The 57,671-nt window shown below is 31.6% G+C and carries 60 protein-coding genes (2 of these 60 cut by a window edge); 38 read left to right on the top strand and 22 right to left on the bottom strand.

Annotated features, from left to right (window positions below):
• A protein-coding gene (locus ACY3JJ_RS08110) for an RrF2 family transcriptional regulator (RefSeq protein ID WP_463091541.1) crosses the window boundary here: on the bottom strand, nucleotides 1-151 show its 5' portion. Its footprint begins 287 nt before the window's first position; only the first 151 of its 438 coding nucleotides appear in the window; the start codon lies at nucleotides 149-151; its stop codon lies beyond the left edge, outside the window.
• 147 nt (nucleotides 152-298) lie between these two features.
• Between ACY3JJ_RS08110 and dnaN the strand changes: the two genes are divergently transcribed.
• From dnaN to ACY3JJ_RS08080, 6 genes are read left to right on the top strand one after another with little or no spacing between them, the layout of a single operon-like run.
• Nucleotides 299-1,405, top strand: a complete 1,107-nt coding sequence (gene dnaN, locus ACY3JJ_RS08105) for a DNA polymerase III subunit beta (RefSeq protein ID WP_463091540.1) — start codon at nucleotides 299-301, stop codon at nucleotides 1,403-1,405.
• On the top strand, nucleotides 1,402-1,617 hold the full coding sequence (yaaA, locus tag ACY3JJ_RS08100) for a S4 domain-containing protein YaaA (RefSeq protein ID WP_463083492.1): 216 nt from the start codon (nucleotides 1,402-1,404) through the stop codon (nucleotides 1,615-1,617). Before dnaN ends, yaaA begins: the two co-directional genes overlap by 4 nt.
• Entirely contained in the window at nucleotides 1,617-2,699 is a 1,083-nt protein-coding gene (gene recF / locus ACY3JJ_RS08095) for a DNA replication/repair protein RecF (protein WP_463091539.1), read from the top strand. The genes yaaA and recF overlap by 1 nt, the downstream gene beginning before the upstream one ends.
• Entirely contained in the window at nucleotides 2,692-3,174 is a 483-nt protein-coding gene (locus ACY3JJ_RS08090) for a DciA family protein (RefSeq protein ID WP_463091538.1), read from the top strand. Before recF ends, ACY3JJ_RS08090 begins: the two co-directional genes overlap by 8 nt.
• A complete protein-coding gene (gyrB, locus tag ACY3JJ_RS08085; RefSeq protein ID WP_463091537.1) occupies nucleotides 3,152-5,059 on the top strand; it encodes a DNA topoisomerase (ATP-hydrolyzing) subunit B in 1,908 nt (635 codons plus the stop codon). Before ACY3JJ_RS08090 ends, gyrB begins: the two co-directional genes overlap by 23 nt.
• 15 nt (nucleotides 5,060-5,074) lie before the next feature.
• The gene (locus ACY3JJ_RS08080) at nucleotides 5,075-7,138 is read left to right on the top strand and encodes a hypothetical protein (RefSeq protein WP_463091536.1); all 2,064 of its coding nucleotides are present in this window, start codon (nucleotides 5,075-5,077) and stop codon (nucleotides 7,136-7,138) included.
• Here the strand turns inward: ACY3JJ_RS08080 and ACY3JJ_RS08075 are convergent.
• A complete protein-coding gene (locus ACY3JJ_RS08075; RefSeq protein ID WP_463083497.1) occupies nucleotides 7,128-7,259 on the bottom strand; it encodes a hypothetical protein in 132 nt (43 codons plus the stop codon). The genes ACY3JJ_RS08080 and ACY3JJ_RS08075 overlap by 11 nt on opposite strands.
• A 114-nt stretch (nucleotides 7,260-7,373) precedes the next feature.
• On the opposite strand from ACY3JJ_RS08075, the gene larB reads away from it, so the two are divergent.
• From larB to ACY3JJ_RS08055, 4 genes are read left to right on the top strand one after another with little or no spacing between them, the layout of a single operon-like run.
• A complete protein-coding gene (gene larB, locus ACY3JJ_RS08070) occupies nucleotides 7,374-8,129 on the top strand; it encodes a nickel pincer cofactor biosynthesis protein LarB (RefSeq protein ID WP_463091535.1) in 756 nt (251 codons plus the stop codon).
• Nucleotides 8,126-9,301, top strand: a complete 1,176-nt coding sequence (gene larC, locus ACY3JJ_RS08065; RefSeq protein ID WP_463091534.1) for a nickel pincer cofactor biosynthesis protein LarC — start codon at nucleotides 8,126-8,128, stop codon at nucleotides 9,299-9,301. The genes larB and larC overlap by 4 nt, the downstream gene beginning before the upstream one ends.
• Nucleotides 9,298-10,821 (top strand): glutamine-hydrolyzing GMP synthase, encoded by a 1,524-nt coding sequence (gene guaA, locus ACY3JJ_RS08060; protein ID WP_463091533.1) that lies wholly within the window; start codon nucleotides 9,298-9,300, stop codon nucleotides 10,819-10,821. The genes larC and guaA overlap by 4 nt, the downstream gene beginning before the upstream one ends.
• 12 nt (nucleotides 10,822-10,833) lie before the next feature.
• Nucleotides 10,834-11,475 (top strand): lactate utilization protein, encoded by a 642-nt coding sequence (locus ACY3JJ_RS08055; RefSeq protein ID WP_463091532.1) that lies wholly within the window; start codon nucleotides 10,834-10,836, stop codon nucleotides 11,473-11,475.
• On the opposite strand, the gene ACY3JJ_RS08050 is transcribed toward ACY3JJ_RS08055, so the two are convergent.
• Together ACY3JJ_RS08050 and ACY3JJ_RS08045 are read right to left on the bottom strand one after the other, a co-directional pair.
• Nucleotides 11,472-12,146 (bottom strand): DUF554 domain-containing protein, encoded by a 675-nt coding sequence (locus ACY3JJ_RS08050; RefSeq protein WP_463091531.1) that lies wholly within the window; start codon nucleotides 12,144-12,146, stop codon nucleotides 11,472-11,474. The two genes, ACY3JJ_RS08055 and ACY3JJ_RS08050, sit on opposite strands and share 4 nt — an antisense overlap.
• An 11-nt stretch (nucleotides 12,147-12,157) precedes the next feature.
• Nucleotides 12,158-12,466, bottom strand: a complete 309-nt coding sequence (locus tag ACY3JJ_RS08045) for an ArsR/SmtB family transcription factor (RefSeq protein WP_463091530.1) — start codon at nucleotides 12,464-12,466, stop codon at nucleotides 12,158-12,160.
• Between the two features lie 117 nt (nucleotides 12,467-12,583).
• Between ACY3JJ_RS08045 and uidA the strand changes: the two genes are divergently transcribed.
• The 17 genes from uidA (at nucleotide 12,584) to ACY3JJ_RS07960 (ending at nucleotide 28,164) form a co-directional block, all read left to right on the top strand.
• Nucleotides 12,584-14,329: a beta-glucuronidase gene (uidA, locus tag ACY3JJ_RS08040; RefSeq protein WP_463092599.1), complete on the top strand. Its 1,746-nt coding sequence runs from the start codon at nucleotides 12,584-12,586 to the stop codon at nucleotides 14,327-14,329.
• 79 nt (nucleotides 14,330-14,408) lie between these two features.
• Nucleotides 14,409-15,719 (top strand): signal recognition particle protein, encoded by a 1,311-nt coding sequence (gene ffh / locus ACY3JJ_RS08035; protein ID WP_463091529.1) that lies wholly within the window; start codon nucleotides 14,409-14,411, stop codon nucleotides 15,717-15,719.
• 28 nt (nucleotides 15,720-15,747) lie between these two features.
• On the top strand, nucleotides 15,748-16,029 hold the full coding sequence (gene rpsP / locus ACY3JJ_RS08030; RefSeq protein ID WP_463091528.1) for a 30S ribosomal protein S16: 282 nt from the start codon (nucleotides 15,748-15,750) through the stop codon (nucleotides 16,027-16,029).
• 15 nt (nucleotides 16,030-16,044) lie between these two features.
• Nucleotides 16,045-16,275: a KH domain-containing protein gene (locus ACY3JJ_RS08025; protein WP_148806647.1), complete on the top strand. Its 231-nt coding sequence runs from the start codon at nucleotides 16,045-16,047 to the stop codon at nucleotides 16,273-16,275.
• A gap of 3 nt (nucleotides 16,276-16,278) precedes the next feature.
• Nucleotides 16,279-16,788: a ribosome maturation factor RimM gene (gene rimM / locus ACY3JJ_RS08020; RefSeq protein ID WP_463091527.1), complete on the top strand. Its 510-nt coding sequence runs from the start codon at nucleotides 16,279-16,281 to the stop codon at nucleotides 16,786-16,788.
• Nucleotides 16,789-16,790: 2 nt separating this feature from the next.
• Nucleotides 16,791-17,555 carry a tRNA (guanosine(37)-N1)-methyltransferase TrmD gene (gene trmD / locus ACY3JJ_RS08015; protein WP_463091526.1) on the top strand — a complete coding sequence of 255 codons (765 nt, stop codon included), beginning with the start codon at nucleotides 16,791-16,793 and terminating at the stop codon, nucleotides 17,553-17,555.
• Nucleotides 17,530-17,886 carry a 50S ribosomal protein L19 gene (gene rplS / locus ACY3JJ_RS08010; protein WP_463083508.1) on the top strand — a complete coding sequence of 119 codons (357 nt, stop codon included), beginning with the start codon at nucleotides 17,530-17,532 and terminating at the stop codon, nucleotides 17,884-17,886. Before trmD ends, rplS begins: the two co-directional genes overlap by 26 nt.
• The gene (gene lepB, locus ACY3JJ_RS08005; protein ID WP_463091525.1) at nucleotides 17,876-18,439 is read left to right on the top strand and encodes a signal peptidase I; all 564 of its coding nucleotides are present in this window, start codon (nucleotides 17,876-17,878) and stop codon (nucleotides 18,437-18,439) included. Before rplS ends, lepB begins: the two co-directional genes overlap by 11 nt.
• Nucleotides 18,406-19,017, top strand: coding sequence for a ribonuclease HII (locus ACY3JJ_RS08000; RefSeq protein ID WP_463091524.1), 612 nt, complete (start codon nucleotides 18,406-18,408; stop codon nucleotides 19,015-19,017). The genes lepB and ACY3JJ_RS08000 overlap by 34 nt, the downstream gene beginning before the upstream one ends.
• Nucleotides 19,014-19,379: a YraN family protein gene (locus ACY3JJ_RS07995; RefSeq protein ID WP_463091523.1), complete on the top strand. Its 366-nt coding sequence runs from the start codon at nucleotides 19,014-19,016 to the stop codon at nucleotides 19,377-19,379. Before ACY3JJ_RS08000 ends, ACY3JJ_RS07995 begins: the two co-directional genes overlap by 4 nt.
• Nucleotides 19,369-20,889 (top strand): YifB family Mg chelatase-like AAA ATPase, encoded by a 1,521-nt coding sequence (locus tag ACY3JJ_RS07990; RefSeq protein ID WP_463091522.1) that lies wholly within the window; start codon nucleotides 19,369-19,371, stop codon nucleotides 20,887-20,889. The genes ACY3JJ_RS07995 and ACY3JJ_RS07990 overlap by 11 nt, the downstream gene beginning before the upstream one ends.
• Nucleotides 20,890-20,913: 24 nt before the next feature.
• Nucleotides 20,914-22,236: an NCS2 family permease gene (locus tag ACY3JJ_RS07985; RefSeq protein ID WP_463091521.1), complete on the top strand. Its 1,323-nt coding sequence runs from the start codon at nucleotides 20,914-20,916 to the stop codon at nucleotides 22,234-22,236.
• 49 nt (nucleotides 22,237-22,285) lie between these two features.
• The gene (gene dprA / locus ACY3JJ_RS07980; RefSeq protein WP_463091520.1) at nucleotides 22,286-23,371 is read left to right on the top strand and encodes a DNA-processing protein DprA; all 1,086 of its coding nucleotides are present in this window, start codon (nucleotides 22,286-22,288) and stop codon (nucleotides 23,369-23,371) included.
• Nucleotides 23,371-25,461, top strand: a complete 2,091-nt coding sequence (topA, locus tag ACY3JJ_RS07975; protein ID WP_463091519.1) for a type I DNA topoisomerase — start codon at nucleotides 23,371-23,373, stop codon at nucleotides 25,459-25,461. Before dprA ends, topA begins: the two co-directional genes overlap by 1 nt.
• Nucleotides 25,440-26,759: a methylenetetrahydrofolate--tRNA-(uracil(54)-C(5))-methyltransferase (FADH(2)-oxidizing) TrmFO gene (gene trmFO / locus ACY3JJ_RS07970; protein WP_463091518.1), complete on the top strand. Its 1,320-nt coding sequence runs from the start codon at nucleotides 25,440-25,442 to the stop codon at nucleotides 26,757-26,759. The genes topA and trmFO overlap by 22 nt, the downstream gene beginning before the upstream one ends.
• A 2-nt stretch (nucleotides 26,760-26,761) precedes the next feature.
• Nucleotides 26,762-27,658 (top strand): site-specific tyrosine recombinase/integron integrase, encoded by an 897-nt coding sequence (gene xerA / locus ACY3JJ_RS07965; protein ID WP_463083517.1) that lies wholly within the window; start codon nucleotides 26,762-26,764, stop codon nucleotides 27,656-27,658.
• A gap of 14 nt (nucleotides 27,659-27,672) precedes the next feature.
• Nucleotides 27,673-28,164 (top strand): hypothetical protein, encoded by a 492-nt coding sequence (locus ACY3JJ_RS07960; RefSeq protein WP_463091517.1) that lies wholly within the window; start codon nucleotides 27,673-27,675, stop codon nucleotides 28,162-28,164.
• On the opposite strand, the gene ACY3JJ_RS07955 is transcribed toward ACY3JJ_RS07960, so the two are convergent.
• The 14 genes from ACY3JJ_RS07955 to ACY3JJ_RS07890 all read right to left on the bottom strand — a co-directional run bounded on the left by ACY3JJ_RS07955 (nucleotide 28,148) and on the right by ACY3JJ_RS07890 (nucleotide 43,197).
• Entirely contained in the window at nucleotides 28,148-28,846 is a 699-nt protein-coding gene (locus ACY3JJ_RS07955; RefSeq protein WP_463091516.1) for a DNA repair protein Rad50, read from the bottom strand. The genes ACY3JJ_RS07960 and ACY3JJ_RS07955 overlap by 17 nt on opposite strands.
• Entirely contained in the window at nucleotides 28,830-30,230 is a 1,401-nt protein-coding gene (locus ACY3JJ_RS07950; RefSeq protein WP_463091515.1) for an HD domain-containing protein, read from the bottom strand. Before ACY3JJ_RS07950 ends, ACY3JJ_RS07955 begins: the two co-directional genes overlap by 17 nt.
• A complete protein-coding gene (locus ACY3JJ_RS07945) occupies nucleotides 30,205-31,158 on the bottom strand; it encodes a radical SAM protein (protein WP_463091514.1) in 954 nt (317 codons plus the stop codon). The genes ACY3JJ_RS07950 and ACY3JJ_RS07945 overlap by 26 nt, the downstream gene beginning before the upstream one ends.
• Nucleotides 31,155-31,958, bottom strand: a complete 804-nt coding sequence (locus ACY3JJ_RS07940) for a radical SAM protein (RefSeq protein ID WP_463091513.1) — start codon at nucleotides 31,956-31,958, stop codon at nucleotides 31,155-31,157. The genes ACY3JJ_RS07945 and ACY3JJ_RS07940 overlap by 4 nt, the downstream gene beginning before the upstream one ends.
• Nucleotides 31,955-33,385 (bottom strand): aminomethyl-transferring glycine dehydrogenase subunit GcvPB, encoded by a 1,431-nt coding sequence (gene gcvPB, locus ACY3JJ_RS07935; RefSeq protein WP_463092598.1) that lies wholly within the window; start codon nucleotides 33,383-33,385, stop codon nucleotides 31,955-31,957. The genes ACY3JJ_RS07940 and gcvPB overlap by 4 nt, the downstream gene beginning before the upstream one ends.
• Nucleotides 33,386-33,393: 8 nt before the next feature.
• Nucleotides 33,394-34,752, bottom strand: a complete 1,359-nt coding sequence (gene gcvPA / locus ACY3JJ_RS07930; RefSeq protein WP_463091512.1) for an aminomethyl-transferring glycine dehydrogenase subunit GcvPA — start codon at nucleotides 34,750-34,752, stop codon at nucleotides 33,394-33,396.
• 2 nt (nucleotides 34,753-34,754) lie between these two features.
• A complete protein-coding gene (gene gcvH / locus ACY3JJ_RS07925; protein WP_463091511.1) occupies nucleotides 34,755-35,132 on the bottom strand; it encodes a glycine cleavage system protein GcvH in 378 nt (125 codons plus the stop codon).
• Complete coding sequence (gcvT, locus tag ACY3JJ_RS07920; RefSeq protein WP_463091510.1) at nucleotides 35,122-36,219, bottom strand: glycine cleavage system aminomethyltransferase GcvT; 1,098 nt, start codon at nucleotides 36,217-36,219, stop codon at nucleotides 35,122-35,124. The genes gcvH and gcvT overlap by 11 nt, the downstream gene beginning before the upstream one ends.
• A gap of 60 nt (nucleotides 36,220-36,279) precedes the next feature.
• Nucleotides 36,280-36,555: an HU family DNA-binding protein gene (locus ACY3JJ_RS07915; protein WP_463083527.1), complete on the bottom strand. Its 276-nt coding sequence runs from the start codon at nucleotides 36,553-36,555 to the stop codon at nucleotides 36,280-36,282.
• Between the two features lie 40 nt (nucleotides 36,556-36,595).
• Nucleotides 36,596-37,372 carry a nucleoside triphosphate pyrophosphohydrolase gene (gene mazG / locus ACY3JJ_RS07910; RefSeq protein WP_463083528.1) on the bottom strand — a complete coding sequence of 259 codons (777 nt, stop codon included), beginning with the start codon at nucleotides 37,370-37,372 and terminating at the stop codon, nucleotides 36,596-36,598.
• Nucleotides 37,373-37,516: 144 nt separating this feature from the next.
• A complete protein-coding gene (locus tag ACY3JJ_RS07905; RefSeq protein ID WP_463091509.1) occupies nucleotides 37,517-38,584 on the bottom strand; it encodes a peptidyl-prolyl cis-trans isomerase in 1,068 nt (355 codons plus the stop codon).
• A 65-nt stretch (nucleotides 38,585-38,649) separates the two neighbouring features.
• Complete coding sequence (gene mfd / locus ACY3JJ_RS07900; protein WP_463091508.1) at nucleotides 38,650-41,820, bottom strand: transcription-repair coupling factor; 3,171 nt, start codon at nucleotides 41,818-41,820, stop codon at nucleotides 38,650-38,652.
• A complete protein-coding gene (gene pth, locus ACY3JJ_RS07895) occupies nucleotides 41,808-42,386 on the bottom strand; it encodes an aminoacyl-tRNA hydrolase (protein ID WP_463091507.1) in 579 nt (192 codons plus the stop codon). Before pth ends, mfd begins: the two co-directional genes overlap by 13 nt.
• Nucleotides 42,379-43,197 (bottom strand): MEMO1 family protein, encoded by an 819-nt coding sequence (locus tag ACY3JJ_RS07890; protein WP_463091506.1) that lies wholly within the window; start codon nucleotides 43,195-43,197, stop codon nucleotides 42,379-42,381. The genes pth and ACY3JJ_RS07890 overlap by 8 nt, the downstream gene beginning before the upstream one ends.
• 108 nt (nucleotides 43,198-43,305) lie before the next feature.
• Here ACY3JJ_RS07890 and rpmB point away from each other — a divergent pair, with 108 nt between their 5' ends.
• Genes rpmB through alr form a run of 11 tightly spaced genes read left to right on the top strand, consistent with a single transcriptional unit; the run spans nucleotide 43,306 to nucleotide 52,907 of the window.
• Nucleotides 43,306-43,497 (top strand): 50S ribosomal protein L28, encoded by a 192-nt coding sequence (gene rpmB / locus ACY3JJ_RS07885; protein ID WP_463091505.1) that lies wholly within the window; start codon nucleotides 43,306-43,308, stop codon nucleotides 43,495-43,497.
• A 3-nt stretch (nucleotides 43,498-43,500) separates the two neighbouring features.
• Nucleotides 43,501-43,827 carry a chromosome partitioning protein gene (locus ACY3JJ_RS07880; protein WP_463091504.1) on the top strand — a complete coding sequence of 109 codons (327 nt, stop codon included), beginning with the start codon at nucleotides 43,501-43,503 and terminating at the stop codon, nucleotides 43,825-43,827.
• A gap of 10 nt (nucleotides 43,828-43,837) precedes the next feature.
• Complete coding sequence (locus tag ACY3JJ_RS07875) at nucleotides 43,838-45,808, top strand: V-type ATP synthase subunit I (protein WP_463091503.1); 1,971 nt, start codon at nucleotides 43,838-43,840, stop codon at nucleotides 45,806-45,808.
• Between the two features lie 5 nt (nucleotides 45,809-45,813).
• Complete coding sequence (locus ACY3JJ_RS07870) at nucleotides 45,814-46,287, top strand: V-type ATP synthase subunit K (protein ID WP_463083535.1); 474 nt, start codon at nucleotides 45,814-45,816, stop codon at nucleotides 46,285-46,287.
• A complete protein-coding gene (locus tag ACY3JJ_RS07865) occupies nucleotides 46,287-46,853 on the top strand; it encodes a V-type proton ATPase subunit E (protein WP_463091502.1) in 567 nt (188 codons plus the stop codon). Before ACY3JJ_RS07870 ends, ACY3JJ_RS07865 begins: the two co-directional genes overlap by 1 nt.
• Nucleotides 46,854-46,855: 2 nt before the next feature.
• Nucleotides 46,856-47,719, top strand: coding sequence for a V-type ATPase subunit (locus ACY3JJ_RS07860; RefSeq protein WP_463091501.1), 864 nt, complete (start codon nucleotides 46,856-46,858; stop codon nucleotides 47,717-47,719).
• On the top strand, nucleotides 47,712-48,023 hold the full coding sequence (locus tag ACY3JJ_RS07855; RefSeq protein WP_463091500.1) for a V-type ATP synthase subunit F: 312 nt from the start codon (nucleotides 47,712-47,714) through the stop codon (nucleotides 48,021-48,023). Before ACY3JJ_RS07860 ends, ACY3JJ_RS07855 begins: the two co-directional genes overlap by 8 nt.
• 4 nt (nucleotides 48,024-48,027) lie before the next feature.
• Nucleotides 48,028-49,797 carry a V-type ATP synthase subunit A gene (locus ACY3JJ_RS07850; RefSeq protein WP_463091499.1) on the top strand — a complete coding sequence of 590 codons (1,770 nt, stop codon included), beginning with the start codon at nucleotides 48,028-48,030 and terminating at the stop codon, nucleotides 49,795-49,797.
• A complete protein-coding gene (locus tag ACY3JJ_RS07845) occupies nucleotides 49,790-51,172 on the top strand; it encodes a V-type ATP synthase subunit B (protein WP_463083540.1) in 1,383 nt (460 codons plus the stop codon). Before ACY3JJ_RS07850 ends, ACY3JJ_RS07845 begins: the two co-directional genes overlap by 8 nt.
• On the top strand, nucleotides 51,162-51,767 hold the full coding sequence (locus tag ACY3JJ_RS07840) for a V-type ATP synthase subunit D (RefSeq protein ID WP_463083541.1): 606 nt from the start codon (nucleotides 51,162-51,164) through the stop codon (nucleotides 51,765-51,767). The genes ACY3JJ_RS07845 and ACY3JJ_RS07840 overlap by 11 nt, the downstream gene beginning before the upstream one ends.
• The gene (gene alr, locus ACY3JJ_RS07835) at nucleotides 51,768-52,907 is read left to right on the top strand and encodes an alanine racemase (RefSeq protein WP_463091498.1); all 1,140 of its coding nucleotides are present in this window, start codon (nucleotides 51,768-51,770) and stop codon (nucleotides 52,905-52,907) included.
• Here alr and ACY3JJ_RS07830 read toward each other — a convergent pair.
• The 4 genes in view from ACY3JJ_RS07830 to ilvA are tightly spaced (at most 3 nt apart) and all read right to left on the bottom strand, a layout consistent with a single transcriptional unit that may run on beyond the window.
• Nucleotides 52,885-55,431 carry a CBS domain-containing protein gene (locus tag ACY3JJ_RS07830; protein ID WP_463091497.1) on the bottom strand — a complete coding sequence of 849 codons (2,547 nt, stop codon included), beginning with the start codon at nucleotides 55,429-55,431 and terminating at the stop codon, nucleotides 52,885-52,887. The two genes, alr and ACY3JJ_RS07830, sit on opposite strands and share 23 nt — an antisense overlap.
• Before the next feature lie 3 nt (nucleotides 55,432-55,434).
• On the bottom strand, nucleotides 55,435-56,409 hold the full coding sequence (locus tag ACY3JJ_RS07825; RefSeq protein WP_463091496.1) for a tRNA 4-thiouridine(8) synthase ThiI: 975 nt from the start codon (nucleotides 56,407-56,409) through the stop codon (nucleotides 55,435-55,437).
• Nucleotides 56,406-57,467 carry a M42 family metallopeptidase gene (locus ACY3JJ_RS07820; RefSeq protein WP_463091495.1) on the bottom strand — a complete coding sequence of 354 codons (1,062 nt, stop codon included), beginning with the start codon at nucleotides 57,465-57,467 and terminating at the stop codon, nucleotides 56,406-56,408. The genes ACY3JJ_RS07825 and ACY3JJ_RS07820 overlap by 4 nt, the downstream gene beginning before the upstream one ends.
• Nucleotides 57,460-57,671, bottom strand: partial view of a threonine ammonia-lyase gene (ilvA, locus tag ACY3JJ_RS07815; RefSeq protein WP_463091494.1) — the final stretch only. The gene runs 1,015 nt beyond the window's last position; only the last 212 of its 1,227 coding nucleotides appear in the window; the start codon falls outside the window, past its right edge; it ends in the stop codon at nucleotides 57,460-57,462. The genes ACY3JJ_RS07820 and ilvA overlap by 8 nt, the downstream gene beginning before the upstream one ends.

The following is a 57,671-nucleotide window of genomic DNA, read 5'->3' as shown; positions in this document are numbered from 1 at the left end:
AATCTAACATCAACTGGGCTAAAAATTCTTTGGAAATTTTTTCGCTATTTGCTATCTCAGATAAAGAAAGTCTTCCAATATTGTAATTTAGGCCAAGAAGAATCATAGCTCTTAACCCATATTCAATTTTTGCTGATACTTTAAACATCATTTCTCCTCTCCATAAATGTTTAGTGATTCACTCAATATATACATTTTAAGTCGGAATTATAATTTTGTCAAATGTAACTTTTTATTTTTTAGGCCTCAAGGTATAATTGTTTTATATAGAATAATTCATGAAAAGGAGGAAGGAAGGATGAAATTTATAACTCAAAGAGAAGATTTATATCAATCTTTACAGTTTGTTAAAAGTGCTGTAGCCACAAAAACTACTGTCCCTATATTAACTTATGTTTATATGAAAGCTGAAAATGATACTTTATATCTTCAAGGAAATAATCTTGAGATAGGTCTTGCTCTAAGTATGCCTGTAATAGTTGAGGAGCCCGGAGAAGTATGTCTTCCAGCTAGTATTTTTATTGAAGTTGTGGGAAAACTTCCCGATGTTACCTTAGAAATTCATGTAAATGAGAGAAATAGAGCAATAATTCATGCGGGTTATTCAGATATAGAGATACAGGGTGAAAGTACTGAAGAATTTCCAAAAGTAGAAATAGGCGATATAGGAGATAAATATAACATATCCTTAGATAGAATAGAGCTTGGAAGAGCTATTAAAGAAACTATTTTTGCTGCAGCTGAAGATGAGATTAAACAGGTTCTTACAGGTGTTCTTTTTGAGGGGAAAGATGGAAAACTTAATGTGGTAGCAGTAGATGGGCATAGATTAGCATTAAAAAAATTATACGTAGATAATGATTTTCCACCTACCATAATTCCAGCTAAAAGTTTAAAAGAATGGCATAAGATTCTAACAAAGGCTAAGGATGATAGGGTAAACATGGCAAGCCTTGATAGTCAAGTGGTTTTTAATTGTGGGGAGATATATTTTATTTCCAGACTGCTACAAGGACAATTTCCTGCTTATGATAAAATAATTCCCACTGATTTTACAGCATCCTTTAAGGCAAATAGAAAAGATTTTCTTGATCTTTTAGAAAGAATGGAAGTTTTTGCTGAAATTGATCAGACAAATACTGTGAAAATTACTATTAATTCCAATGAGGTAGTTGTATCTACTTTACCTTCTGAAAGAGGGTTTGCTAAAGAAGTACTTCCTGCAGAGATTGATATAAATGGAAGTTTGGAGATTGGTTTTAATGTGGAATATTTGATGGATCCCTTAGATAATATGAGTGTGGATGAGATAATAATGAAATTTACAACTGATTTAGGACCAGCATTGATAACTTCTCCAGAAGATGAAAATTATATGTATATATTAATGCCAGTAAGATTATGAAAGAGATAAAAATTTACACGGATACTATAACCTTAGGTCAATTTTTGAAGTGGGCTAAGATTGTGGATACAGGTGGACAGGCTAAAAATCTAATCCTTTCTGGTGTAGTAAAGGTAAATGGTGAGATAGAACTTCATAGAGGAAGAAAACTTAAGAAAGGGGACGTAGTAGAAGTAGGAGGAGAAAAATATTTATTAATAGGGGATGATTAGTGTTTTTAGAGGATTTGAGGATAATAAACTTTAGAAATCTTAAAAATGTACAATTAAAATTTTTCGATAAAAACATATTTTATGGGGAGAATGCTCAGGGAAAGACTAATCTCCTGGAGAGTATTTATTTTCTTTTTACAGGAAAATCCTTTAGAACACCATATGAAAAGGAATTAATAAATTGGAATGAGGAAAGTTTTTACATAAAGGGTAATGTATTATGGCAAAATCAAAAATTGATTTTAGAAACAGCCTTATCTAAAGCAGATAAAAAAATTAAGATAAACCAAAAATTATTAAAGAAGCAAAAAGATATGATATTTCTATTTCCCGCAGTTGTTTTTTCACAAGAAGAGATTGAAGGTTTCAAAGAAGGCCCATCTGAAAGAAGATATATTTTGGATAGATTTATTTCGACTCTTTCTTACAAATATCATAAATCACTTTCTGAGTATTATAAGGTTTTATATCAGAGAAATCTTACATTAAAAAGTGGTGGTAATGTAGAGATATGGAACGGTTCCTTAATAAAAAGTGGGACTTATATACTGGTAGAAAGATTGAAGATAATTAATAAATTAAGACAACTTATTCATAATATTTCTCTTGATTTTTTGGGAAGGGACTTTTTGGAAATAGAATACTACTCAATTATTAATTTAGAAAATATGAATGAAGAAAGTTTAATGGAAAATTTTGAACTAAAGCTAAAGGAATCATTTGAGGATGAGAATAAAAAAGGTTACACATTGGTGGGACCTCACAGAGATGATCTTAGATTTTACATAAAGAAAGATTCTCTTAGATATGATATGAGAAAATATGCATCTGCTGGTGAAAGAAAACTTGCCTTTATAATCTTTAAGTTAGCTACTATAAAACTTCTTTCCGAATTCAGAAGAGAAAAGCCAATTCTTATTATAGATGATCTTTTTGGAGATTTAGATGAAGAAAAGCAGAAACTTGTTTGGAATGGTATAAGTATGTTTCAGATTTTTATGAGTTTGCCAATGAGAATAGATTTTTTAAAGGATTGTCCACATTTTTTAGTGAGAAACGGAGAAGTATTCTATAATGAGTGATTCTTTATATTCAAAGCTTTGGGAAGTCTTCATAAGACTCAATTTAGAAAAGAAGTTATGTGAATATTTAGCTATGGAGAAATGGGAAGAAGTGGTAGGTGAGACCTTATCATCTCATACTAGACCGGCATATGTGAAAAATGGGATTCTCTATGTATATGTAGATAGCAGTGTATGGGTACAAGAACTTATGCTTTTTAAGAACAAATTAATAGAAAAAATAAATAATAAACTTGTTATTCCAAATATTATAAAAGATATCGTCTTCATTGATAAAGGTAGGAATTTTAAAGCAAGGAGAAAAACTACTATTAGTCAAAAACCTATACTTTCTTTGCGTGAAGAAGAAAGAATTGCTAAAATAGTTGAGGAAGTAAAGGATGAGGAGTTAAGAGAAATTCTTAGAAATTATTATAGAAACTTAGCCATTATGCAAAAAGGAGGTATAAAAGATGACCGTAACAAAAAAGGATAAATACACTGCAGACAGTATTCAAATATTGGAAGGTACAGAGGCAGTAAGGAAAAGACCAGGTATGTATATAGGAGATGTGGGAGTAAGAGGACTCCATCATCTTGTTTTTGAATTAGTAGATAACAGTATTGATGAAGTTATGGCAGGATATTGTGATTATATATATGTAGAATTGCGTAAAGATGGTGGAGTTGTAGTGTTGGATAATGGAAGAGGTATTCCAGTAGACTTACATCCTCAAGCAAAAAAACCTGCTTTAGAGATTGTTTTAACTACACTTCATGCAGGGGGGAAGTTCTCTAATTCTATTTATAAGATAAGTGGTGGACTACATGGGGTTGGACTTTCTGTTGTTAATGCTCTTTCAAGGAGATTAGAAGTAGAGGTAATGAGAGATGGTAAATTATATTATCAGGCTTATGAGAAAGGAAAACCTGTTACCTCTTTGATGGAAAAAGGTAGCACTGATAAAACAGGAACAAAGATACTTTTTTATCCAGATCCTGAGATTTTTGAGACTACGAAATTTGATTATGAAATTATTGCAAATAGATTGAGAGAGTTAGCCTTTCTAAATCCTGGTGTTACTATCGAATTAAAAGATGAAAACACCAGTAAGAGTAACGTATATAAATATGAGGGCGGTTTAATACAATTTATGGAATATCTCTCAAAGGGTAAAGAAGTATTACATGAACCCTTTTATTTTAAGAGAGAAGAGGAGAATTTAGTTATAGAAGTAGTTCTCCAATACAATACTGGATATGACGAATTAATATTGTCTTACGTGAACAACATACATACTATTGAGGGTGGAACTCATGTAACAGGGTTTCGTTCAGCTCTGACAAAGGTAGTAAACAGTTTTGCTAGAAGTTGGGGACTTTGGAAGGAGGCTGAATCATTATCTGGTGAAGATGTAAGGGAAGGATTAACTGCTATTATAAGTACTAAGGTTCCTAATCCTCAATTTGAAGGGCAAACTAAGACAAAACTTGGTAACTCAGAGGTTAAAAAATTTGTAGAAAAGGTTGTAGAGGAAGAGTTAACAGAGTACTTTAGTAAAAATTCGGATATTGGAAAATTAATAATTGGTAAGATTATTGAGGCTTATAGGGCAAGACAGGCAGCAAGAAAGGCAAGAGAGCTTGTTAGAAGAAAGAGTCTACTGGAGTCTACCTTACTCCCTGGAAAATTAGCAGATTGTTCTGAAAAAGATCCCACGAAGTGTGAACTCTTTATAGTTGAGGGAGAATCAGCAGGAGGTTCTGCAAAACAAGCAAGAGATAGAAGATATCAAGCTATTTTGCCTCTAAGGGGTAAAATACTAAATGTGGAGAAAGCTCAGCATCTTACCAAAATTCTGTCTAGTGAAGAGATAAAGACTATAATTGCATCCTTAGGAACAGGTATAGGTCAAGATTTCGATTTATCTAAACTTAGATATCATAAAATTATTATTATGACTGATGCTGATGTGGATGGGGCTCATATAAGAACTCTTTTACTTACATTCTTTTATAGGCATTTTAGGCCTCTGATTGAGGGAGGATATGTTTATATAGCTCAACCACCATTATACCTTTTAAGAAAAGGTAAAGAAGAAAGATATGCTTATTCCGAAGAGGAAAAGGAGGAGATTTTGAAGAAATGGGACTATCCGGATAATGTATATATACAGAGATACAAAGGTTTGGGGGAAATGGACCCAGATCAATTAAGAGAAACCACTATGGATCCTCAAAAAAGAATTCTTTTGCAAGTTACCATAGAGGATGCCTTAGAAGCAGAAAGACTTTTTTCTATACTAATGGGAAATAATGTGGAAGAGAGAAGAAATTTCATAGAGCAGAAAGCAAAATTTGTGAGAAATTTAGACATATAGGGATTTAAGATGGGAGTGGGTTGTAGAGAAATAATAAGAGAAGATGAAAATTTCTATACTCTTAGGATTAACTGTACATCAGATTTATCTAAAAAGCTTATTGATTTAGGAATAAAGTGGGTTTATAAGGGTGATCAAAATTTATTATGGGATGCTCTTATTACTGATTTAGTAATTTATAATAGTTTAAGAGAGAAATTACCTTTTGTTCCTTTTATACATGATGAGAAACTTGGTACAGGGGATTATAGACTGATTCCTTTTTATAAAGATCCAGGGAGATATACTCTTACTGAGGATTATGCAGGAAAATTGACGGGAGCGGTATATATAAATCAAGATATATCTTATGGCCTTTTGTATGGGGTTCCAATTGAGCCTTCTGAATATAATGATTTAAATTTCAAACTATTGTGGTTGGCAAAGGATTGGGGGAAATTTAGGGATATAATAAAGCGAGATGACAATTTTTCGAAAAGCTTGGCTGACTTTGGTTTTTCTTTAGACTATGAAAATTATTCTGTTTTTACAGGATCTGGAATAATGGCAAATAAAGTGACATTAACTTCATATTTCCAAAGGAATCCTAAGGCAGAAATATATTATTTGTTTTCAAAATCCATAGGATGGTATGGAATTGTACCTCGTTATCCTGAAGAAATAAGTCTTTCAAGTATATATTTTGATGATGAGCTATTAAGATATTTGAAAACTCTTTTTATCTTAGGATTAAGAGGAACTTTAAAACAAGTAAAAAATAGGGAAGAAAGGAAAGGAATTTTAAAGAGAGCAAGAAAAATATATAACTGGGCCAAGGAGATCTTAGAGGAGCAAAACGTATCAATAGCTGATTTTCAAATAAGGCTTGCAGAAAAGATAATTAAGGATATATCAGAAGATTATAATTTTAATTTTCAGAGAACATCAGATATACTTAAAATTGCATCTTACGAAGATTTAAAAAATAAAAGCTTCTATTATTTCTTTGATTTATTATTGAAATATCCTATTATATTTTCTAATGCCTACAATTCAGCTCTAAATAAGGCAAGGTTACCTCTGAAAAGAGTAGTAATGAAAGAAAATGCTTTACAACTGCCATATTTTTTAGAGATCTTTAATTTCCAGGGTAATAGGAAGGTATTGATAAGATGTAATTTAGAAATAATTAATCAAGATAAGCCTTATATTAGATTATCTTCTCCTCATTGTAAATCTTTTGTTCTGGTGTCTAAGGAAAATCTTGATAGTGCAGAAACTTTTCTCAAAACTTTATATGATTCTGGTAAGTTTCCTTATGGATTTGCTCTTATTGGTAAGGCAGGTCCATTTATGGCAGAAATGAGAAAGCATCCCAGAGTATTAGCGGTTCCTGAGGAAGGATCAAAATATGCTCCAATGGTAGATTATTTTTTAGGAGAATTGAATTCTTATCTAAAAAGTATTCCTGATAGTCATCTTATTAGGGTAAGGCTTAATCTTTTAGATAATTTAGATAAAATGGATTTAGATATACAAGTTCCTAAATTTATAGAGATATATTTAGGCAAGAAAGTTATTAATTCTAAAGAATTTTCTAAGATTTGGAGAAATAAGGTTGAACAAGTTTCAAAATTTTTGGAGATTATAAAAGGTTTAGAATTAGGAGAGTATTTTCATCTTGCCAGTTTTATATTATATGAGAAGGGGTATTCGGTTGATTTAGGAAGAAGTATTAAATTAGTTAAAAAGTTAGAGTCCAAAGGATATGATGGAATATTTAAAAATTTCACATTTCCTGAAAGTTTCTTATTGATGCTCTACAATCTTTTAAGTGAACGAAAAGAAGTTATTAAAAGAATAAAAGAAAAGAAGTTGGAGGCTCCTCGTGAGCTTTTTGAGTTAAGGGATTTTATTGAGTATAAAATCCTATTTCTTTTTGGTGTTCTTATAAGGAGCCTCCTAATTTTTAAAAAATCATTACATTACCTTAACTATAGACCTTATTCAATTATCTTGTATCTAATTTCCCCAGAATTTATTAAACATCTGATAAGGAATTCAGAATTATATTTAGAAAGAGTGGAATTTAAGACTTAGCTATAAATTGAGGACAGCAGTTTTCAGCTTTTACAGGTATACCGAAGCAAGTGCCACGAGATGGATCATTAGGATTGGGTTGATAGAATTTACAATTTTTGCATTTACGATCCTCTGCCATACTCAACACCCCCATCCTTTTTTATTAATTATTATTTTATCACTAAACCCTTTTAAAAAAGAAGAAATTAATGTATAAATATTACTTAAAAATTCTTATCTAAGGAGACAGAGAATGAAAGAGAAAGTTAGAGAAATATTAGACAAGGTAAAGAGAGGAGAATTATCTGTTGAGGATGCTATGGATAGATTAAAAATTCTACCTTACGAAGATGTACAGTTTGCTAAAATCGATCACTTAAGAGCTCTTATTAGAGGATTTCCTGAAGTTGTATTCGCAGAAAGAAAGACTCCTGAGCAAGTCATGGAAATAATGGAAAGATTAGTAAAAGTGAATAATAGGGTTATCGCTACAAGGGCAAGTAAAGAGATTTTTGATAAGGTAAAGAGCAAGATTGAAGATGCGATTTATTTTGAAAAAGCAAGGATTGTTGCAGTATTGAGGGAAGAAATAGATAGGAAAGGCAAAGTTATTGTTTCTTGTGCAGGAACTGCTGATCTTCCTGTGGCTGAGGAAGCAGCAGTAACATGTGAGATAATGGGAAGTAATGTTGAGAGAATCTATGATGTAGGGGTAGCTGGAATTCATAGATTATTTGATAGACTAGCTGAATTTCATAAAGCAAATGTTATTGTTGTAGTGGCAGGAATGGAAGGAGCGCTCCCTTCTGTGGTAGGAGGATTAGTAGCAAGACCTATAATAGCTGTACCTACCAGTGTAGGATATGGCGCTAATTTTAATGGCCTTTCAGCTTTGCTTACTATGTTAAATAGTTGTGTTCCTGGGATAGCGGTGGTTAATATTGATAACGGATTTGGTGCAGGATATTTAGCAAATATGATAAATTTGATGGTGGAGGAGAAAAAATGAAGATATTATATTTTGATTGTTTTTCAGGAATAAGTGGAGATATGATTTTAGGAGCCCTTTTGGATTTGGGATTAGATGAAGAATTATGGAAAAGTGAGCTTAAAAAGATTCCTATTGAAGATTATGAAATTGAAGTAACAAAGAAGAAAAAAGGAGCACTTTATGGTACAGATGTAAACATAAGGATAAAAGATACTAAAACCCATAGACATCTTCGGGATTTAATTGATATTGTGAAAAAAAGTAGTCTATCCTCGGATATCAAAGAGAAAGCTAAAAAAATTTTCTATAAAATTGCTGAGGCAGAATCAAAAATTCATAATGAATCCATAGAAGAAGTACATTTTCATGAGGTGGGAGCTTTAGACACTATTATAGATGTTTTAGGATCTTTGATTGCCATAGAAATTTTAAATGTGGATGAAATTTATTCTTCTTCTCTTCCCTTAGGTGGAGGGGTTGTTGATACGAATCATGGAAAAATTCCTGTTCCTGCTCCTGCAACCTTGGAGATCCTTAAAGGTGTTCCTGTTTATACTGATGGGAGAGAAGGGGAATTAGTGACACCAACAGGAGCTGCTATTATAACTACTATTGCAAAATCTTTTGATAATATGCCTAAGATGAAAATTGAGAAAATAGGATACGGATGCGGAAAAAAGGATTTTCAGTTTCCTAATCTTCTTAGAGTGGTTTTAGGAGAAAAGGACGAAAATATGGTATTGGATGAAAAAAATATAGTTTTGGAGACTAATATTGATGATATGAATCCACAGATTTATGGATATTTAACTGAAAAGTTGTTTAATGAAGGGGCTCTTGATGTTTTCTTAACTCCTGTATATATGAAAAAGGGTAGGCCTGGAGTTCTACTTACAGTCATAGCAAATCCTATATATGAAGGAAAATTATCTGAAATTATTTTTAGAGAAACAACCACTTTAGGAATAAGAAAATATTATGTAGATAAGAGATTTATGATAAGGGAGATTAGAGAGATAGTTACTCCTTGGGGTAAAGTTAGGGTTAAAATTTCTAAATATGGAGATATTGAAAAAACATACCCTGAGTATGAGGATTGCCGAAAAATCGCCGAAAAAGAGGGTATACCATTGAGGGTTGTTATTTCAGAGATTGAAAAAGTTTTACAGAAGGAGTTTGGTAATCTATGATCGCTGTTATAGATTTTGGCTCTCAATATACTCAGCTTATAGCCCGTAGATTTAGAGAAATGGGAGTATATTCAGAGATCTTACCGCCAACAGTGAAATTTTCGGAACTAAAAAACAAAGATGTAGAAGGTATAGTACTTTCAGGAGGACCTAACAGTGCATACGATTTTAACTTAAATTTTGATATGGATATTTTTTCTGGAAAGATTCCTGTATTGGGCATATGTTTTGGCTTTCAATTAATGGCTCAAATTCTTGGTGGGAAGGTAGAAAAAGGCGAAAAGGGTGAGTTTGGTTTAACTAAGGTAAGAATTGTTAAAAACTCCTTATTATTTAAAGGGTTAGGTGAAGAGGAAAAGGTATGGATGAGTCATTATGATGTGGTAAAAGAATTACCACCTTCTTTTGAGGTTTTGGCTTATTCTGAAAATAATTATATTGCTGCAGCTCAGTCCCAAACAAATCCTCTATTTGCTGTGCAGTTTCATCCAGAAGTTACCCATACAGAAAATGGGAAAAAGGTATTGGAGAATTTTGCTTTTGAAATTTGCAAGGCTAAGAAAAATTGGGATTTAGGAAGGTTTGTTGAAGAAAAGATCAAGGAGATAAAAGAGAGAGTAGGAGAAGATAGGGTTTTACTCGCTGTCAGTGGAGGGGTAGATTCTTCAACTTTGGCGGTATTATTACAGAAAGCTATAGGAGATAAGTTAACTGCTATTTTTGTGGATCATGGTTTATTGAGGAAAGGTGAAAAAGAAGAGGTAAGTAATGCGTTGAGATCCTTAGGAGTGAATTTAGTAGTCGTTAATGCGGAAGATAGATTTTTAAATAGATTAAAAGGAGTGAGAGATCCTGAAGAGAAGAGAAAAATTATTGGACATGAGTTTGTAGAAGTCTTTCTTGAGGAAGCAAAGAAAAGAGGTCCTTTTAAATATTTGGCTCAGGGAACTCTATATCCTGATGTTATAGAAAGTGCTGCTTCATCTACAGGTATGGCTGCTAAGATAAAGACACATCATAATGTGGGGGGGCTTCCTGAAAATTTAAAATTTGAATTAATAGAACCCTTTAGATATCTTTTTAAAGATGAGGTACGAAAAATTGCTGAGATTTTAAATATCCCTGATTTTATTATTAAGCGACAACCATTTCCCGGCCCAGGGCTTGCTGTAAGAATCTTAGGAGAGGTAACAAAGGATAAATTAGAGATTCTTAGAATGGCTGAAAATATATTACAGGAAGAGTTGCAAAAGTGGAGTGAATATGAAAAAATTTGGCAATCATTTGCTGTACTTCTACCTATTAGAACAGTGGGAGTTAAAGGAGATTTTAGATCTTATGAGTATGTTATAGCTTTAAGGATTGTAGAGAGTGAAGATGGGATGACAGCTAATTTTGTAGAAGTACCTTATGATATACTTGGTAAGATATCAAGAAGAATTACTAATGAGGTGAAAGGTATTAATAGGGTGGTTTATGATTTAACGGATAAACCGCCAGCAACTATAGAATGGGAGTAAGGAGGTTTATTTATGGGGGATCTTAAGGGATGGTTAGAAGAGAAACAACTTAAAAGAACAGCAAATATTTTAAAAGAAAGGGGTTTTGAAGTTTTTTTAGTAAATGATAGACACGAAGCAAGAGATTTAGTTCTTAAAATGATACCTGAAAATGCTAAAGTAGGAGTAGGTGGGAGCGTTACTATTAGAGAAATAGGGGTTATTGAAGAGTTAGAGAGAAGAGGTAACAAAGTTATTCATCATTGGAAGGAAGGATTATCTCCTGAGGAGGATTTAGAAATAAGAAGACAAGAGTTGTTATCTGATGTTTTCCTTTCCAGTGTTAATGCTTTGACTTTTTCAGGGGAGATTGTAAATATGGAAGCAATTGGAAATAGGATAGCAGCACAAATTTTTGGTCCTAAAAAAGTAATTGTAGTAGTAGGTAAGAATAAGTTAGTTATTAATCTGGAAACCGCTATATGGAGAATTAAGAACGTGGTAACACCCCTTAATGCAAAAAGATTAAAACTTGAACTTCCTTGTGCAGAAGAGGGTTATTGCATTGATTGTAATCATCCTAAAAAAATATGTAGAATTACTACTATTATCGAAGCTCCTCCAGCTAAAACACCTTTTTCAATTGTATTAGTGAATGAAGAATTAGGATTTTAAGGAAAAATATGTATAAAAATTGGAATAAGGAATAGGGCAGGTAATAGATTAGCAACTTTAATTTGCTTAATATTTAACAAATTTAATGCAATGCCTAATATTAATACTCCACCTACTGCTGTCATCTCTTGTACTATTATGTCTGTAAAAAATGTACTGATGAATTTTGCGAATAAAGTGATACTCCCTTGGACTACTAATACAGATATGGCTGAAAATATAACACCTAAACCTAAAGCTGAAGCTAAAGCTATGGAAGCAGTTCCATCTAATAGGGACTTAGTATAGAGAATTTGAGGAGATTGTCCTAATCCATCTTGTAATGATCCCATTATGGTCATGGGTCCTATACAATAGAGGAGTGTTGCAGTAAGAAATCCCTTTGCAAATGAATTTTTCTCTTTTGCAAACCTTCTTTCTATCATATTTGAAAATTTTTCTAACCCCTCATGAATTCCTATTAATTCACCTATTATACCTCCTATTACTATACTAAAAACCAATGCTAAAAATTTTTCTCCTTTAATAGCCATCTCCATACCTAAAGGTAAGCATATCAATCCTAATGCATCCATAAGTGACTTCTGTAAACTTGAAGGAATTCTTTCCTTAAAAATTGTTCCTATGGTTCCTCCAATTATTACAGCAATAGCATTAAAGATTGTTCCCATCTTTTTCCTCCTTATTTTGTTATTTTTTCTGATAACTCTTTTACTTTCTTTATAATATCCTGGATTTCTGGATGAGCTATATAGTAATATACAGACTTGCCGTCTCTCTTTGTCTTTAATATTTTGATCCTTTTTAATAAAGTAAGATGTTGAGAAAGATTAGGTTGTCTTAAATCTAAAATCTTAAGTAATTCAGAGACAGTATTAGGTTCTTTAGAAAGCAGAAGTAATAGTTTGATTCTTATAGGATGAGCTAATATTTTTAGAAGGTCGCTCATATTTTGTAATGTTTCATAAGAATAAATTTCTTTGTTTTCCATATTTTATACCCTCCTTTCTTAGAAAATATTAATGATATTTTAACATAAAAAACTTAAAACTTTTAAATTTTTGGTATAATTTTAAAATAGATTTTAATGTTTATGGAGGAAGATTTAATGCTTTATCCTATAGAAACGGAGACAAGAGAAGTAAAAGACCTTTCAGGGATTTGGGATTTTAAGTGTGATGGGGAAGATAGTTTTATTCTCATGCCTGTTCCTGCAAGTTACAATGATATAACTCAAGATATAACTCTTAGAGATTATGTTGGGAAGGTTTGGTATAGAAAGAGGACTTTTATACCAATTAGTTGGAAAGAAAAAAGAGTCTTTCTAAGAATAGGATCTGCAGCCCATTTTTCAGAAGTGTATGTAAATAATGTAAAAGTTATGGAGCACAAAGGTGGATTTTTGCCTTTTGAGGGTGAAATTTCATCTCTACTAAAATACGGGGGAGAAAATGAGATACTAATATCTGTTGATAATACTTTAAGCTGGGATATTCTTCCACCTGGAGAGTTAAAAGTAGTAAATGATGAGATACATCCAAAAGAGTATAAAGTATTGGAATACTATTTTGATTTCTTAAATTATTCGGGGATTCATAGGCCTGTTTTGTTATATACAACCCCGATGACTTATATAAAAGATATAAAGGTAGAAACAGATATTAAAGGAAAGGATGGATTGGTAAAATACAAAGTAAGCTTAGAAGGAGAAATAAATAATATTATAGTAAATTTAAGGGATACAAATGGAAATTTCGTAGCTTCGTGTAATTCTTTTAATGGTATGTTAGAGGTTAAAAATGCTGATTTATGGGAACCAGGAAATCCTTATTTATATACACTTGAAGTGAAAATTTTTTTAGATAAGAAACTTATAGATTGCTATAGATTAGATATAGGAATAAGAACTATAAGGATTGATGGCAAAAGATTTCTAATTAATAATAAACCTTTTTATTTTAAGGGTTTTGGTAAACATGAAGATTCTGATATAAGAGGGAAAGGGTTAGACCATGTAATAAATATAAAAGATTTCAATTTATTGAAATGGATAGGTGCTAATTCTTTTAGAACATCACATTATCCCTATAGCGATGAAGTGCTTTTTTTAGCTGATAAATATGGTATAGCGGTTATAGAGGAAGCACCTGCAGTTGGTATGAATTTATGGAATCCAGAGAATAAGGTTTTTAGGAAAGGACGAGTCGATGAAAAAACTTTAAAACACCATCTGCAAGTCATGAAAGAAATGATAGATAGGGATAAAAATCATCCTTCTGTTGTTATGTGGAGTGTGGCAAATGAAGCTGCAACTTTTGAGGAGGAATCTGAAGAATATTTTAGAAGGGTTATAGAGGAAACAAAAAAGCATGATCCAACAAGACCGGTAACAATTGTAGAAAGTACTTCTTATAAAGATACAAAAGTAAGTAAATATGTGGATGTTATTTGTGTTAATCGCTATTATTCATGGTATACTGATCCTGGAAATTTAGATATTATAGAATATCAATTAGAAAAAGAATTGAAAAATTGGTATGATAAATTTGGAAAACCTATTATACTTTCAGAATTTGATGCAGATACTATTACTGGATTTCATAGTGATCCTCCTTTAATGTTTACTGAAGAATACCAATGGGAGATGTTAAGGTGCTTTATGGAAACCTTAGATAGATTAGACTTTGTAATAGGTGAGCATATATGGAATTTTGCCGATTTTATGACAAAACAAGAAGTAAGAAGGGTTCTTGGTAATAGAAAAGGAATATTTACTAGGCAGAGACAACCTAAAATGGCAGCTCATTTCGTGAAAGAAAGATGGAAAAAGATTCCAGATTTTTGTGAAAAATAGAGATTATTGACAATAAATTCTATATTGTCTATAGTATGCTAAGTGTGAAAATTTAAATTTATGGGGAAGAAAGATAAAAATGTTTGAAAATTTAACAGGTAGATTGCAGGATATTTTTAGAAGACTGAGAGGAAAAGGAAGGCTCTCAGAGAAAGATATTGAAGAAGCTCTAAGGGATATAAGACAAGCTCTCTTAGAGGCAGATGCTCATTACAAAGTAGTGAAAGAGCTTCTTAATAATGTAAAGGCTAAGGCATTACAGGAAGAAGTTTTTAGAAGTGTTACACCTGCTGAGCAAATTATTAAAATTCTTTATTATGAATTAATTAATATTCTTGGAGGGGATAGGGCTAATATTAATATTGGGGTTAGAAAACCAGGAATTATTTTCTTAGTAGGACTTCAAGGATCTGGTAAGACTACTACAGCTGCAAAGCTTGCATATAGGCTTTTACAGGAACAAAGAAGAGTGGTGCTTGTAGGTGCAGATACTTTTAGACCAGCAGCTAAAAAACAGTTACAGGTTTTGGGAGAAAAAATAAAGGTCCCGGTTTATGTAGATGGTAAAAACCCACAAGAAATAATTGAAGGAGCGATAAAATTTTCACAAGAAAGATTGGCGGATGTCATGATTGTAGATACTACTGGTAGGCTACATATTGATGAGGAGATGATGAAAGAATTAGAGGATTTAAATAAAAACTTTGAACCCTCAGAGATTCTCTTAGTAGTGGATGGAATGACAGGGCAGGATGCCGTGAATATAGCAGAAAAATTTAACGAACTTTTACCAATTACAGGTGTAATTCTTACTAAGTTAGATGGTGATGCTAGAGGTGGTGCAGCTTTATCTATAAAAGCTGTAACAGGTAAGCCTATAAAGTTTATTGGAGTAGGAGAAAAGATTGAAGATTTGGAATATTTCTATCCTGATAGATTTGCGTCAAGAATCCTTGGAATGGGTGACCTCACATCCTTAGTTGAGCGTATAGAAAAGAATATTGAAATGGAAAAAATGGCAAAATTAGAGGAAAAGCTTAAAAAGTCAAAATTTGATCTTGAAGATTTCTATATTCAACTTAAAGAACTTAAAAAAGTGGGATCATTTGATCAGATTTTAGATATGTTACCTTATGTGCCAAAAGATAAAATTAAACCAGAAGTAGGAGAAAAGGAAATTAAAAAATTTCTTGCTATAATAGAGTCGATGACTCCAGAAGAGAGAAGAAATCCTTCCATAATAAATGGGAGTAGAAGATTAAGAATTGCCAAAGGTAGTGGTACTTCTGTACAAGATGTGAATAGATTATTAAAACAGTATTTTCAAACTTTAGATTTGATAAAACAATTAAATAAAGGTAAAAAATCTTTCTTTCCATTTTTAAGATAAAATAAATCTAAGAAGGAGGTGAAGAAATTTGGTAAAGATTCGTTTAACAAGGATTGGAGCAAAAAATAGTCCAGCATATCGAATAGTGGCTATGGATAGTAGAGAACCAAGAGATGGTAAACATTTAGAGATCTTAGGATATTATGATCCTAAGACTGATCCAGCCACTGTACAATTAAAAGAAGAAAGAATATTATATTGGCTAAGTCAAGGAGCCCAACCTACCGATACTGTTCTTGGTTTGCTCAAGAAGTATGGTGTTTGGGATAAGTTCCTTGCCTTAAAGAGAACTGTTAAAAGTTCTGCATAAAGGGGGCTTTTGTTAATGAAAGAGTTATTAGAGTATATTGTTAAAGCTATTGTTCAGAAACCTGAAGAGGTTGAGGTTAGAGAAGTAGAAGGAACTAAGTCAGTAATACTTGAAGTAAAAGTAGCCCCAGAGGATAGGGGTAGAGTTATTGGAAAGCAGGGACAAACTGTTAAAGCTTTACAGACGATAATAAGAGTAGCGGGTCTTAAAAAGGGTAAAAAGGTGGTAATAGAAGTACTACAATGAGGGATGGCTTCTCGTTTGGTAAGAATAGCTAAGATAGGAGAGCCTTTTGGAATAAAAGGTGGATTAAAGATATGGCCCTTCTACGACTATCTATTAGATTTAAAGAAGGGACAGAGGATATACTTGTCTTGGGGAGATACCCTTATTGTAAAGAAGGAACTATCATTGGAATATATAAGAAAACATAATAAAGGGTTTGTTGTTTATTTTACTGAAATAAAAAATAGAACAGATGCAGAAAAACTAAAAGGAAACTGGCTTCTATTAGAAGAAGAAGATTTACCGGTTCTACCAGAAGGTTATTTTTATTCTTACCAAATAATGGGTCTTCCTGTATATGAATTGGAAGGAAAATATTTGGGAACTGTGAAGGAGATTTTAGAAACAGGAAGCAATGATGTTTTTGTAGTGGAGGGAGAAGAAGAGATTTGTATTCCTGCTATTAAAGATGTAGTAGTAAAAGTAGATCTAAAGGAAGGAAAAATTATTATTAAAAAGATGCAAGAGTATTAGTTATGATAAAGATTGATATTATTACCATATTTCCAGAGATGTTTGAAGGCCCTTTTAATGTAAGCATAATAAAAAGAGCGAAAGAAAAAGGGTTGGTGGATATTTCTATCCATAATTTAAGGGATTATACTACTGATAAGCATAGATCAGTTGATGATTATCCTTATGGTGGTGGCTCTGGAATGGTAATGAAACCAGAGCCTATATTTAGAGCTGTGAGAGCCTTAAAGAAAGAGGATTCAGAAGTAATACTTCTTTCGCCATCAGGAGATCTTTTTAGTCAAAAATTGGCAGAAGAATTTGCACAGAAAAGTCATCTAATAATCATATGTGGAAGATATGAAGGCATAGATGAAAGAGTAAAAACTATAATAACCAGGGAAGTCTCTATAGGAGACTATGTTTTAAGTGGTGGAGAAATTCCTGCTATGGTTTTAGTTGATGCAGTAGTAAGACTTATTCCTGGGGCTATAGGAGATCCTAATTCTTTAAGAGAAGAATCATTTCAATGGGGAATTTTGGAGTATCCTCATTATACTCATCCCAGAGACTTTGAAGGCTTAAAAGTACCAGAAGTATTGTTATCTGGGGATCATGAAAAGATTAGGAGATGGAGAAGAAAAGAAGCCTTAAGAAGAACACTACTTAGAAGGCCTGATTTACTCCAGAAAACAAGACTTTCTGAAGAAGATTTTTCATTGTTAGAAGAAATTAAAAGAGAACTAAGAGAGGAGGTAAAAAATGGATCTTATAATTCAGAATCTTGAAAAAGAATTTATGAAAAAGGATTTACCACAAATATGGCCTGGTGATACTGTTAGGGTTCATTATCGTATTGTAGAAGGAGATAAAGAAAGAATTCAGGTGTATGAAGGGGTTGTTATTGCTAAAAAGCATGGTGGTATTAGAGAAACTATTACTGTAAGAAAGGTTGTACAAGGAATAGGTGTGGAAAGAATTTTTCCAATTCATTCACCTTTTGTGGAAAAGATTGAAGTTGTAAAGAGAGGAAAGGTTAGAAGAGCTAAGCTTTATTACTTAAGAGAAAGAAAAGGTAAGAGTGCCAAGATTGCTGAGAGGGTAGAAAATGAAGGATAAATTACTGGAATTTTGGAATCTTATACTTAGTAAGAGACAAGAATTGAAGAAGCATGAATGGTACGATCTTCTTGAAACTATTATATTTGCTTTTATATTAGCCTTTTTAATAAAGACATTTATATTGCAGATATCTTACATTCCTACTGGTTCTATGATACCTACTTTAAATGAAAAGGAAGCAGTTTTGGTTATAAGAATCCCTTATTATTTTAGAGAGCCAAGAAGGGGAGAGGTTATAGTTTTTAAATACCCCCAAGATACTACTAAGGAGTATGTAAAAAGGTTAATAGGTCTTCCTAGGGATACCATAGAGATAAAAAATGGAATAGTATATGTGAATGGTAGAGCTTTAGATGAACCTTATGTAAAAAATAAAAGTAGTGATAATTATGGACCAATACAAGTACCAAAGGATAGTTATTTTGTATTAGGGGATAACAGGCCTGTGAGTGTGGATAGTAGATATTGGGGATTTGTACCTAAGAAAAATTTAGTGGGAAAAGCGGTATTACTTTTATGGCCACCCCAAAGAATAGGATTGGTGAAATAGGAGACATAGAGAGAAGACTTTGGAATTATTTCAAATATATAGCGGGAGTAGATGAGGCAGGTAGGGGAGCCATAGCAGGTCCTGTATATGCTGGAGCTGTAATCTTACCTCCTTTTTCTAATATTACCGTTAAAGATTCCAAAATGTTAAAGCCAGAAGAAAGGGAAATTCTTTTTGAAAAGATTAAAGAAGAGGCTGTTTGTTGGAGTTACGGTTTTGCTAATGTGGAAGAGATAGAAAGGTTTGGCATTTTGAAAGCCACTCTTATTGCAATGAAAAGAGCTATAGACAGCCTTAGAGTAAAGCCTGAGTATATCTTAGTAGATGGTAATATTAGTATTCCAGATTTAGATATACCACAAGAAACGGTGATTAAAGGAGATAGGTATTGTTTAAATGTGGCTTCTGCTTCTATCGTGGCTAAGGTCTTGAGAGATAGATATATGAGGACTCTTGATGAAAAATATCCTGATTATGGATTTAGAAAACATAAAGGTTATGCAACTAAGGAACATAGAGAAAAGATAAAATCGTTAGGAGTGCTTGATATCCACAGAAGGAGATTTAGACTTTTGTGAGTAATCAAGATATTGGAAAATTAGGAGAAGATTTTGCTGTAAATCTTTTAGAAAAGGAAGGATATTCTATATTATATAGAAATTTAAGAATGTCTTTAGGAGAGATAGATATTGTAGCTGAAAGAAATGGAATTTTAGTTTTTATAGAGGTTAAAACAAGAAGATCAAATAAGTATGGTTTACCTATTGAAGCAGTAGATTTGAAAAAACAAGAGAGGATAAGGATGATAGCTGAAGTTTTTATGGCAAAATTTAAGAATAGATTTCAGAAAATGAAAGGTGTAAGGTTTGATGTTATAAGTATTTATATTTCTCCTTTAGGGAAAGTAGATAAATGGGAGCATATAACAAATGCTTTCTAAGGTTAAATCTGCTACTTTATGGGGATTGAAATGTTATGATATTGAAATTGAGGTAGATATTACTTCTGGAGTTCCAAGCTTTAATATAGTAGGATTGGCTGAACAAGAAGTGCAAGAATCTAAGGAGAGGGTTAGATCTGCATTAAAAAATTCTGGTTTTGAATTTCCTTTAAAAAGAGTGACTATAAATTTAGCCCCTGCGGATTTGAAAAAAGATACACCCTTATTTGATTTACCAATTGCTTTAGGAATCCTTTCCACATTTATGAATTTTCACTTTGATAATGAAAAGACTGCTTTCTTAGGTGAACTTGCTTTTGATGGAAGGATAAGAAAAGGAAAAGGGATTTTATCTATTGTATATGGTTTGAAAAATAATGGATACAATAAAGTATTTGTACCAAAGGAAAATGAATTTGAATGTAGTTTAATAGATGGGATTGAAATTTATCCTGTTTCTCATCTTTCCCAAATTGTGAGATTTCTTTTAGGGGAAATAAATTTATCTCCTGTTAAATTTCAATATCCTGAACATAATCCAGTTTATGAAGAAGATTTCTCTTTTATAAAAGGGCATTATTTCCCTAAAAGAGCATTAGAAGTAGCGGCATCTGGTGGACATAATGTTCTTTTAGTAGGTCCACCGGGTACAGGTAAGACTCTTTTGGCAAAGGCCTTTTCTTCCATTTTTCCCCCATTGACTTATGAAGAGGCTTTTGAAGTTACTCAAATATATAGTGCTGCAGGTTTATTAGTAGAAGATTCTTTAATACAAAAACGGCCTTTTAGGAATCCTCATCATACTATATCTTATGCTGGACTTTTAGGGGGAGGGGTCTCTCCTCAAATCGGGGAAATTACTCTTGCCCATAAAGGAATCTTGTTTTTAGATGAACTACCAGAGTTTAGAAGAGATGTTTTGGAGGGATTAAGACAGCCATTAGAAGAGGGGAAGATTGTAATTTCAAGATCTAAGTATACTGTTACATATCCAGCTCAATTTGTTTTAGTGGCTGGTATGAATCCTTGTAAATGTGGATATTTTGGTGATAAAGAGAAAGAATGTACTTGTACTCCTTATGATGTAAAAAAATATTGGAGTAAGGTATCAGGTCCACTTTTAGACAGAATTGATATAAGGGTTTATGTGAATAGAGTAGAGAAAGAAAAGATCTTTAATGATAATCTTGAGGAATCATCAGAAAGGATTAGAGAAAGAGTAAAAAAAGCAAGAGAGATTCAATATGAAAGATATAAATCCGAGAAAATATATTTAAATTCCCAATTAACTCCAAAACTTATCAAAAAATATGTTAGCCTAAATCCAAGAATTAGGGATTTATTATTAAATACAGCTGAAAGAATGAAATTATCCATGAGATCTTTTGATAGAATTATAAAGGTTACAAGAACTATAGCAGATTTAGAAAGTAGTGAAGAGATTAAAGAAAGTCATTTAATTGAGGCTCTAACCTTTCGAGGTTTAGAGGATTTTGTTTCCAATCTTTAAAATTAATGAAAGGGGGTTTTTGTATTGATTAAAGCTTTGGAGAGATATTTTGGCTTTGAGAAATTTAAGACTAATTGGTCTAACGAGATCATTGCAGGGCTTACTACTTTTATTACCATGGCTTATATTTTGTTTGTAAACCCCAACATATTAGGAGATGCAGGAATGCCAAAAGGTGCTGTTTTGATTGCAACCGCTATTGGGGCTGGAATTGCTACTTTGACTATGGGATTGTATGCAAAACTTCCTTTTGCTTTGGCTCCTGGTATGGGACTTAATGCATATTTTGCTTATTCTGTATGTAAAGGAATAGGTCTTCCTTGGCAAGTTGCATTAGGAGCAGTATTTATAGATGGGATCATTTTTTTAATTTTATCAATTCTTCCAGTAAGAAGATGGATTGTACAAGCTATACCACTTAATATTAAGATGGCAACCTCAGTAGGTATAGGACTTTTTATAGCTCTTATAGGATTAAAATCTGCAGGAATTGTAGTAAAGAATGATGCTACTTTAATATCCTTAGGCAATTTAGGATCTCCAGAAACCTTGCTTTCTATTTTTGGGATTATTATTATTGCTTTACTTATGGCATTGAACGTTAAAGGAAATATATTATTAGGGATATTAATTACCACATTTATAGGCATTTTTGTAAAAGGTTCCAATGGTCAACCTATCACCTATTTTACAGGAAATATAATAGCCCTTCCTAATTGGGAAGAGTTTTCTAAAACCTTTTTAGCATTAGATATTTTAGGGGCTCTAAAATGGGGATTATTTTCTATAATCTTTACATTTACTTTTGTAGATATGTTTGATACTGTAGGTACTATTTCGGGACTTGCAGCTAAGCTTAATATGCTTAGGGAGGATGGAAGTTTTGAGGGTTCTGATAGAGCTTTAGTTTCTGATGCGGTAGGAACTGTAGTTGGAGCATTGTGTGGAACCTCAACTATAACTACATATATTGAATCTGCAGCAGGAATAGCAGAAGGAGGTAAAACAGGAGCTGTCTCATTAGTAGTAGGATTGCTTTTCCTCTTATCTGTAATTTTTTGGCCTCTTGCTGGGATTATACCATCTTCCGCTACTGCTCCTGCCTTAGTTATTGTCGGTTTCCTTATGATGGAACCTATATTAAAAGTCAATTTAAAGGAAATAGGGGAAGCTCTTCCTGCTTTTATTACTATAGTGGCTATGCCTTTTACCTATTCGGTAGCGAATGGGTTAATATTTGGTATTCTTTCTTATGTAATATTAAACCTTCTTACAGGGAAAATTAAAAAATTAAATCCAGTGTTAATCATATTGGCTGTATTATTTATTCTTTACTTTATTCTTTAAAAGAAATATTAGGGGGATTATTTTAGTCCCCCTAATATTTTGATAATTAATGTATAATTATAATCCCAAGGATAAACCATTTATATATTCTTTAAGTTATTTTCCTCCTTTATATAGAAGATGGAGGGAATGGATAGATTTTATTTCGCCACCAGAACTTTTCCTTTTGTCAGATAAGGAAATTCTTGAAAGATTCTCGTATTCTTCCTTGATCCAAGAATTTATAATTTTTAAAAGAAAGATTTCTTGGGAAGACTTGTGGGAAAAACTTGTTAAAAAAGACTATAAACTTACAACTTTATGGGACGAAGAATATCCACCTTTACTCAAAGAGATAAAAAATCCTCCGTTATTTCTCACATATAGAGGAAATATTATTGGTAAAAGATATATAGCTATTGTAGGAACAAGAAGACCCACCCAATATGGAATTAAAATCTCTGAGTATTTCTCAAGAGAATTAGTAAAATATGGATTTATAATAGTAAGTGGTCTTGCTTATGGGATAGATACATATGCTCATAAAGGAGCTTTAGAGGGTGGAGGAAGAACATATGGGATTCTTGGTAGTTCTTTAGATTTTATATATCCTTCTGGAAATAGAATTTTAGCAGAAAGAATAGTAGAAAATGGAGCCTTAATAAGTGAGTATCCTTTAGGTACAAGACCTACAAGATATACCTTTCCACAAAGAAATAGGATTATTAGCGGAATATCTGAGGGGGTATTTGTAATTGAAGCAGGAGAGAAAAGTGGGGCTCTAATAACAGCAAGTTTTGCATTGAATGAAGGGAGAGAGGTTTTTGCTGTTCCAGGGAGAATAATAGATGAAAGAAGTAAAGGAACAAATAAGTTAATTCAAGAAGGAGCAAAAATGGTGTTAGATATAATAGATATATTAGAAGAATTTCACATACCTTTTATTTATAAACCTAAAAGAGATGTTATTTTAACAGAAGATGAAAAAAAGGTATTGCAATTTTTAAATTTTAATCCTATATTTATTGAGGATTTAATGATCAAATTAAACATGGATATATCAAAATTAATGTTTATAATAGTTTCTTTACAAGCCAAAGGCCTTGTAGAAGAATTTCCAGGGAATAGATATGGGAGAAGGAGTGATAATTTATAGTGAAAAATAAAAAGATTATAATAGTTGAATCTCCAGCTAAAGCAAAAACAATTGAAAAAATACTTGGTAAAGAATTCAAAGTAGTTGCTTCTTATGGTCATGTAAGAGATCTACCCGAGAAGGAACTTGGGGTAGACATAAAGGATAATTTTAAGCCTAAATATGTAATCATCCCTTCAAGAAAAGAAGTTGTTAAGAATCTAAAGGAACTATTAAAAGAAGCAGATCATTTTTACTTAGCTACAGACCCTGATAGAGAAGGAGAAGCTATTGCTTGGCACCTTGTTAATGTATTAAATATTCCAAAAGATAAATTCTCAAGAGTAGAATTTCATGAGATAACTCCAAGGGTAGTACAAGAAGCAATAAATAATCCAAGGGATCTTGATATCAGTAAAGTAGAAGCCCAACAAGCAAGAAGAATTTTGGATAGATTAGTTGGGTATGAACTTAGTCCTCTTTTATGGAAAAAGGTTAAAAGAGGACTTTCTGCCGGGAGAGTACAATCAGTAGCTCTGAGGCTTATTTGTGAAAGAGAAAAGGAGATTGAGCAATTTATACCCCAAGAATATTGGTATATATGGGGAGAGTTTTCAGATAAAACAAATAAGAAAATATATGGAAGACTCATATCATATGAAGGTAAAGAAGTCAATTTAAAAAATGAAGAGGAAGTGAATAAGATATTAGAAGAGTTAAAAGGAATAAATTATATAGTAAAAGATGTAATTAAAAAGGAAGAGAAAAAGTCCTCACCTCAACCTTTTATAACAAGTACTTTACAACAAGAGGCCTCAAGAAGATATGCCTTTCCTGTTGGAAAGACTATGAAAATTGCTCAAACTATTTATGAGGGTATAGATATTGGAGAAGAGAGAATAGGACTTATAACTTATATGCGAACCGATTCTACCAGAATAGCTCCTGAAGCAAGAATAGAGGCTATTAAATATATAGAAGAGAATTTTGGAAAAGAATTTGTCGGAGGGGAGAAAAAGACGAAGAAGAAACTTGGTGTTCAAGATGCTCATGAGGCTATAAGGCCAACTTCAGTCTTTAGATTACCAGAAATGGTGAGGCCTTATCTTTCAGAAGATCAATTTAAGCTTTATAAACTTATATGGGAAAGATTTATCGCAAGTCAGATGGCTCCAGCTATCTATGATGTGGTAGAAATATATGTGGAAGGAAATAAGTATCTATTTTTGTCAAAAGGAAGGAAACTTAAATTTCCTGGTTTTATGTTAGTTTATCATGAAGAGGAGGAAGAATCTGAAACTGATAAACAAGTAGAATTTATTCCAGAAAAAGGTAATCTTTTAAATCTTCTTAATCTATATCCGGAACAGCATTTTACAAAACCTCCATCTCGATATTCTGAGGCTACTTTGGTGAGAACCTTAGAAAGATATGGAGTAGGAAGGCCAAGCACCTATGCTACTATCATAGAAACGTTAAAAGAAAGAGAATATGTGGTTGTTAAGGACAGATTTTTAGTACCTACTACCTTAGGTAAAGTTGTTAATGAGTTTTTAGTCGAGAAATTCCCTAATCTAATTGATGTGAAATTTACAGCAAAGATGGAAGAAGATCTAGATAAAATTGAGACAGGAAAAGTCGAAGCCATAGATGTTTTGAAGAGGTTTTATCCAAAGTTTAAAGAAGAGTTAGAGGAAGTTTATAAAAATTCAGATAGGGTACAAATTGCTGAAAAAACTGATGAAAAATGTCCCATTTGTGAAAGTGATTTGCAACTTAGAGAAAATAAAAATGGTAAATATTATGCTTGTTCACGATATCCAGACTGCAAGTATACGAAACCAATATATGATGAAGCAAAAGGCAAATGTCCTCTCTGTGGAGGTACTGTTGTTAAAAAAAGATCTAAAAAAGGAAAGACTTTTTGGGGATGCTTAAATTATCCTAAATGTACTTTTGCATCGCCCTATGAGCCTACTCACGAAAAGTGTCCAATATGTGGTAGTACTCTTTTAGAGAGCAACAGATTTAAAAAATGTAGTAATAATGATTGTAACTACATATTATGGAAGAAAGGGAGGAATAGAAAATGGAAAAAGTCAAAATCATAGGTGGAGGACTTGCAGGAGCTGAGGCTGCTTGGCAACTTGCTAAAAGAAAAATTCCTGTAGAGATATACGAAATGAGACCACAAGTTATGACTCCTGTTCATAAAACGGAATATTTAGCTGAACTTGTCTGTAGTAATTCCTTTAAATCTACAGAGATTACAAATGCCTCAGGACTTTTAAAAGAGGAAATGAGGAGGCTTGATTCCTTAGTTCTTAAAGTTGCTGAAGAAACGAAGGTTCCAGCCGGTGTTGCTTTGGCAGTTGATCGAGAACTCTTTGCTAAAAAGGTGCAACAGATATTAATGGAAAATCCTTATGTAACTATAATAAGAGAGGAAGTCAAAAAAATTCCTTCTGATGGAGTTGTTATTGTGGCTACGGGACCTCTAACTTCTTCTGATTTTGCTCAATATTTAACTGAAATATTAGATACGGATTCTCTGTATTTTTATGATGCAGTATCACCTATTATTTATGCTGATAGTATAAATTTTGAGAAGGTTTATAGTGCTTCAAGATATGGTAAAGGGGAAGAGGCATATTTAAACTGTCCTATGAATGAGGAAGAATATAAAAGGTTTGTGAATGAATTGATAAATGCCGATGTAGTGGAATCACATTTCCCTGGTGAAGAAAAATATTTTGAGGGATGTCTTCCTATAGAAATTTTGGCAAGAAGAGGTATAGATACATTACGTTATGGTCCTATGAAACCTGTTGGTCTTCCAGATCCAAAAACAGGCAAAGAGCCTTATGCTGTGGTTCAATTGAGACCAGAAAATATACAAAAAACCCTTTATAGCATGGTGGGTTTTCAGACAAGACTTAAATTTCAAGAGCAAAGGAGGGTTTTTAGATTAATTCCTGGACTTGAAAATGCTGAATTTGCAAGATATGGGGTAATGCATAGAAATACCTATTTCTATGCCCCTAAATTTTTAAAACCAACCTTACAATTTGCTAAAGACGAGAGAATATTTTTTTCTGGTCAGATTATTGGTGTAGAAGGATACATGGAATCTGCGAGTATGGGAATAATAGCTGGAATAAATGCAGCTCGTTTATATAAAGGAAAACCACTTATAATATTACCTCATACTACAATGATAGGGGCTCTTATTGGTTATGTGACTACTAAAGTACCTGTAAAGAATTTTCAGCCTATGAATGCTAATTTTGGAATTTTGACTCCCTTAGATATGCCTGTTAAAGATAGGAAGATGAGAAATAGATTATATGCCGAGAGAGCATTAAGGGATCTTGAGGATATGATAAGGAGGTTTGCGATCAATATATAGAAATGACAAAATTGGATTTAAAAAAAGAAATAGAAGGATATCTTAATTATTTGAGATTTGAACGTAATTATTCTCCAAATACTTTGAGAGGTTATAATATTGATCTTTTGGATTTCTATAATTATTGTAAAGAGAGAGATTTGGATTTTACGAATAAAAGAGTGATCAGGTCTTACATACAAAATATTGCTCAAAAAAACTATAAGAAGAGTACTATTGCAAGAAAATTAACTTCTTTAAGAAGTTTTTTTGAATATCTTCTTACCTATGATAAAATTAAAGAAGATCTTACTGTTTTCATTCCTATACCTAAAATAGAGAAAAGATTGCCTCAGTTTTTATCTATTGATGAGGTATATAAACTTCTCGATGCTCCATCATTAGATAATCTTTTGGGTATAAGAGATAGAGCTATTTTAGAGACTCTATATGCTACAGGGATAAGAGTAAGTGAGCTTGTAGGTATAAATGAGGAAGATATTAATTGGAATTATGGAGAGATAAGAGTTTTTGGAAAAAGGGCTAAAGAAAGAGTAGTGATAATTGAAGAAAATACTTTAAAGATATTACAGCTTTATAATGATCATGTAAGGTCTAAACTATTGAAGAAACCTGAAAAGGCATTTTTTCTAAATGCTAAAGGAGAAAGAATTACAGATCGTGGAGTAAGGTTAATTTTGAAAAGATATACTAAATTTTTAGAAAAAAAGGTTTCTCCTCATATTTTAAGACATACCTTTGCCACACACCTTTTAGAAGGAGGAGCTGATCTTAGGTATGTACAAGAGCTTCTGGGTCATGTAAGAATTTCTACAACTCAGATTTATACTCATCTTACTTCAGAACAGATAAGAAATATTTACACAAAGGCTCATCCAAGAGCTAAAAAAGAAGAATAAAAGGAGGTTTAAGCATGAAAAGATATATGTTTCTTTTTATAATGCTTTTATTTTTACTAAATATAGGACTTGCAAAACAAAGTTTTACCATTGATTTCTCTAAAAATCCTCCCAAGGGAAATTTAGTTTTTGAGATGGGAAAAGGAGTAGTATTAGAAAGAAGTAATGGGGAATATCATTTGGCTATGTTAAGGGCAGAAGGACAGTTGAAGTTATATACTCCAGTAACTCCTCTTTTTAATCCCAAAAGAGTAGTTTTAAAGATTACAGGTATGAGTTCTTCTTTTATGACTGAAGAAACATGGGCTCCTATTTCCATATTTGTAAACTCAAAAAATGTGATTTCAGGTTTTGATTTTGGCAGTGAATATTATATTACTCCTTCTTTTGATGTTACAAAGTACTGGATAGTAGGTCAAACAAATATTATAGAGATAATTCTTGAGAAGGATGCAAGTGGGGAATTTTGGTTAAAGAAATTGGAATTGATTATTTATGAAAGATAAATATTTTGTTTTTTATTGTAAAATATTCAAGTCCATCTTCTAACTTTATATCTTTTGGAAGATAAAATTCTTTTATATAGTTTTGGGAAGGTATTCCCGACCAAGATAGAATTAAGTCTTGAAGATATACTTTTTCATCTATTAACTTGTAAGAATGTTCAGGAAAATATTTTCTGTCGTTATAAAGAATTATTTCTTCAGATATTTGGGGATAATTAAAAAAATTGATAGAGAATGTAATAAATCTTGTAGACTTGATATAAAAAGAGAGAACTTCCCATATAAAATTTTCAGGACCTAATATGTTAATGTCTGGTATGTAGATATCTTGAGGCAAAGGTATGCTATTTTTTTCAATAAATATTCTGATATCGTCTATAATATTGTATAAATCTCCAATTAAATTTTTAAGAGAAGAGCGTTTAAAGCTTAAAAAATCACTCCTTATATCTCTAATGCTTTTTAGTTTTTCTATAAAATCAGAGAGAATAATGTTATGTGAGTTCATCCATTTCTGAAAGATCTTATAATTTTTGAAACTTTCTTCTATTATTCGTTCTTCTCCTTTTTCATAAAAGTATAATTGATAAAAACTTTCTATTCCCCACTCAAAAGGAAAATTTAATTTATAAAAAAGATCATTCATAGTATATTCAATTATTTTTTTAGCTATTGGTTTCATTTTTCAATATTTCTTCAAGGTATCTTATGGCTTCATCTCTTGTAGATATTTTATTATTCATCTGTGCTTCTATAAGCTTTTCTTTTAATTTACCTATTAGGGGAGACGGGGTTAGATTAAATATTTCCATGATTTCATTACCTGTTAATAAGGGTTTAGGAATATTTTTTATTTTGAAAAATTCATTTAAAATTTTCCTATACCAATTCAAGTTTTCTATTTTACCTTTAATAGATATTTGATCAGCCATAAAGAGTAGTATCAAAGCAGGTACATCATCTTTTACTCTTAAAATGAATTTATAAATAGGGTCTGATACTGGATTTTGTATGAAGCTTAAAGGGTACATATGAGTCCCAATAAGTTTTTTTAAAAAAATTATTTCTTTTTTACTTAACTTCAATCTTTCTCCTATATTATCTAAAAGTTCAACTCCTTTTTGTGAATGTCCATAGTAATGAACTAAAGAGGCTTCATCGATAGAAAAAGTTTCAGATTTACCTATATCATGAAGTAATACTGCTAATTTTAGAGTTTCAAGCTTTGTATAGTTTGAAAAAAGTTTCTCATTTAAGTATGTTAGGATTTGTTGATATGATTCTGGAAAAATAGATTCTATATTGTATATTATATCTTCAAGAGCAGATAAAGAACTTATAGAGTGCATCAATGGATCTTCATGGTGGGGATTACTCCACGGAATATCTTTTAATATAAAAAGCTCTGGTAAAATAACTTCTAAAACTTTTGTATCTACCATTTTAATCCATAAATAACTTGAGAATGACAAACTTAGTATTTTGTAAATTTCATCATGTATTCTTTCTGCCTTCACTGATTTTAATTTTTCTTTATCTTCTATAATCTTCTCATAAGTATTTTTTTCTATTTTAAAACCATATCCTAAAAATCTAAAAGCTCTTAGAATCCTTAAAGGATCTTCCTTAAAGGAGTTAGGTGAAGATATTCTTAGTATTCCTCTTTCTAAATCTTTTAAACCATTTAAAGGATCAATTATTTTAAAGCTGGAAAGATTTAATGCAATAGAATTTATAGTAAAATCACGCCTTAGAAGTTCTAATAGTAAATTGTTTTCATATATGGGGGTAAAATCTAAAATGATGTCTCCATCATTATTATTTATAATTATTCTGTAATACTCTCGCTCCTCATCTAACTTAATAAGTTTACCGTTAAAAAGGTTAGTTAGATCAAATAAAAAATTATAATTTGAAGGGTAAATTAAAAAGTCTACGTCCTTTAGTTCTTTTCCAATAAGGTAATCCCTTACAAAACCACCTACTATATAGATTTTTAAATGATTAGCTTTGGCATAATCACGTACTATTTTTAATGTTTTATAAACTAATTCTTGCCTTTCCATTTCTTAGTAGATCTTTTATCTCTTCAATCTCTATATCTTTTAAATTTCTTGGGAAGTTATAAGGTACTATTCTTGGGCTTTCATTATAATAAGGTCTGTTGCAATTAGGGCATCCAGTTGTTTTAAAAATTATTTCAAAAAAAGGCTCAGCTAATGATAAAATATCCCCCGTAATTAATAGATTGTCATTTTTATCAAAAGATAATTCATCAAAAGAGATTAATTTTCTTTGTAAAAGGAATGTTATAAGTTGTATTTTTCTGTATTTGTAATAATTAGGAGGGTTCATGTTTTCAAGATGGGTTCCACTTAGAGGTGTAAATGCAAATAAAGCTACTGTTACCTTCCATTTTGATAACTTATCTATAATGTAAACTAACTCCTTTTCCTTTTCTCCTAATCCTACAATTATATGAGATGTGATTTGAGAAGGAAACTTTATACTTGCTTCTTTAATAAACTCTAATCTTTCTTCAAATTCTCCATATTTTATTTTTCTAAAAAGATCTTTTCCTACCGCATCAATAGATATGTTTATTCTATCAATTTCTAATTCGAAGAATTTTTCCATATGAGATATGTTATTGAAGGGGGCAGAAATAGAAATAGGTAAATTGAGGTTTTTAAATAGTTTTATAGTTTCAATTAATTCTTTTTCCCAACTTAGATGATTTGTCACTTGAAAACATAATCTTTTAAAAGGATTATATTCCTCTAATAGGTTTATTAAATCTTCTATTTCTATGAGGGGCCATGTAATTCTTGAAAGCATAAAAGCATCAGCATGACTTTCACTTGCTTGGGTGCAGAAGGCACAATTATTGAGACACCTTTGTAGTGTCATAAGATATAATGTTGTTGGTGAATCTTCTTTTATATATTTCCTTTTAAGTACTTCCAAACTACCCAAAGAAATTCCAAATCTCATAATAAGGCACAGCATTCTTCAAAGATTTTTATATTATTCTGGGATTTTATAGCTTCAGGGTGAGGATTAACAATAGCATGAAAGTTAAGATCTATAGCTAAAGAATCTAATTCATATCTATAATTACCATTTGGGCGTACACATCCAAGATAAAACCTAGTATTAGGAAGTTTTTTCTTAGCATAATTCCAAAGTTCTTCAACTTCTTTTATAGAAGGTAAAGATATTTCTTGGAAAGGCGTATTTTGAATGGGAGTAATTACAATGAATATAATTTTCTCAGGAATATGATCTTTAGATAAAAAATCTATTTCTTCATATTCTTTTTCTATCTTTCCATAATTAGCTCCCATTAAGATATGAGGACTTATTGGAAAATATTCTTTTATCATAAAGTATTCTTCTTTAAAATCGTTACTATTCTTATCCTTAAGATGAAAAATATTTTTAATAACAAAGTCATCTAACATCAAATCATATGAAACCATATCTGGTAGTGATATTAAATGTTTAATTGTTTTTTCATCTATAAGACCCATATGAAAGTTTAGTTTATATCCTGATTCTTTTAATTTTTTCATAAGATTTATAGAGGATTTTGAGAGGGGAAGATAGCCTTCCTTATTATATCCGCCACTAACCAAAATACTTTTGAAATAATTTAACTCAAGCTTTTTTGAAAGATGATCTATATTTGTCATATTTTTTAAAAAGTGAGCCTTACAATGATCACATTGCAAAGCACACCATTCCCCTGTGATACTTAGTGGAAGGGTTCTAATAGGTTTTACTGATATCATTTCCAGTTTACCTTTAGCATTTTAGCTGCATATACTTCATCTAATCTACCTACAGGTGTATTATGAGGGGCTGATTTTAATATATCAGGATTTTCCTCACTCTCTTTAATAATAGTTTTTAAAATTTCTACAAATTGATCTAAGGTATATTTGGTTTCAGTTTCTGTAGGCTCGATCATTAAAGCTTCTTCTACTATAAGAGGAAAATATATTGTGGGAGGATGTACTCCATAATCAAGTAGTCTTTTAGCTATATCAAGTACTTTAATTCCTTTTTCTTTTTGTTTTTTACCAGAGAGGACAAATTCATGTTTACAGAGATCGGGGTAAGGTAGATGGAAAAGATTTTTTAAATTTTCTTTTAAATAGTTGGCATTTAATACAGCCATTTCGGTAACATTCTTCAAACCTTCAGATCCAAGAAGTCTAATATAGCAATAAGCTTTTAGAAGTACTAAAAAATTTCCATAAAACGTTCTTACTCTTCCTATACTTTTTTTGATATCATAATTAAGATAATACCTTTCTCCATCAAATTCTACTGTTGGTTTTGGTAAATAATCTTTTAAAAATGATTTTACACCTACAGGACCCGCTCCTGGGCCTCCACCTCCATGGGGAGTGGAAAAAGTTTTATGAAGGTTTATATGGACAGCATCAAATCCCATATCACCAGGTCTTGCATATCCCATGATACCATTTAAATTTGCTCCATCATAATATAGAAGAGCTCCTGTCTCATGTACCATTTGGGAAATCTTCAATATATCTTTTTCAAAAAGACCAAGAGTGTTTGGATTAGTTAGCATTAAAACAGCCACATCTTTATTTAGATATTTTGCTAATATATTAGGATTTACAAGTCCTCTTTCATCAGATGGTATTTCTATAGTTTCAAATCCTGCCATTGTTGCACTTGCAGGATTTGTACCATGGGCTGAATCTGGAACTAATACAATGTTTCTTTTCTCTCCTTTGTCTTTAAAATATGCTTTAATAATTAACAATGCTGTAAGTTCTCCATGAGCTCCTGCAGAAGGTTGAAAGGTAAATTTATCCATGCCTGTTATATTAGATAGATATTCTCCAAGTTTATAGATAATTTCTAAACTTCCCTGGGATAAATCTTCTGGAGTATAGGGATGTAAATTAGCAAATGATGGAAAGCTTGCTATTTCTTCATTTATTTTGGGATTATATTTCATGGTACATGAACCTAAAGGGTAGAAACCTGTATCAACCCCATAACCTCTTTGAGAAAGATTGGTAAAATGTCTCACTACTTCTGGCTCACTTATTTGAGGAATAGGTATGTCTTTTCTTATTAATTTTTCAGGTAAGATCCTCTCTGGAAGATAATCTTCTAAAGGATCTGGAAGATTGATTGTAGGTCTGTTATTATCATGTAAATCTTTTAGGAGAGGTATTTCTTTATTCAATTTTTATATATGACCTCCTTTAAAGAAGTTACTAAAAAGCTAATATCATCTAATGAATTCATCTCAGTAACTGCAATGAGGATTTCTTTTTCTCTTTCAGGATAGAACCTTTTAAGAGGAATTCCTGCTATAATATTTTTTTTCTTGAGTGCATCTATAACTATATTACTATCTATTGGAGTTTTTAAAACAAATTCGTTAAAATTATAGGAATTAGGATAGGTTAATTCAAAACCTTCTTTAGTTAAAGAATCCTTTAAATAATGAGTTCTAGAGAAACAAATTTCGGCAATTTTTCTAATACCCTTCTTGCCTAAAAGAGACATATATACTGTAGCCATTATTGCTGTGAGAGCTTCGTTTGTGCATATATTAGATGTGGCTTTTGCTCTTCTTATATGTTGTTCACGGGTTTGAAGAGTATTTACAAATCCTCTCTTATTATTTATATCCCTTGTCTCTCCTACAATTCTCCCAGGCATTTGCCTTATATATTCTCTTTTTGTAGCCAAGATACCTAAATATGGCCCACCAAAGCCTAATGGTATACCTAAAGATTGGCCTTCTCCGACTACAATATCCACATTGTACTCTCCTGGAGCTTTTAAAATTCCTAAGGATATAGGATATATGGAAAGTATTAGTAAAGAATCATGTTGGTGGGTTATTTTTTCTATTTCTTCTAATTCCTTTTCTATAACTCCAAAAAAATTAGGGTTTTGAATAATTACAGAGGAAGTATTATTGGATACTTTTTCTTTTAGAAAATCAATATCTGTTTCACCATTTTTATTAAGTGGAATCTTTACAATGTTAATTTCTTGAGCTCCTAAATATGTATAAAGTGTCTCTAAATATTCTGGATGTAACCCTTCGGATACTAAAACTTCTTTTTTACCATTTATCCTTACTCCCATGAGAACTGCTTCACAAATACCTGAGCCTGCTTCATAAAGGGAAGCATTAGCTACATCCATCTGAGTAAGATCGCATATAAGACTTTGATATTCAAATATGGCTTGTAAAACTCCCTGACTAATTTCAGGCTGATATGGAGTATAGGAAGTATAGAAGTTGGGAAATTGAGCTACTATTTTAACAAAGGAGGGTATATAGTGTTTATAAGCACCACCCCCTAAGAAGGATATAAATTTTTCGCCTTTATTTTTTTGAGCTAAATTTTGTATCTCGTTGATAAGATCTATTTCTGATATTGGAGGAGGCAAAATAAAATTCTCTTTCGCTTTTTTCTTAATATCATCTGGTATATCGTTGAATAACTCCTCAGTACTACTTACTCCTATGGCTTTTAGCATCTCTAAAATTTCTTTTAGAGTATGGGGGATATAAGCCATATTTAAGCTCCTATAAATTTTTTATACTCCTCTGCATTCATTAGTGTGTCTAATTCCTTAGGATTACTAATTTCCAATTTTGCGATCCAGCCGTCATTGTAGGGATCTTCATTTATTATTTCTGGTTTTTCTTTAAGTTTTTCATTTACTTCTATTACCTTACCTGATATGGGTGAATATACATCGGAAGCAGATTTTACAGATTCAATTACAGCTAATACATCATTTTGTTTTACAGTTTTACCTATTTCTGGTAGATCTACGTAAACAATATCACCAAGTTCTTCTTGAGCATAAAAAGAGATACCAACAATTGCAATATTTCCTTCTAATTTTACCCATTCATGTTCTTTTGAATATTTAAGATTTTCAGGATACATTTTTCTTCTCTCCTTTCTTTATAGATGTATTCTTAACAAAGGGGGGCTTGACAATTTTAGCTTTTAAAAATTTATCTCTTGCTTTAATTCTTACTTCTTCATGAGTTGAATTATTATATAATAATCCAATTCCTCGTTTCAATATAGGGGAATAATTTCCACTTGTCACATAACCTATTTTTTCTTCATAACTATAGACTTCATATCCTGCTCTCGGAATACCATTTTCCAAAAGCTCAAATCCATTTAGGGTTTTTGTTTTTTTATCTCTTTTATCAATCAAAGCATCCTTTCCAATAAATTCACCTTTTTCCAACTTTACAACCCATCCTAAATTTGCTTCCCAAGGGGTTGTGTTTTCATCTAATTCATGACCATATAAGGGATACCCCATTTCTAACCTTAAGGTATCTCTTGCTCCAAGCCCGCAAAGTGTTATTTTTTCTTCTTGTGTAAAGATGTTAAAAATTTCTTTCACATCCTCTATAGATACAACAATCTCAAAACCGTCTTCTCCTGTATATCCAGTTCTTGATATTATAACATTTTTATTTATTATTTTGTCCTTTACAAAATAATAATATGGAATATTATTTAAAGGATAATTTGTATATTTTTGAACAATTTTCTCAGCTTCTGGTCCCTGAATAGCTAATAGATTTGTTTGAAAGGTTATATCTTCAATATAGACATTAAACTTTTTATTATTTTCTAATAGCCAATTAAATATTTTCTCTGTATTAGTAGCATTTACTATTAATAGAAATTCTTCTTCTGAAATCATATATACGAGAATATCATCCATAATTGTTCCTTGAGGGGTTAAAACTAAAGAATACTGAGCCTTTCCTGGGTGTAATTTATTAATGTCGTTAGAAGTTGTATATTGAAGGAGGTCTTTAGAGTTTTTGCCATTAACTACAATTCTTCCCATGTGGGATATATCAAAAATACCTACTTCATATCTTACAGCAAGGTGTTCTTTTACTGTTCCTACATATTCTAAGGGCATCCACCAATTTGCAAACTCAAAAAACTTAGCCTTTAATTTTTTATGCTCATCCTCTAAAAATAGCCTCTTTGCCATTTTTTCACTCCTAAAAATAATAAGTCCCAGGCTGGAATTAGCCAGCCTGGGACTTTAGATTTATTTCTTTACTGCTTCGCGAAGCTCTTTTCCGGGACGGAATACAGGAACTTTTGTTGCTGGTATTTTAATTGGTTGTTGTGTACGAGGGTTTCTTCCCTCTCTAGCTGCTCTCTTTCTTACAGAGAAAGTACCAAATCCTACAAATTGAACTGTATCCCCCTTAGATAATGCTTCGGTTATAGTTTCTAATACAGCATTTACTACTTTAGTTGCCTCTTTCTTTGTGATTTTTGCCTTCTCTGCTACCTTTGCGATGAAATCGGCCTTTTTCATCCTTATTCACCCCCTTTCTTAATGGATTTATATCATAAGTCTATGAAGTTTTCGAAAGTTCCCAAAGTTCATTTAATTCTTTTAAGGTAAGATTTTTCCAATCTTTTCCTAACTCTTTTATCTTTTTCTCTATAAACTCAAATCTTTTAATAAATTTCTTGTTAGTTTTGCGTAATGCTTCTTCGGGTTCTATGTTTAAATGGCGCGATATATTTACTATAGTGAAAAGGATATCTCCAATTTCTTCTTCTATTTTTTCTTTATTCTTGTTAGTGATTGTTTCTTCTAATTCTTTAAATTCCTCTTTTAGTTTTGGTAATATATCTTCAGTCTTTTCCCAATCAAATCCTACATGAGAAGCCTTTTCTTGAATTCTAAAGGCAGATAAAAGGGATGGCATGTTCAATGGTACACCACTTAATATACCTTTTTCTTCTTTTTCTTGACTTTTAATTTTTTCCCAATTTGTTAAAATATCTTTTACTCCATTAACTTCCACATTTCCAAAAACATGAGGATGTCTTATTATTAACTTGGTTCTTAAATTTTTACATACTTCTGCAAAACTAAATTTTTTTTCTTCCTCTCCCATAACGCTTTGCATAAGGATATGTAATAGTACATCTCCTAACTCTTCTTTTATCTTCTCAGAATTATTTTCTTCTAACCCTTCAATCAATTCATAGGTCTCCTCTAATAGATAAGGAATCAATGATTGAGGGGTTTGTTTTTGATCCCATGGGCATTCCTTTCTTACCCTCTCGACAACATTATATAATTCTATAAATTCTTTACATATATCCTCTTTTCTATTCATCGCCTTTCTTCTTATCTGTAAAAATTTGATTTTCACTAAGATTATAGCACCAACTTGAAAAAAAGCAAGTATTCAAGCTAAATTTTTCTATCTTGAATGTTTCTGAATAATATTTTACCTATGTTCTATAAACTCATAAAAATCCTATTCATCTGTTTTTGGAAGAGGGGTTTTTGCCTCTTTTCTATAGAAAAACTGTTGTATCTCTATTAACTTTCTCCATATTACTATCCAGAGATCTTTGTCTGAAAAATCTTTTTCAATTTTTGCTTTGTTTAATTGATCTTCTAACCATTTGTTTATGACTTTGCCTCTTTTATCAGTAAGAAGTTTTTCTTCAATTTCTGTTTTTGCTTGGAAATATGGTGTTGTGTAAGCCTCTTTAATTTCTGAAACCTTAGTAATATAATAACCATCTTGTGTTTTAATAGGTTTACTTATTTGATTGATTGGAAGTTTTATTGTTACTTTTTCTACTTCTTCTGGTAATGTTCCTTCTATAACAAATCCTAATTCTCCACCCTTGTCCTTTGTAGTTGTGTCTTCAGAATATTTTTTAGCTGCCTCAGTAAAGGTTATTTTATTATTTACTAAATCGTTATATATTTGGTTTGCTTTTTTCTCATCTTTTACAAGTATCAAGTGCACTTTATATTCTTTGGGATGTTCAAAAAGTTTTATGTTTTCATTATAATATTTTTTAATTTCATCCTCTGAAACTTTTTCATCCTTACCAATTTCATTCATCAATTTTCTATAAAGGAGATTTTTCTTTAATTCCTCTTTAAATGTATTTCTATCTAAACCGTATTGGGAAAGAGCCATCTCAAATTGAAGAGTATTTGGAAATTCCTTTTCTATCTCTTTTAATCTCTGTTCTACCTCTTGGTTGGAGAGACTAATCCCTCTTTTTTTAGCCTCTTCTTGTAATATCTTCCAACGAGCTAAATCTTTTATAGTTTCTTCTTTTACCTTACTTAAGAGTTTCTGTCCATCGGTTGTTGTAAAATCAATATTGTATAATATGGCATATTGGGTTTTCATAAAATTTAATCTGTCCTTGTATTCCTGTCTGCTTATGGGGATATTGTTTACTTTGATTACGGGATAGTTTTTCATCTGATGATAAACAAAGGCAACAAAAGCACCGCCTAATATAAAAAGAACAATAAATACAAGAAATACGATTTTTAGAACACTATTACCCTTCATTGCTGTTCACCTCATATCCTGTAAAGATTTTTTATAAGCAATCTGATTGCGATTATATCACAATTTTATCTTATATTGGAGAGATCTTTTAGAAAATTATAAATAAATACAAGTTTTTTGGTGATTGTTCCTTGAGGAAGAGATAGCTCTTTAATTTTTCCATCTTTCGGGTGTAATTTTAATCTTGTAGAGATTTCGATTTTTTCAATATTCATATTTTCTGCCAAGAATTTTATTTTAGAAAACAAAAAGAGATTATTTAAACTTTCAGGAATTGGTCCATAGATATCTTCCATCTCCCTCTTAATATCATCTAATTCTGAAAGGGATTTTAAGTGAGCAAGTTTCTGATAATAGTAGATACGATCACTGCTTGAGGTTATATAGTCTTCTGGTATAGAAATAGAGAAGGGATGTATTATCTTACAATTTTTTTCTTTCTCTTCTTTTTCTTGTGATTTTAATTCTTTAATGGCCTCTTCTAAAAGTTGTAGGTAGAGGTAGAATCCTACCGAGTCAATATGTCCATGTTGTTCTTTGCCTAATATTTTACCTGCTCCTCTTATCTCTAAATCACGCAATGCAAGTCTTAAGCCAGACCCCAAACTTGAAAATTCTTTTAATGCTTCCAACCTTTTTATACTTTCTTCAGATAGTTTTTTTATTGGAGCATGGAGAAAATAAGCATAAGCTTGCCTATCTGACCGTCCAATGCGACCTCTAAGTTGATACAACTGGGCAAGACCCATGTGTTCTGCATTTTCTACAAAAAGTGTATTGGCGTTAGGTACATCTATTCCTGATTCGATTATTGTGGTAGCTATAAGCACATCTATTTTTCCGTTGTAAAAATCATTCATTATTTCCGTAATCTTTTCATCTGCCATTTGACCATGAATGATACCATAAGAGGCCTCTGGAACTAATTGAGTAAGAAATTCTCTTATTTTTTCAAGTTTTGGAATATCATTGCAGACATAATATACTTGCCCTCCTCTTTCTAATTCTCTTCTTATCCCTTCTTGGATGATTTGAGGATTATATTCTAATACAAAAGTTTGTATAGGTAATCGGTTTTCAGGTGGTGTTTCTAAAATAGAAAATTGCCTTATTCCTGAAAGAATCATAGAAAGGGTGCGAGGAATAGGAGTTGCAGAAAGATAGAGAATGTCTACATTGGGGTATTTCTTTTTAAAATGTTCTTTTTGCAATACTCCAAATCTATGTTCTTCATCTACTATGATAAGTCCTAAATCTCTAAATTGAACATCCTTTTGAAGGATTCTATGGGTTCCTATAATAATATCTATTTCTCCTTTTTTAATTTTTTCCAAAATTCTTTTTTGTTCCGATTTTGGTTTTAATCTGCTTAAAATCTCAATATTCACGGGAAAAACTTCAAGTCTTTCTTTAAAAACTCTCCAATGCTGAAATGCTAAAATAGTAGTGGGTACAAGAATAGCCACTTGTTTTCCATCTAATACTGCTTTAAAACTTGCTCTTAAAGCAAGCTCTGTTTTTCCAAAACCCACATCTCCAATAAGTACTCTTTCCATAGGTTTGTTCGATTCCATATCCTTTTTGATTTCGTTTAGGGCTTTAATTTGATCTTCGGTTTCAATATAAGGGAAACTTGCTTCCAGTTCTTTTTGTAGAAAATTATCTTTAGAAAAGGCAAAACCTTGAGAAATTTCCCTTTGAGCATATATTTTTAACAATTCTTCAGCAATTTCTTTAGCTGATTCTTTGACTTTTCTTTTAGTTTCCTCCCATTGTTTCGTACCAAGTTTGCTTATCTGAGGAGGAGTTTGAGAAGATGATATATACCTTTGAATAAGATGCATCTCTTCCAAAGGTACATATAAATAGCTTTTATCTGCATATTCTATAGTTATGAATTCATTCTCGATTCCTTCTATTTTTAGTTTCTTGAGACCTCTAAATATACCTATACCATAATTAACATGTACTACATAATCCCCATCTTTTAATAATGATAAATCTTTAGATTTTAAGCCTTTTTCTGTTTTTATAACTTTTCTTTTTCTTCTCTTTCCAAAAATTTCATAATCTGTTAATACCAATATTTTTTCATTTTCCCATAAAAAGCCTTCTTTTATTTTTTCTCCTCTTAAATATTTCAAATCTATGTTTTTTAAGCGTATCTTTAATATATCTTCATGTTCAGAGGAAATGTAAATTTCCCAACCATCTTCTTTATAACTTTTTAATGTCTTTTCTAAAAAATCTCCTGTACCCTTAAATGTTGGGGGAGAGTAGATAGTAAAATTAATATCAGGTTCATAATTGTGAAGATCTAAATATTGATATTTACCTAAATTCTCTAATAATCTTTCTTTTGTAAGAAAAAGATTAGGTGGTAACTTTTCTTTTGATGATCTTCTATTATAATTTTCTTTTCCTTTTTCCTCCCATTTTTCTAAGAGAGCTAAACTTTCTCCTAAATTTTCAAATACAATCAGGGTCTTGGAGGACAAGAAGGGGAAAATATAGTCTATTACTTCGTTATGTTTCAAGAAATATTTTTCTTCATCTAAATTTTTATCAAGTTCATATAAGGGGGTTAAAATAAATTTTGTTAAATTTTTTATAGACCTTCGGTCTTCGATACTAAAAAATCTTATTGATGTTATTTCATCTCCAAAAAATTCTAATCTTATAGGATATTCAGAGGAAGATGGAAAGATATCCAAAATTCCACCTCTAATACTATATTCTCCTATTTTCTCTACTTGAGTATTCTTCTCATATTGATTTCTTTGAAGAAAATTTTCTAAAAGATTTCTCTCTATCTCCTTACCTACCTCTAAGACTATGAAATTGTTTGAGAGTTTATATTTTGAGGTTAATGGATAGATAAGAGATTTTAAAGAAGCTATAACTGTAAAATTCGGATTTAATAAAAGATCAGTAAGAACCCTTAATCTTTTTCCTTCTTTTTGTACAGATCTTAAAGGTTTTTCATAAGGTAAATGAACGTAAGAAGGAAATGTTTCTAAAATATCGATCTCATTTTTTAAATCTTCCCATAATGTTAAATTTTCATCATTATTGGTAATCCATAGAATAGGCCTTTCAAGGTTAAGTAAAGATTCAAGTAGTATAGGATATATACCTTTATAAATCCCGAAAATTTTTAAGTTTTTTCCCTCATTGATAAGATATTTTAATTTATTAAACTCTTTACTTCTAAGAAATTTTTCTAAAAGAGCCATCTTCTATTATAAAGATTCTGAGCCTTATCCCATCCCTCCTTTAAAATAGTATTAATTATTTCTGGCATTTTGTTTAATACTTTTGATAAGATTTTCCATTCTTCTTCTGTAAACTCTCCTAATACGTAATTTATTGTTTCAGCTTTATCTATTGGTTTTCCTATTCCAATTCTTAAGCGATAAAAATTAGAGGTTTGAATTTCTTGTATAATAGATTTTATTCCATTGTGTCCTCCATCTTTTCCATTAAACCTAATTCTTATAGATCCTAAATTGAGATCTAAATCATCTTGTACTATTAAAATTTCTTGTGGTTCAAGATTATAATTATCAAGAAAATTTTTTACTCCTTTACCGCTTAAATTCATATATGTTTGGGGCTTAACAAGGTATATTTTAGATGATTCTATAAAGCCTTCAGAAACAAAATTTAGTCCTATTTTTTCCCATTTATTAAAGGAGAAATAATCGTATAAATAATCCACTACCATAAAACCAACATTATGGCGTGTGTTTTCATATTCTTTTCCAGGATTTCCTAATCCAATTATTCCTAGTCTATCCACTTTCTTTTAGAAAAACTATTCCTGCATATCCTACTACTTCTGAATAGTCTTTCGTGATATCTCCAGAAGTACTATAGTCTATAAGTACTCCCTTTGAAGCGCCTAAATATTTACTTACTGTTATTGTTACAAAAATAGGACCTGATCCACAAATACTAATATCTTCTTCTCTTACTCGATTCATAAATTCTTCTTCATCTAAATTTAATATGGCTTTTATAGCATAGAAATCTTTTTCCTTAGCTATGGTCAGAGGTTCATAATGAGAAAAGTCAGAACTTGCAATAACAAGAATTGGATCGTTAGTTTCTAATATGGCTTTATAGATGGCTATTGCTAAATCATATAATATGGGGGTTCTATAATCCACTATTGTGATGGGAACTATACTTATATTGGGGTTTAAAAATTGCAAGAAGGGAATTTGAACCTCTATAGAATGTTCATATCTATGAGCATAAAGATCTTCAATTAAATACTTAGAGTGTTTGAGTATCTTTTCAGATAAATCGTTGTTTATATCTACCTTACCTAGTGGAGTTAACCATTTACCTTCCTTATATATTGATGCAGGTGCCCCTAAGCCATTGTGGTTGGGACCTAAAATTATAACATTGTTAGGTATTTTTATGCTTGAATATACTTTACCTGCAACTTTTCCAGAGTAAATATATCCTGCATGAGGAACAACGCATCCTATGGCAGATATTTTTTCATCTGTCTTTATAATAAACTTGGATATAATGCTTATTAGTTCTCTTTCGTCAGCAGGATAAAAGTATCCTGCTACATATGGTATTCTGTCTTTCATATGATATAATTATAACCGATTTTTGAATAAAATAGAAATTCTAAGTTTTAATATGGTTTTAAAGAAAGTTTCTTAAAATTCTATATTTATAGAAGGGAGGATGAAAATATGTCAAGAAGGTGCGAGATTTGTGGAAAGGGACCTTGGGTAGGTTTACAAGTAAGCCATTCTCATCGTAGGACAAAAACCAGATGGCTTCCCAACCTTCATAAGGTTTATGCTTTAGTTAATGGAAAGGTTAAAACAATAAAAGTTTGTACCAGATGCTTAAAGGCTGGAAAGGTACAGAAGGTTGTATAAGCTATGAGGGAAGAAAAAGTTAAAGATGTAATTTCTTATATTCATGAAAAGGAAAAAGAATTAGAAGTCCAAATAGGAAAGGAAAAAATAAACATAGAAATTATATTTAACAAAAAAATAGAAGAGTTTCTTTTAAAACAAGAGGAAAAGAGACAAGAATATTTAAGGGAGATAAAAGGGATAGAGAAAGTAAGAAAAGAGGAAATAGAAAGAAAGATAGCTGAGATAGCAAAAGAGTACGATTTAAAATTAAAACAACATAAAGAAAAATTGGAAGGTAACTTACCTAAAGCCTTAGATTTTCTCTTCCAAAAACTTTTAGAAGGTTGAGGAAGAAAAAATGATTTTAGATGTAGAGAAATTTTGGTTAATTGTTCCTAAGAATGAAGAGAGTATATTGAGAGATATATTCAAAGAATTCCCCCGTATCCATTGGGAGAAATTAGGAGATGAGGAGACCCCAGAAAAAGGAAACCCATATGATAACGAAATTTCAAGAATAGAGGATATACTAAGGATTATAAATATATTTTATCCACAAAAAAAGGGTTTTTTAGAAGCTTTTTTTGCTGGTAGAGAGGAAATTTCTGAAGAAGAGTTTGAAAAATTAAGGAGTGAGGTCTCCTTAGAAAGTTTATATAAGGAAGCAAAAAGTTTAGAAAAAAAGCTTTCAGTAATAGAAGAAAAAGAGAAAATTTTGACTGCTTTGTATGAGGAAACTAAATATTGGGAATTTCTGGATTCAGAACTAAATTTTCCCAGAACCTTTAAGCGATTTAACCTGTATAGTGGAAGTTTTAAAAAGGATGATTTTTCCGAGTTTGTGAGGGAAGCAAGTGATATATTAGAGGAAAGTTGGTATAAGTATTTTGAAATAAACGGTGAAGTAAGGATAGTTATCCTTTTACCTAAGGATAAAATATTCTATTTTGAATCCCTGTTAACAAAATATAATTTTGAGAATAAAAGAATCCCTTATTTAAAACATTATCCAAAAACTGCCCTTGAGAAGATAAGTAATTTTCTAATAAAATTAAAAAAAGAACTTTCCGAACTTTTTGAGAAGGCTAAAGATCTATATACTAGAAAGAAAAACATACTTGCCTGGTATGATTATTACCTTTCTAAGGTAGGAGAGTTGGGTTATAAAGAGTATTCTTATAGAAGTAAATATTTTTCTGTTTTTTCTGGTTGGATACCTAAAAAGGATAAAAACGAATTTCTAAATATTGTTAAAAAAAGACTTACCGATTTTGGCTTTGAGAGTAGAGATCCATTACCCGATGAGGATCCACCTGTACTTTTAGATAATCCTAAATTTATAAAACCCTTTGAATTTTTAACGAAGCTTTATGGACTTCCTCCTTATGGATTTATAGATCCTACTCCCTTTATGGTACCTTTTTATATGTTATTTTTTGGTATTTGTTTGGGGGATGTGGGTTATGGACTTCTTTTACTCATCTCTACAATATGGATAAAGAAAGTTTATAAACCCGAAGATGAAACTAAGGAATTGTTGGATTTATTAACTATTCTAAGTTTCCCATCTATTTTAGTTGGTATAATTACTTGGAGTTTTTTTGGTAATCAGATATTTTTAGGTCCTGACGGTAAATTTATAGGGATATTCCCTATTATAAATCCAAGTCAGGACTTAATAACCGCTTTAGGAATTGCACTTCTCATTGGTGTAATATCTCAATTTTATGCTTTAATTTTAAGATTTATTTCTTGTTGGAGGGTAAAGGATTATAAAGGGGCTTTTTATGATGCTGGACTTTGGATACTCTTTTTAGGATCAATTCTTATATATTTTGGAGGAAATGCACTAAAAATAAATATTCCATACTTACAAATATTTAAATATCTAATTTGGTTAAGCTTGATAGGTCTTGTGTTAACTCAAGGAAGGGATAATAAGGGTGTAGCAAGATTTATTGTGGGATTAATTAGTATATACGGAATATTAGGTGGATATGGCTTAACCTCATTTGTTGGAGATATTCTTTCCTATTCAAGACTTTTTGCTTTGAACTTAGTAGGTTCAATATTTGGTTTCGTGATAACACAACTAGCTAATATGATTAAAGGGATTCCAGTTTTAGGTTTTATATTGTTGCCATTAGTATGGGTTTTCGGCCAAGTATTAAATTTTGTTTTAAGTGCTCTTTCAGCCTTTGTTCATTCTACCAGATTGCAATTTTTAGAAATGTATGGAAGGTTCTTTGTTGATGGTGGCAGAAGGTTCTCTATTTATAGAGTGGAAGGTAAGTATTTTAAATTAAAGAAACAATCTAATGGGAGGTAAGAAGTATGTTGGGTTTAGCAATTGCCCTTATAGGCGCTGCTTTAGGTGCTGGTCTTGCAGCAGCAGGTTCTGGTAAAGGAGTTGGTATTGCTGGTGAGGCTGCAGGAGGAGTATTAGCAGAAAAACCAGAGCTTTTTGGTACTGTTCTTATACTACAAGCTCTTCCTGGTACACAGGGATTTTATGGATTTATAGGAGCATTTCTTATTTTGATGAGGCTTGGGCTTCTTGGGGGTAATGTCCCTAATTTAACCCTTGAGCAGGGGCTTATGGTTTTTGCTGTAAGTATTCCTCTTATGATTGGTGAATTTGTGAGTGGAATTTGGCAGGGTAGAGCAAGTGCCGCAGCATTGCAAATGGTAGCCCAAAAACCACAAACTTCTGGTCAGGCTATTATTATTCCTGCTTTAGTTGAAACCTACGCTATTCTTTCTTTAATTACCTCAATAATATTCTTATTCTTTGGAGTGAAGATCTAATGTCCATAGAGAAAGTATTAGAAAGGCTTGAAAAAGAAAAAGAATTTAAAATTGAAGAGTTAAGAGAGAAGAAGGAAAAGGAATTTACTGATTTTGTGACAAAAAAAGAAAAAGAGTTTGAAGAGTGGAAGGAACAGATTAAGAGAGAGTTGGAAAATAGATTGAAGAAAGAGGAAGAGACTTTAACGTCTCAGATTAAACTGAAGTATTTAACTGAATCAGCCAAGATTGAGACTGAAGTTGTATACAATTTGAAATCTGAACTTTTAAAAAGAATAAAGAAGCTTTCAAAAGATAAGTATACAGACATATGGAGATCTATTTTATTAAGGGAAAAGATTAATGAGGGTAGTATTTTGTTGACAAAGGGCGAAGATAGTCTGGATATTGAAACTCTCTCAAAGGAATTTAATCTTATACTGAGAGAAGAAAGAGTTGAAGGGATGGGTGGATTTATAATTGAAAAAGGAAATGTGATTATAGATCTTACCTTAGACACAATTTTGGAAGAGCTTGTGAATAATAATATTCTTGATATTGCTAAAATATTGCGTGGTGAAATGTAATTATGTATGCAGAATATCTATTTTTATCTACAAATTTAAAGGCTAAGTTTCCTAAATTCATAGATAAAGCAACATGGGAGCAGTTAATAAATTCCTCTATAGAAGAGTTAGTTGATTTTTTAAGGAATAATAATTATGGGAGTCTTTTAGAAGGATATGTGGGAATTATAAAAATTCTAAACGACGATCTTAAAAACATAAGGATGACTGTTAAGTCTCCATATTTAGATTTTATGCTTTTTGATTTAATGGTTCATGATGTAAGGACGAATTTATTAAAGAGTAATATACAACAGGATTTTTTAGGGACCTTTGATGTCAAATATGGCGCTGTTTATGATCAATTAAAAAAGAGAATATTAGATAGAGCGGTTAGATTTTGGCAAGAAACTAATGATTTAAACCTCTTAAATATATATATCGATTTGGAGGTAGTAAAGTATTCACAAGAGCTTACAAAAAATCTTAGTTTGCCTAATATTAAGAAATTTTGGGAATTAAGGACAGATCTTTATGTTTTAAAGATTATTTCAAGACTTCAAAGATTAAATATAAATATAGATATATTTAAAAAATATGGTATAAATCTGAGTTCTATTGAATCTTTTCATGAGAAAACATCTGGGATTTATCAGGAAGTTTTAAAAGAGGCTGAAAATGTTGACTTTGACTTTTTGATTAAAAAATATCTTTTAAATTATATGACAATGAATTTTAAAAATGTGATTAGTGGTCCTGAAGTTGTTATTTTTTATTTCTATAACAAATGGTGGGAATTAGAAGATTTAATTCTCCTTTTAGAGAGTAAAAAGAATAATATTCCAAAAGCTTTTTGGGAAAGAAGGTTGTTGAAGACAAATGCTTGAAGGTAAAATTGCTATTATAGGTTTGGAAAGTTTGGTAGAAATATTTAAGATATACGGTGTAGATGTTTTTCCTGTAAAAGACGAAAAAGGAGCCTTTGATGTTTTTAATAGATTGTCTGATAAGGAATATTCTTTGATTATAGTTTTGGAAAGTGTTTCTGGAAAGATTTTAGAAAATGTAAAAGATAAGATTCCTCTTATTTTACCCGATACATTTTCTCAACGAAAATTAGGGGAAGAGATTTTAAGAGATATGGCTGAAAAAGCCTTAGGAATAGATATACTTTCTGAAGGAGAGGGATAGTAATATGGAAGGAAAGATAGTTAGAGTTGCAGGCCCTTTAGTTGTAGCGAAAGGGCTTGCAAATGTTAAGATGTATGAGATGGTAAGGGTAGGAAACTTAGAGCTCTTTGGTGAAATCATTGGTTTGGATAATGATTTAGTATACATACAAGTATATGAAGAAACTCAAGGGATAGGACCAGGAGAGCCCGTATATGCATTAAGTGAGCCTCTTTCTGTTGAACTGGGACCTGGAATTATTGGTCAGATTTATGATGGAATCCAAAGGCCATTAAATAGATTAGCCGAAATTAGTGGAGATTTTTTAAGTAGAGGTCTTTCTTTCCCAGCCTTAGATAGGAACAAAAAGTGGAATTTTGAGGCAAGAGTTAAGGTGGGGGATTATGTGGAAGGTGGAGATATATTAGGGGTTGTGCAAGAAACATCAGCATTAGAGCATAGAATTTTAGTTCCTCCTAAGCTAAAAGGGAAGATTTTAGAAATTAAAAATGGTAGTTTTACGGTAGAGGATACTATTGGAATATTAGAGGAAGAGAATGGGGATAAGGTAGAGTTAAAGTTAATGCATAAATGGCCAGTGAGATACCAGAGACCTGTTAAAGAAAAACTTCCCCCTCAAATACCTTTGATAACAGGACAGAGGGTATTGGATACTTTCTTTCCATTGGTAAAAGGTGGAACTGCTTGTGTTCCAGGACCTTTTGGAAGTGGAAAGACAATTATTCAGCATCAATTAGCTAAATGGGCAGATGCAGAAGTTGTAGTTTATATTGGTTGTGGTGAAAGAGGAAATGAGATGACCGAAGTGTTGATAGAATTTCCTGAGTTAAAAGATCCTCGAACAGGAAAACCATTAATGGAAAGGACAATTCTCATAGCAAATACATCTAATATGCCAGTAGCAGCAAGAGAGGCTTCTGTATTTACAGGTATTACAATAGCAGAATACTTTAGAGATATGGGATATCATGTAGCATTAATGGCTGATTCCACATCACGTTGGGCAGAAGCAATGAGGGAGATTTCTGGAAGACTTGGAGAAATGCCAGGAGAAGAAGGTTATCCTGCTTATTTAGCTTCTCGAGTAGCAGGATTTTATGAAAGAGCAGGTTTAGTAAGATGTTTAGGAAAAGATGAAAAGATAGGTTCAGTAAGTATTATAGGAGCTGTGTCTCCTCCTGGGGGAGACTTATCTGATCCTGTTGTACAGGCCACATTGAGAGTTGCTAAAGTATTCTGGGGACTAGATGCAAGACTTGCCTTTAGTAGACATTTTCCTGCAGTAGATTGGCTTGTAAGTTATTCTTTATATCTGGAGCCTGTTAGTAAGTACTGGAGAGAAAAAATAGCTGAAGATTATTATGAATTAAGGCAAAAAGCTATGGCAATTCTACAAAGAGAGGCGGAACTTCAAGATATTGTAAGATTAGTAGGAATGGAAGCTTTATCACCTCAAGATAGATTAACTTTAGAGACGGCAAGATCTATAAGAGAAGATTTCTTACATCAAAATGCACTTCATGAGGTTGACACTTATACTTCATTATATAAGCAATATCTTATGCTTAAAAACATAATGAATTTTCATAATGTAGCTTTAAAGTTAATAGAAGAAGGTTATCCTTTAGATGATATTTTAAGAATGCCAGAAAGGGAAAAGATAGCCCGAATGAAATTTATACCAGAGGATAGGATGAAGGAGTTAGAAGATCTACTTTTTGAGGTTGCTCAGAAGTTGCGTGGTATAAAGGAGGGGACAAAGGAATATGCTTAAAGAATATACCTCTGTATCAAAAATAAGTGGACCTTTAGTTTTGGTGGAGAATATAGAAAATGTCAAATATGGAGAGGTTGTTGAAGTAAAGCTTTCTAATGGAGAAATAAGACAGGGGCAAGTTCTCGAAGCTCAAGAAGGTGCTGCTTTAGTGCAGATGTTTGCAAGCACACAAGATTTATCTTTAAAAGGTATGAGAATTAAGTTTTTGGGGCACGTTCTTGAAATAAATCTTTCTCCTTCTCTCCTTGGAAGAACTTTTGATGGTCTGGGGCGTCCAAGAGACGGTGGTCCTGAGATCATTCCTCATAAGAGGATGGATATAAATGGTAGTCCAATTAATCCTTATTCTCGAGCCTATCCATCGGAATTTATTCAAACTGGTATCTCTGCGATAGATGGAATGAATACTATTGTACGTGGACAGAAAATTCCTATATTTTCAGGATCTGGACTACCCCATGCTACATTAGCGGCACAAATAGCGAGACAAGCAAGACTCTTGAATGAGGAAGAAAAATTCGCAGTAGTTTTTGGAGCTATGGGTATTACTTTTGAAGAAGCTAATTTCTTTATAGAAAACTTTAAAGAAACGGGAGCTCTTGAAAGAAGTGTTCTTTTTATAAATCTTGCCAATGATCCAGTTATAGAAAGAATTGCAACCCCAAGATTTGCGTTAACCTGTGCTGAATATTTAGCTTTTGACTTAGACATGCATGTTTTAGTCATATTAAGTGATATGACCAATTATGCAGAAGCATTAAGAGAGGTATCAGCTGCAAGAAAAGAAGTCCCAGGAAGAAGAGGTTATCCAGGTTACCTTTATACAGATCTTGCCACATTATATGAAAGGGCAGGAAGAATTAAAGGTAAGAAAGGATCTATCACTCTACTTCCTATTCTTACCATGCCAGAAGATGATAGAACTCACCCTATACCAGATCTCACAGGTTATATTACGGAAGGTCAGATATTCCTAAGTAGAGAACTTTACAGAAGAGGAATTTATCCACCTATAGATGTTCTTCAATCTTTATCAAGGCTTATGAGAGGTGGAATAGGAGAAGGAAGAACAAGAAAAGATCATGGTGATCTTTCTAACCAGCTTTATGCCGCCTACTCGCGTGGATTAGAGGCTAAAGAGTTAGCGGTAGTTTTAGGAGAAGCAGCCCTTACTGAAGAGGATTTGCAGTTTTTAGAATTTGCAGAGGAATTTGAGGATAAATTTATAAGACAAGGTGAATATGAAAATAGAAGTATATTTGAGACCTTAGATTTAGGTTGGAAGCTACTTAGAAAATTGCCAAGATCTAGTCTCAAGAGAGTGAGACCTGAATATCTTGATGAATTCTGGGGGAAGGAAGATGCCTCTTAGAGTTAATCCTAACCGAATGGAACTTTTAAGACTTAAAAAAAGACTTGCTATTGCGAGGAGAGGGCATAAATTGTTGGAAGATAAATTAGAAGGTTTGATCCAAAGATTTATGGAAGAGATACAAAGCTATAGAACTTTAAGAGAACTTACAGAGGAGAAATTTTTAGAATTCTTGGCTCTCGGAGGTATTGTATATATAAAAACTTCTGGGCCTATATGGGATTTACTTGTATTTATGAATGATGGAAAAAGTCTTTTGTACCAAAAATATGAAAAGAAGATGAATATTCCTGTTAAGGAACTATCAATTTCTAACCTTTATTTTCCATCTTATAGCTTGATAGAAACTCCTGCTGATTTAGACGAGCTTTCACGTTTATGGTCTGAATTGTTAGATGAATTAGTGGCTTTAGCTAATAAAGAAAGATATATTCTTTCTCTTCTTCAAGAGATTGAGAGGACCAAGAGAAGAGTTAATGCCTTAGAATATAAATTGATTCCTCAAATTGAGGAAACCATAAAACTTATTACAGTTAAGTTAGAAGAACTAGAAAGAGGAAATTTCTTTAGGTTGTTAAGATTAAAGGAATCATAAATGGAAAATAAATTGGCTTGGAGAGAAATTGATTTATCTGCTCTTTTAAATAATTTAAAGATTATAAAAGAAAAAGTAGGAGAAAAAGTTGAAATAATAGCTGTAGTTAAAGCTGATGCTTATGGGCATGGAGCAAAAGTAGTATCAAGATTCTTGCAAAAAGAAGGAATTAAAAAATTTGCTGTTGCTCACATAGAAGAAGGAATTGAGTTAAGAAACATAGGTATAACTGGGGAGATATTAATTTTATCTCCCCAGCTTTATTATTCTATTCCTTATTTTTTTGAATTTAATCTTATTCCATTAGTTTCGGATTTGTTTTTCTTAGAGGAACTTGGTAAATACGCTAAGAAATTAGGAAAGAGATTAAAATTTCATCTTGCTATAGATACAGGCATGGGCAGAGAAGGTATACTTCCTACTGATATAGATAAAATAAAGGATATATTAAGTAAATATCCTGAACTATATTTAGAGGCTTTGTCCACACATCTTTCTACTCCAGAAAACAAAAAGGATCCTTATAATATATTTCAAAAGGACCTTTGCCAGAAAATATATAATGATCTGAAAAATTATCATGATGACATATATTTTCATGTATCCAATACAGGGGGAATTTTTAATTTTCCAGAACTACATTATCAAGCTGTAAGACCTGGTATCTCTTTGTATGGATATGGAGATAAGAAATTAAAGCCAGTTATGGAAGTCAAAGCGAGGGTTACTTTAATAAAAGAGGTACCTGCAGGATGGGGAATAGGTTATGGACATACATATATTACACAAGAAAATATGGTTTTGGCACTTATTCCTATAGGATATGCTGATGGATATAGAAGAGAACTATCAAATAAGGCTAAAGTTATAATAAAAGGTGATTTTTTTAAAGTTGTAGGAAGGATATCAATGGATCAATTTACAGTAAATGTTACGGATAAGGATATAAAAGCGGGTGATTTGGTAACAATTATGGGAAAGGAAGGGGATAAAATAATAGATGCTCAAGAACTTTCTATTCTTTCGAATACTATTCCTTATGAAATATTAACAGGGTTTGGTTCTGCAAAGAGGCTATGCAGTGTTTATAAATTTAATGAAGAAATTTTAAAGGATCCTATTGAGGAGCTTGGTTTATAATTTCATTTATAAGTTTTATTTCATCATGTTTATCTTTTATCTCATTATTAAAATGTTTCAAAAATAATAATTTTAGAGTTTCTCCTATTTTTCTTCCTCTAATACCAAGGCTAAGTAGTTCTTCTCCAGTTATATATGGTACTTTTTTCTCTTTTAGAAGTTTTATTCTAAGAATTTCTTTTTTTCTTTTTGCATTGACAGAAATAAGAAGTAATATGTGTATTGGAAGTTCATAGAGGAAAAGAATGTCTTTTTCATTAAGTATCTCTTTTTCCATGTATCTTTTCAGTATAGAGAAATAATATATGGTTTTTTTAGAAAAATGTAATTCTTCTAGCCATATTGTGCCATCTTTTTCGTCGACATTTGAAATTATATCTAAGACTTGAATTTTATAATCTTCAGGATACTCTTTTCTTAAAATATCAAGTGTTTTCTCTATATTCTTTGGAAGATTTTTAATTGGAAATATTTGGTTTATAGCATTTAATTCTTCCAATCTTCTCAATACTTTTACTGGTTCTTTTTCGTTTAAGATTAGAATTATTTCTTCTCTTAATCTTTCTTTTCCAATCTTTTTAAGAAATCCATGCTCTATGGCTTCTTTCAATAATGAAAATGTTTTTTCTTCAAAGGAAAAGGAAAGTCTTACTTCTAATCTTATTCCTCTAAGAATTCTTGTTGGATCTTCTATAAAACTTAAATTATGGAGAACTCTTAATTCTTTTCTTGTAAGATCTTCTAATCCCCCATAAAGATCTATGATTTCTCCAAAATTTTCTTCATTTAAACTCATTGCTAAAGCATTTATCGTGAAATCTCTTCTTTTTAAGTCTAACCAAAAAGAACTTCTCTCTACCTTTGGGAGGCTTCCAGGTTCCTCATAATATTCAGTTCTTGCAGTAGCGATATCTATTCTCTTTCCATCTATGACAATTTCGGATGTTCCAAATTCATCATGAACTTTCACTTTTCCAGTCCATTTATCCATTATTTTTGATATAACGATATTTATATCTCCTTCTACTACTAGATCAAGATCGTAATTAGGTATTCCCAATAAAAGATCCCTTACAAAACCTCCAATGGCATAAATAGAAATGTTATACTGTGATGTCAAATTTCTCAATTCTTCTAAAATCTCTTTCCAAGGCGAATTTTTTATTTTCTCTTCTTGGATCTGAAATATACTTCCTAAAGGTGCATAAGTTTGTGATTTCAAAAATCTAAACTTTAATATATCTTGTCTTGTAATAATTCCTACTATCTTGCCATTTTCTACTACAGGAACTCTTCCGATATTTTTTTCTACTAAAATTCTTTCTATTTCAGAGATAGATGTTTCAGGTGTGACAGTTATTACTGGTTTTGACATAAAAGATTTGACCTTTCTTTTTGTTAGTTTTAAATTTATTGCTTTTTCTACATCTCTTCTACTTATAATTCCTATAAGCTTGCCATTTTCCTCAACACATAATCCACCATAACCATATTTCATCATTGTTCTGAAGGCCTCACGAATGCTTGTATCTGATGTTATTGTGACTACTGGATAGGACATTATATCTTTTGCAGTAAAATCTTTAGGTAAAGAAATTAGTAGTCTTTCTTTTAAAAAATTTTCAAGGTCATCAAGCTCTATGCTATTGCTATTCAGTACTACAGTAGTAGCACTTTTATGTCCTCCCGGATTAAATTCTTTCAAGATATCTCTAAGATCGATGTTGGGAAGTCTTGTTCTTCCTAATACATAAATTTTTTCCTTTACTTGAAGTAATATGAAAAGAATATCTCCTTCTTTTTCATCCAAAACTTTATGAGCCAATATAGAGAGACCTTCTATATATTTTTCCTTTTTTAACTTGCTTATAACAACCTTATAACCTCTTATAATTTCCTCTTTTGAGTTCTGTAAAAGTTCATCAAGAAATTCTTTTTGCTCGTCGGTTAATTTTTCGTGTAAATAATAGTTTATGATGTTTAAATCAGCACCTCTTTCTAAAAGAATGCTGGCTATTTTTAAATCTTTTGGAGTAGTATTTGCAAAGGTAAAATTCCCTGTATCCTGGTAAATTCCAATTAGAAATATGGTAGCTTCTATGGGATCTATAGGAATTTTATTTTCTATTAGTTTTTCTACTAATATGGTGGTGGTGGACCCAGTTCTTTCTATGATTTCAATATTTCCTTTTATGTCTCCACTTTCATGATGGTCGTAAATTTCTATAATATAATTTCCTTCTTTGAATATTTCTTGAATATTTTTATCTATTCTGTTTACGTAATGGTTATCTACTAATATGATCTTTTCTATATTGTCTTTGTTTGAAATAATATACTCGTAGTTTTCTTGAAACCTAAGGATATCCTTGTATAATAAATAGAATTCATAAACTTTTCTCTCCATGCTTTTGCTTGTATAAGCAATGGCTTTTGGGTATAGTTTTTTTGCAGCATAGAGAGAGGATAAGGCATCAAAATCTAAGTAGTTATGAGAAAGAATCAATTGAATTTTTTCCTTCATAATCTATATAGGTTTATAAGGAAAATTTTCTTTATTATATGGTTCTATTTCTGACTCTTTTTCCTTTTCTCCATGTTTAATTTTTATTTTTACCTTTTCTTTATTTCTGTGATCGCTATAATATCCTGCAATTTTTCCTGCTATTTCTAAAATTATTTCATTTTCTATTTTCTGGGGTATTAGTACTATGGGAGACGGTTCTTCTGCTTTTATAATTATATCTTCGTGATTTGCTAATTCTAACAATTTTTCGTTTTCTTCTTTGTTTCTCCCTACAATGATTTTTACCTCATCAATTCTAAAGTGTCTACCCAATTTTAAAAGTTCTAAATCTCTTTTTGAGATGAGTTTTTGATGTTCTATAAGATCTTTAAGTCTCCTTGAGAAATTAGGTTCTGTGAGGAGACAACCACCAGCAGGAGTTGGAATTTCTTTTAATCCTATTCTTTTTGCAAGATCAAGTTGTATTTTTCTTGATCTGCCCTTTATATCTAATAATTTGCTTCGATCTATTAAGCCTTCTCTTTCAGGTTTTGTTGGGGGAAGTATTTTTGCTGATAATGGTCTAAGTAATATGTCCTCTGCCTCAGAGTATTTTTCTACAATTTTTAAGGATTGTTTATTTTGGGACATGGGTCTTTCTCCCAAAACTTCACCTGTCACAATGAAATCAGCATTATATTTTTTAAGTAGTTCTTTTGCTTTTTTTATCATAAAAGCATGACAGTCAATACAAGGATTCATGTTTTTTCCATAACCATATCTTGGGTTTAATAATATAGGTATAAATTCATCAGTCACATCAATAATTTCCAAAGGGATATTGAGAAATTCAGCAGCTTTTTTGGCTTTTTCTGTATCAAAAAAGGGGGTAGAAAAAGATATTCCGATTATTTCTACCCCCTGTTGAAGGATAAGCCATGTTGCTAGTATACTATCTAATCCACCTGATAGAAGGGATATGGCTCTTTTTCTCATAAATTTTCTACAATTTCTTTATCTAATCTTTTTATTACTTCTAATATAAGTCTTTTTGCATTTAGGAAATCTTGAATATTTATTATGCTTGTATGGGAATGAATATATCTTGCTGGGACACCAATTACTATGGAAGGTACACCTTTAGCATGAATATGAATTCTTCCTCCATCAGTACCACCTTTTTCTAAGGCTGAAAATTGGATTGAAATATTTAATTTTTCTGCAGTTTCAATAAAAATTCTTCTTAGATTGATATTAGGGATCATGGTAGCATCATAAAGTATAATGGAAGGTCCTTTTCCTAAAAGTACCTTTTTTTCCTCGTCTGTGCCTGGCATATCGGTAGCTATATCCGATTCTAAGACTATGGCAACATCAGGATTTATTACATAAGAAGAAGTTACTGCTCCTCTAAGACCAACTTCTTCTTGTACTGTGGCTACACCGAATACAGTGTTGGGATGATTTATACTTTTTAGTTCTTTAATAATTTCGATCATTAATGCACAACCAACTCTATCATCCCATGCCTTTGCAATAAGCAAATCAGGATTATTCATAATAGTAAAATCACTTTTTGGAGTTATAGGATCTCCTGGTCTTATTCCCATATTTAAAGCTTCTTCTTCGCTCTTAGCCCCTACATCTATATACATATCTTTCTTTTCTACAACTTTTTTTCTTTCTTCTTCTGTAAGAATATGAGGTGGTTTTGATCCGATTACTCCGATAACAGGTCCTTTTTGAGTATGTATAACTACTCTTTGAGAAAGTAACACTTGATCCCACCAACCACCAAGAGGTAAGAATTTTATATATCCATTTGTGGTAATACTCTTTACCATAAAACCAATTTCATCCATATGGGCAGCAAGCATAACCTTGGGATAAGGGTTTTGTCCCTCTTTCTTAAAGATAAGACTTCCTAAGCGATCTTCTTCTAAACTTGCATAATCTCTAAGATATTTTTTAACTACCTCTCTTATTTCCTTTTCATATCCTGAAACACCACTGGCTTCTGTGATCTCTTTTAACATTTGTAATAAGTCATTCACTTTTCTTTAAACCTCCTTTTTCTAAGATTTCAACATCGTATCCTATTCCTCTTATTTTATCAAAAATTCTTCTTATTTGGTCGGGGTTTTTTGTCTCTAAGGTAAATTCTACAGTACTCTCTATTTTAGGAAATAAAGGTAAGGATGGATCTTGATGAATTGTTATTATATTTGCTTTTTCTTCTGATATTACATTTATCACTC

This window comes from Dictyoglomus sp. DH (assembly GCF_055181375.1).
This window is presented reverse-complemented; position numbering and strand designations above follow the sequence as displayed.

Bases quoted from the DNA above. Each gene is read 5' to 3' on its own strand.
- ACY3JJ_RS07905 (WP_463091509.1), bottom strand. From the start codon at position 38,584: ATGAAGGGTAATAGTGTTCTAAAAATCGTATTTCTTGTATTTATTGTT.
- rpmB (WP_463091505.1), top strand. From the start codon at position 43,306: ATGTCAAGAAGGTGCGAGATTTGTGGAAAGGGACCTTGGGTAGGTTTA.
- trmFO (WP_463091518.1), top strand. From the start codon at position 25,440: ATGGAAAAAGTCAAAATCATAGGTGGAGGACTTGCAGGAGCTGAGGCT.
- ACY3JJ_RS07880 (WP_463091504.1), top strand. From the start codon at position 43,501: ATGAGGGAAGAAAAAGTTAAAGATGTAATTTCTTATATTCATGAAAAG.
- gcvPA (WP_463091512.1), bottom strand. From the start codon at position 34,752: ATGGCTTATATCCCCCATACTCTAAAAGAAATTTTAGAGATGCTAAAA.
- ACY3JJ_RS07875 (WP_463091503.1), top strand. From the start codon at position 43,838: ATGATTTTAGATGTAGAGAAATTTTGGTTAATTGTTCCTAAGAATGAA.
- gcvT (WP_463091510.1), bottom strand. From the start codon at position 36,219: ATGGCAAAGAGGCTATTTTTAGAGGATGAGCATAAAAAATTAAAGGCT.
- ACY3JJ_RS08000 (WP_463091524.1), top strand. From the start codon at position 18,406: ATGGCCACCCCAAAGAATAGGATTGGTGAAATAGGAGACATAGAGAGA.
- ACY3JJ_RS07825 (WP_463091496.1), bottom strand. From the start codon at position 56,409: ATGAGAAAAAGAGCCATATCCCTTCTATCAGGTGGATTAGATAGTATA.
- ACY3JJ_RS07950 (WP_463091515.1), bottom strand. From the start codon at position 30,230: ATGGAAAGGCAAGAATTAGTTTATAAAACATTAAAAATAGTACGTGAT.
- gyrB (WP_463091537.1), top strand. From the start codon at position 3,152: ATGACCGTAACAAAAAAGGATAAATACACTGCAGACAGTATTCAAATA.
- larB (WP_463091535.1), top strand. From the start codon at position 7,374: ATGAAAGAGAAAGTTAGAGAAATATTAGACAAGGTAAAGAGAGGAGAA.
- ACY3JJ_RS08090 (WP_463091538.1), top strand. From the start codon at position 2,692: ATGAGTGATTCTTTATATTCAAAGCTTTGGGAAGTCTTCATAAGACTC.
- mazG (WP_463083528.1), bottom strand. From the start codon at position 37,372: ATGAATAGAAAAGAGGATATATGTAAAGAATTTATAGAATTATATAAT.
- guaA (WP_463091533.1), top strand. From the start codon at position 9,298: ATGATCGCTGTTATAGATTTTGGCTCTCAATATACTCAGCTTATAGCC.
- lepB (WP_463091525.1), top strand. From the start codon at position 17,876: ATGAAGGATAAATTACTGGAATTTTGGAATCTTATACTTAGTAAGAGA.
- ACY3JJ_RS07870 (WP_463083535.1), top strand. From the start codon at position 45,814: ATGTTGGGTTTAGCAATTGCCCTTATAGGCGCTGCTTTAGGTGCTGGT.
- ACY3JJ_RS07865 (WP_463091502.1), top strand. From the start codon at position 46,287: ATGTCCATAGAGAAAGTATTAGAAAGGCTTGAAAAAGAAAAAGAATTT.
- ACY3JJ_RS08045 (WP_463091530.1), bottom strand. From the start codon at position 12,466: ATGGAAAACAAAGAAATTTATTCTTATGAAACATTACAAAATATGAGC.
- xerA (WP_463083517.1), top strand. From the start codon at position 26,762: ATGACAAAATTGGATTTAAAAAAAGAAATAGAAGGATATCTTAATTAT.
- dprA (WP_463091520.1), top strand. From the start codon at position 22,286: ATGTATAATTATAATCCCAAGGATAAACCATTTATATATTCTTTAAGT.
- ACY3JJ_RS07855 (WP_463091500.1), top strand. From the start codon at position 47,712: ATGCTTGAAGGTAAAATTGCTATTATAGGTTTGGAAAGTTTGGTAGAA.
- dnaN (WP_463091540.1), top strand. From the start codon at position 299: ATGAAATTTATAACTCAAAGAGAAGATTTATATCAATCTTTACAGTTT.
- ACY3JJ_RS07955 (WP_463091516.1), bottom strand. From the start codon at position 28,846: ATGAAACCAATAGCTAAAAAAATAATTGAATATACTATGAATGATCTT.
- ACY3JJ_RS08025 (WP_148806647.1), top strand. From the start codon at position 16,045: ATGAAAGAGTTATTAGAGTATATTGTTAAAGCTATTGTTCAGAAACCT.
- ACY3JJ_RS07990 (WP_463091522.1), top strand. From the start codon at position 19,369: ATGCTTTCTAAGGTTAAATCTGCTACTTTATGGGGATTGAAATGTTAT.
- ACY3JJ_RS07940 (WP_463091513.1), bottom strand. From the start codon at position 31,958: ATGATATCAGTAAAACCTATTAGAACCCTTCCACTAAGTATCACAGGG.
- uidA (WP_463092599.1), top strand. From the start codon at position 12,584: ATGCTTTATCCTATAGAAACGGAGACAAGAGAAGTAAAAGACCTTTCA.
- mfd (WP_463091508.1), bottom strand. From the start codon at position 41,820: ATGGCTCTTTTAGAAAAATTTCTTAGAAGTAAAGAGTTTAATAAATTA.
- yaaA (WP_463083492.1), top strand. From the start codon at position 1,402: ATGAAAGAGATAAAAATTTACACGGATACTATAACCTTAGGTCAATTT.
- ACY3JJ_RS08075 (WP_463083497.1), bottom strand. From the start codon at position 7,259: ATGGCAGAGGATCGTAAATGCAAAAATTGTAAATTCTATCAACCCAAT.
- ACY3JJ_RS07830 (WP_463091497.1), bottom strand. From the start codon at position 55,431: ATGAAGGAAAAAATTCAATTGATTCTTTCTCATAACTACTTAGATTTT.
- gcvH (WP_463091511.1), bottom strand. From the start codon at position 35,132: ATGTATCCTGAAAATCTTAAATATTCAAAAGAACATGAATGGGTAAAA.
- rplS (WP_463083508.1), top strand. From the start codon at position 17,530: ATGGATCTTATAATTCAGAATCTTGAAAAAGAATTTATGAAAAAGGAT.
- ACY3JJ_RS07945 (WP_463091514.1), bottom strand. From the start codon at position 31,158: ATGAGATTTGGAATTTCTTTGGGTAGTTTGGAAGTACTTAAAAGGAAA.
- ACY3JJ_RS07850 (WP_463091499.1), top strand. From the start codon at position 48,028: ATGGAAGGAAAGATAGTTAGAGTTGCAGGCCCTTTAGTTGTAGCGAAA.
- ffh (WP_463091529.1), top strand. From the start codon at position 14,409: ATGTTTGAAAATTTAACAGGTAGATTGCAGGATATTTTTAGAAGACTG.
- ACY3JJ_RS07845 (WP_463083540.1), top strand. From the start codon at position 49,790: ATGCTTAAAGAATATACCTCTGTATCAAAAATAAGTGGACCTTTAGTT.
- larC (WP_463091534.1), top strand. From the start codon at position 8,126: ATGAAGATATTATATTTTGATTGTTTTTCAGGAATAAGTGGAGATATG.
- ACY3JJ_RS07915 (WP_463083527.1), bottom strand. From the start codon at position 36,555: ATGAAAAAGGCCGATTTCATCGCAAAGGTAGCAGAGAAGGCAAAAATC.
- ACY3JJ_RS07840 (WP_463083541.1), top strand. From the start codon at position 51,162: ATGCCTCTTAGAGTTAATCCTAACCGAATGGAACTTTTAAGACTTAAA.
- rimM (WP_463091527.1), top strand. From the start codon at position 16,279: ATGGCTTCTCGTTTGGTAAGAATAGCTAAGATAGGAGAGCCTTTTGGA.
- ACY3JJ_RS07890 (WP_463091506.1), bottom strand. From the start codon at position 43,197: ATGAAAGACAGAATACCATATGTAGCAGGATACTTTTATCCTGCTGAC.
- trmD (WP_463091526.1), top strand. From the start codon at position 16,791: ATGATAAAGATTGATATTATTACCATATTTCCAGAGATGTTTGAAGGC.
- ACY3JJ_RS07860 (WP_463091501.1), top strand. From the start codon at position 46,856: ATGTATGCAGAATATCTATTTTTATCTACAAATTTAAAGGCTAAGTTT.
- ACY3JJ_RS08050 (WP_463091531.1), bottom strand. From the start codon at position 12,146: ATGGGAACAATCTTTAATGCTATTGCTGTAATAATTGGAGGAACCATA.
- ACY3JJ_RS07960 (WP_463091517.1), top strand. From the start codon at position 27,673: ATGAAAAGATATATGTTTCTTTTTATAATGCTTTTATTTTTACTAAAT.
- alr (WP_463091498.1), top strand. From the start codon at position 51,768: ATGGAAAATAAATTGGCTTGGAGAGAAATTGATTTATCTGCTCTTTTA.
- ACY3JJ_RS08055 (WP_463091532.1), top strand. From the start codon at position 10,834: ATGGGGGATCTTAAGGGATGGTTAGAAGAGAAACAACTTAAAAGAACA.